Below are 57,671 nucleotides of genomic sequence, written 5' to 3'. Positions count from 1 at the left end.
ATGCTCGTATTCAGGATGAGTCTGAAGACCCAGAGCTGGCGACACTCGTCTATCTGGCCGTTGAAGGCGTTCACAGCAATGGCATCTTTCAGGTTTTGGATGAGACCCAGCTGAACGTTGAAGAGCAGCTTGAACGGATGTTTGAGATACTCAAGTAAAGCTCTGCCAGACTTGAACTCTTCTCAGGCCTGAAAACCCAAATATATCGCCAGAGCCCCCTCCCCTCTGCTAGCATTGATACTTAAGTATTTTGTACGGAGAACCGGTTGCGTTCTTCGTAGTTGCTCAAGGCGTATCCTAATCCGAAACCGCTGTCATTTTCGGAGATACGCTCAATGGAGGGGTACAGATGAAACGTCGTGACTTTCTTAAAACAGCTGTGGCAACGGGCGCTGCCGGTGGGGCCTCAGTTCTTGCTGCGCCAGCGATTGCAAACGCGACGCTGAACCTGAAGCTTGTGGGTGCATTCCCAAAGGGCTTCCCAGGTGTAGGCACCTCTGCTGAACAGTTGGGCAAGCGCATTGAAGCGCTGTCTGACGGCAAAATCTCCATCAAGTATTATGGTGGTGGTGAGTTGGTTCCTCCGTTCGAGACTTTCTCTGCGGTTTCCTCCGGTACAGCTGATATTGGCCACAACGCGCCTTACTATCAGGTGGGCAAAATCCGCTCGACCATGTACTTCACCACCCTGCCGTTTGGTCTGGATGCGACCGAGCTTTCAGGCTGGTTGCGTCATGGCGGTGGTCAGGCATTGTGGGACGAGGCCTATGCACCGCACAACGTGAAGCCGTTTTACGCAGGCAGCTCTGGCGCTCAGGCAGGCGGCTGGTTCAAGAAGCCGATCAAGTCTCTGGATGATCTTGTAGGTCTGAAGATGCGTATCGCGGGCCTTGGTGGAGACATTTTGCGCAAAGTGGGCGCAACCACTGTTGTGACACCTCCGCCAGAGATCTATCCGGCACTGCAGTCCGGCGTTGTTGATGCCGCTGAGTTTGTTGGCCCATGGAATGACCTTGCACTCGGCCTTTACAAGATCGCACCTTACTATCATCTGCCTGCGTTCCATGAGCCAGGTCCGGGTCTGGAAATGATCGTCAATCAGAACACCTATGAAAACCTGAGCCCATGGCTGAAGGAAGTTCTGGCACAAGCTGCGACCGCGCAGGCAGAAGAAAGCACTGCTGAGTTCCGCTATAACAACACAATCGCTCTTTCCACACTGGTTGAACGCGGCGCTATTCTTTCTGCCTTCCCACCGGATGTGATTGAAGCCATTGGTGCTGCGGCCCGGGAAGTTATTGCAGCATACCCATCGGGCGATGCGATGAGCGAAAAGATCCACGGTTCCTACATGGAATACGTGAAAGCTTGCTCTTTGTATGGTGCACGGATGGAGGGGCAACTCTATCAGGACCGGGCTCAGGTCTGGTCTACTTAAAGCTGGCTCAAGTAAAACGAACAGACGGGGAGAGTTATCTCCCCGTTACCCTAGGTTGCTTAAACGACTCACCAAATGCACACCCGCATGCAGCTTTCCTCTTGTAGCCTCTGAAAACTCAAGTATATTTGGGAAATAGTAATTAATTGCAACTTGCATATATACTTATAGCGTAAGTAGTTTATCTACTAACACTACTTAGGTGAGAATAAGTAGGTAGTTAGTACAAATCTAAGCAGTAGAATAAAGACTCTATAAAGAATTACTGACTCAATTTGGGCGTGTATTCACAAATCAGTGAAACTGGGTGTCAGATTACCCCCTTTTAAATTGAAACTTGGGTTTCCCTAACAGGTGCTCTCATGCGTCGTATTCTTTTAAAATATCGCATCATCGCGATATTCATGCTGGCATTTGTGCCAATGCTCTATTTTGCAGGTGCACAAATCATCACCGCCTACAACAACAAGGTGGAGGCATCTAACATCGGACAGGTGGCAGAGTTTGTGCCTGTGTTGAGTGCGGTTGTCCATGAGTTGCAGAAAGAGCGCGGTCGCTCCGCCGGGTATCTCGGCGCGAAAGGCAAGGCATTTGCCGAAGGCCTTGCAGACCAGCACAAGCTGACCGACAGCAAAATCCGTATTTATAAAACTGCGCTGGAAAACATTCACCTCGCCTCCATTGATAAGGGCCTTGCTGCGCAGGTGGAAATGGTGAACAGCCGGTTGGCAAACATTGATCGCATCCGCAATAACGTCAAAAGCCTGAATACGACCGTTGGCGAGACCGTTGCTTATTACAGCGGCACAATCAATGAAGCCTTCACCTTCCTGCCAAGCACCATCGCTGTGAGCCGCGATGCAAGTCTGGTTCGCGAGCTGAGCATGTATGAAGAGATTCTGCTTGGTAAAGAGAACGCAGGTATTGAGCGCGCAATCGGCGCGAACGGCTTCAGCGCACAAGAGTTTAATGCAACGATCTACCACCGTTTCGTTCGCCTAGGCGCAAGTCAGGATACCCACTTCAAAACCGCTCGCGCGCTGATGACTGGCCCTCAGGAGAAGTTTCTTGATAAGATCTTCAGCCGTCCAATCATGAGTCAGGTGCAAGCCGCGCGTAAACTGGGCTATGCCTCCGCATTTGGCGGTGATATCTCCTCCGTTTCCGGTACCGAATGGTTTGATTTGGCAACCAAACGCATTGATGCACTGAAGGACTTTGAAGATTACGCTGCTGATGAACTGGTGATGCACGCACAGAAGTTGTCTGCAGACGCGCAATGGCAGTTCATGTTTGCCCTGACTATCGCTGGTTTGGTGACCGTGCTGGGTATTGGTGCTGCTTACACCATCATCCGCAGTGTTTCCGTTCCTGTTTCAGCACTGCTGACAGATGCACGCAATCTGGCTGATGGCGATACCTCCGTAACCTTCTCCGGCGCTGTCGGCGTTGATGAAGTCGGTCAGGTGGCAAACGCTGTGATGTCCTTCCGTGACACTGTTGCTGAACAGAAGCGCCTGCAGAGCCTTTCTGAGAAGGAACATGAGCAAGAGCGCAATCGTCAGATGCATGTTGATCAGCTGATCAGTGCGTTTAACGATCAAGTATCCAGTGTGCTCGACCGTGTTGATGACAACACCGGCAAGATGCAGCAGACAGCTGACTCCCTGACCCACATTGCAACCACCACATCTGACCGTGCAACAAGCGCTGCAGGTTCTTCTGAGCAGGCCTCTTACAACGTGCAGACCGTGGCTTCCGCTGCTGAGGAGCTTTCTGCATCCATCGAAGAGATTGGCCGTCAGATCTCCCAGACCAAGCAGACTGTTGATGATGCAACCACTGTTGCAACTGCCACCAACGATCACGTCACAGATCTGGATCAGGCCGCGCAGAAAATTGGCGAAGTGGTCAACCTTATTCGCGATATCGCTGAGCAAACCAACCTGCTGGCCCTGAACGCGACCATTGAAGCGGCACGTGCTGGCGAGATGGGCAAAGGCTTCGCTGTTGTGGCCTCTGAGGTGAAAGAACTGGCAACACAGACCTCCAAGGCAACTGAAGAGATTTCCTCTCAGATCTCCGGCATTCAGGGGTCTACCAAGGAAGCTGTAACCGCCATTGAGCAGATTGCAGGCACCATGCAGCAGGTGAATGAGTACACCAGCTCCATCGCCACCGCGATTGCTCAGCAAAACGCTGCCACTTCTTCCATCAGCCAGAACATCCAGCAGGCCGCACAAGGCACGCAGGATGTAGCGGACAGCATGAATGTGGTGACCAGCTCTGTTCAGGAAACCAACAGTTCAGCCAATGAAGTGCTGGAGGCGTCCACTTCAGTTTCCAAACAGGCAACGGAGCTGCGCCAAACCATCTCCACCTTCCTGAAGGATGTTGTGGCTGCCTGATGGGCCTTGCAGAGCTTAGAGTTGATGTAGGGAGGGCTTCGGTCCTCCCTATTTGTTTGATCCCGAGTTGACCTTGGCTGGAAAGCCCATATAAGGGCGCCATGCAAAACGTTGATGTTCTTATTATAGGCGCAGGCGCCGCTGGCCTGATGTGTGCCATCGAGGCTGGCAAGCGCGGTCGTTCCGTGCTGGTTGTTGATCATGCCAAGCGCCCAGCGGATAAAATCCGTATTTCTGGTGGTGGTCGCTGCAACTTCACTAATCTGCACGCCTCCCCTGCCAACTATCTTTCCGAGAATCCTCGTTTTGCGGTATCAGCGCTGAAGCGCTATACCCAGCACGACTTTATTGCGCTTGTCGATAAGCATGGCATTAGCTGGCATGAGAAGACATTAGGGCAGCTGTTCTGTGATGACAGTGCCCAGCAGATCATCGACATGCTGCTTGGCCTTTGTCAGCAGGCTGGCGTGCGCATTCAGCTGGAAACCAGCATCACCTCCTTGACCAAGCCAGATGGCCGCTTCACCATTGGAACTTCCAGAGACACAGTGCGTGCGCACTCTGTTGTGGTGGCGTGTGGTGGGCCTTCCATTCCCAAAATGGGTGCAACCGGCTTTGGTTACGAGATCGCCAAGCGGTTTGACCTGCCTATAGTGACGCCTCGTGCAGCACTTGTGCCATTCGTGTTTGATGATGCCATGCGCGAGCGCTCCAAGCATCTGGCCGGTGTTTCCGTTGATGCCGTTGTGTCTTTCAAAAAGACAAGCTTCCGCGAAGGCCTGCTCTTCACACACCGCGGTCTATCCGGTCCATCCATCCTGCAGATTTCCTCTTACTGGGAAGAAGGCAAAGACATTCGCGTCAATCTGCTGCCCGACACAGATGTGTTTGAAGCTCTGAAAGCAGCGAAGCAGAACCAGCCAAAACAAGACATCAAAACAGCACTTTCCGGCTTGCTGCCCAAGAAACTGGCGACCCACATTGCAGAAGAACACAAGCTGGGCGGACGTCTGGCGGACACCTCCGACAAGGTGCTGCGCAAAGCTGCTCTGGCGATCAACGAGTGGACCATCAAGCCTGTGGGCACAGAAGGCTATCGCACCGCTGAAGTCACTCTTGGCGGTGTCAGCACTAAGGCGCTCTCCTCCAAAACCATGGAAGCCTCATCCGTCCCCGGCCTCTTCTTCATCGGCGAAGTTGTCGACGTCACCGGCCACCTCGGCGGCTTCAACTTCCAATGGGCCTGGGCATCAGGACATGCAGCGGGGCAGTTTGCTTAGATGTGACGGCATAATAAAGTTTGTAATGATACAATAAAGTTTGTAATCACGCACATTGCGGAATAATAAAGTGTGTAATGTTACAGCATTTGCTTTGCTGCATGTGCGAAAAGCCTTCCATACAATACATCTGATCTGATCACCTAGGGCCAATACCGGCCATTCGGATGTTTCCATCGTGGGTTGAAGTAGCACTCTTGAAAGATGTTATGGATGCATTCGAAGGGGGCTTCACTTAGTTCTCTCGACACCAAGCGGACATAAGGCTCTTTAAAGAACCCTGTTCTGCAACATCCCCCTAACAGGCGTTAACTCCATCAGTGCAGAAGTAACATTCAGCGGTTCCAGACTCGGAAAAGTCACGTTTCTTTGAGCTTCAATCTAAGGTAATGTCAAAAGATATTCTGAGGTCACTGATTGAGATATTTGCCGTGCGTTTTTTTGAGTTGGAAGCCAAAGACATTACAGATCTGAATGACAGCGACCTTCGAGAACTCGTAGGACGCTTGTGCGAAGCTGAAATTATCTCTCAAAATTTGGCCACATCAAAAATCAACTGGGGCGGCGCTCAAGAAGCTGCTGATGACGGGCTGGATGTGTTCCCCGTCGAAGTCATATGGACAGATCGATCGATTCGAGTAAGGGAGTGTTTTGGCCCATGATCACTAGACTAGGAGTGAACAATGGGGCAAAACACAAGGACCGCCAGCGCTGCAGCTGAGAAGGCGGTTAAAGACATCCGGCGCAAGACCCGAAAGCGCTATTCCACTGAAGACAAGATACGTATCGTTCTGGCTGGACTGCGTGGTGAGGACAGTATTGCCGAGTTGTGCCGACAAGAGGGCATCTCACAGGGGCTTTACTACAGCTGGTCGAAGGAGTTTCTGGAAGCCGGTAAGAAGCGACTTGCTGGTGATACGGCCCGTCAGGCCAGCACCGGTGAGGTCAAGGTGCTGCGCAAAGAAGCACGCGATCTCAAGGAGGTGGTCGCCGAACAAGCTCTGGAGCTGCGGCTTCTTAAAAAAAGCATGCTCGAGGATGGGGGAGACGACGAATGAGATATCCCGCCCACGAGAAGTTGGAGATTATTCGGCTGGTTGAAGGATCACATCAGCCAATCAAGCGCACGTTAGAGCTGCTGGGTATTCCACGCTCAACGTTCTATGTTTGGTATAACTGCTATCTGGAAGGCGGCGTTGAAGCGTTGGAGGACAGAGTTTCACGTCCCGCCAAGGTCTGGAACCGTATTCCCGATGAGATCAGATCACAGATTATCGAGATGGCGCTAGACGAGCCAGATTTGTCACCACGAGAGCTCGCGGTCCGCTTCACAGACACAAAAGGCTATTTTGTATCTGAAGCTTCTGTCTACCGACTACTGAAAGCGCAAGACCTGATTACCAGCCCGGCTTATGTCGTCATCAAGGCCGCAGACGAGTTCAAGGATAAGACAACAAAGCCGAACCAGCAGTGGCAGACCGATTTTACCTATTTCAAGATTATTGGTTGGGGTTGGTTCTATCTCTCAACTGTTCTCGACGATTACTCCCGTTACATCATTGCCTGGAAGCTGTGTTCCACTATGAAAGCCAAGGATGTAACCGATACCCTTCAACTGGCACTCGATGTCTCTGGATGCGAGCAGCCCAAGATACTCCATCGTCCACGGCTACTGTCCGATAACGGGAGCTCCTACATCTCTACCGACCTGGCTGAATGGTTGGAGGAGAAGCGTATGAAGCATGTTCGGGGAGCGCCATACCATCCGCAAACGCAAGGTAAGATCGAGCGTTGGCATCAGACCATGAAGAACCGCATCTTACTCGAAAACTACTACATGTCGGAGGACTTGGAAGCACAGATCGGGAACTTCGTCGATTACTACAATAATCATCGCTATCACGAGAGCCTAGGTAACGTGACACCAGCAGATGTTTATTTCGAGAGGGATAAGGCGATCTTACAAAACCGACAGATGATTAAACGCAGAACTCTTCAAAATCGTCGCTTGCGCTACCACGCTCAAGCCGCTTAACATCAACACGCAAAAGGGCCAGACACTCCACTATTCGAAAGCCAATCTTGTCCAACTATCCTTGATGACGGACAGCCCGCCGCTGTCGATTGCGGACAGCGGCGTGATGATCTGTGCGGTGATGGAAGCTCAAAGATGATCAGAAACGCAGGGTAAGGTTTGCTCTGAGCCCCTGATCGGTGAGCCCAGAACCGAACCGACCATTGTAGGACAATCCAATGGCTGCATCCTCTCCCAGGTCAACTGCAGCGCCCACATCAAGCACCAGAGCATCTCTGGCAACCGGCGCACCCGCGACAGAGAAGTTACTTCCACCATTAAAGGCATGGCTGGCAAACGGCTCCTTGCCGCCGAACGCATGCTGCCAAGCGACTTGAGCTGAAAGCTTCGCGCTGAACTCACCAAGATCAGCCAGAGTTCCTACTCGCAGCCCGATAGTGGTAAAGGTGCTATCTATGGTTCCGTGACCAGCCGTCAGAGCCGCTGAACCGCCGGTTTCAGAGTACCCGTCGCTGGATAAGCTGACGTAAGACACATTGGCAAAAGGCTCCAGACTGCTTGTGTTGTGATCAAAACGATATCCCACCTCACCAAAGAACTGGGCAGTTCGCGCATCATAGGAAGCAGTCAGGTTTTCAGAGAGGCCATTAAAAGCAACCGAGCGTGCTGTGTCGATATCATGCCATGCATAGCTGCCACCAACACGGAGCCCCAGAGCATCAAACTGAGCTCCACCATAGGCACCCAAATACACTGTATCTACTGTTACAGAGGACCTTCTGCCATTCACCTCTAACCTGCTATTATCGTAGCCGCCAAAAGCTCCAAGACGGGTATTATCACCGATCAGGACATCGCCTCCCACAAACAACCCGCCGACCGAGCGATCAAGCCCTGCAGTGTTGTGGTTTCCACTCCAGCTCCCCCAGCCGCCAAAGCCTTGCCCCCAGAAGGAAGCACTCTCGCTGATACGTTTTTCAGCCTGCGCCTGTCCGTCGGCGGCCACAGCTCCGGTTGCAATGCGCATACGGTTCAGCACTGCTTCGCGTGCAAAGCGGCTGTCCTCAAGCAGCGCTGTCCTGATCGAAGCGTGTACTTCGCCAGAGAGCTGATCAAGTGCCTGCGGAGCTTCTTCGTCTGCAAGGTTGAGCACCGCGTTGTATAAAGTCCCGCTGTCAAGCGAAAACACACCGCCGCCCGCTGCGCATTGATTGGTGCTCATTCCTGAAACGCAGAACGTGGGCACGGCAAGTTCTGAAGTCAGAAAAACACTATTAGGATCATAGGACAGGGCAAAATTGAAGAATGCAAAATCATCGGTTGGTGTAGGGGAATCGAATGTTCCATTAATGCCGCCGCCTGCGGTGATGATGGTGTAAGTCGTGCCGGCGGTATAGGTCGATCCATTATCAGTTCCGTTCTCCGGCATGACATGCACCGTTCCACCATTGATCGTAACGGTGTTACTGGCAGCTAGAAGATCACTATTGACACCTGCTGCAGCGCCCCCGTTGTTCAGCTCAACCTCATAAACCGAACCGGCATTGAAAACAGTTGATGTCGTGTTCATCGTACCAATGGAGTTACCAGGTGCAATCACAGCACCGGAGTTGACTGTAACTGCTCCAAGAGTGCCCGACCCTCCAAGACTGCCGCCATCAGTTGTAACATCTCCAATGGAACCATCAACAACCAGTGCTCCACCAGACACTGTGGTGTTACCGGAATAAGTGTTGTTGCCGGTTAGGATGAGTGTTCCGAGACCAGTCTTTTTGAGAGAACCGGTTCCGGTCAAGTTGGAGGCGACGACAGTCGAGTATCCCGCACCTGCATCAGTGCCATCTCCGACCCGGATCGCAGTTGCTCCTGTTAGTGCAATATCTCCGCCAGAAACACTGTATCCGTCCGCTGCAAACTGCATGCCTTTGGAGACAGATACCCCGGCACTATCCACTGTGACCTTGCCCGGTGTTCCCTGGAAAATCAGCGTGCTGTCCGGTTGATAAGGTGCACTTGCTGAGCCGGTAGCATCGGTCCAGTTGGTTCCCGTACTGCTCCAGGTGCCAGAACCGCCATGAACGGTTCCATCAGCACTTGTCAACGCTCCGTTCCAGAAGCTCAGCTGGTCCGGGTTCACCAGAAGGTTGACCTGGCCGGTTGTTGCAGTCTGCACGTTGTAAAGGAAACCTGTGGGCGCGGTGCCCACCACCAGACCGTTATCGGTCAAACTGCCACCATAAGTGATCAGGTTATACACCCCGGCGTCAAAGCCACCTGCATCAGTGACATTGAGCGATCCATCCAGTGTCAGATCACCGCCAACGGCGATGAGGTTACTGTCCACGCCCGCTGTGCCGGAAGGAGAGCCGAGTTCGAAATCCAGAACGGATGTGGAGGTCAGATTAAGGTCACCGCCAATTGTCAACGTACCCGGACTGTTACCTGCTGCAATGGTTCCGCTTGCAACGGACACTGATCCGCCAATCGTGCCTGACCCGCCAAGGCTACCGCCGTTGACTGTAACATCACCAATGGTGCCATTAACAACCAGCTTGCCACCGGAAACAATGGTGTCACCGGTGTAAGTGTTGGTGCCTGTCAGGATAGTGGTACCGGCAAGCTGATTGACAGTACCGTTCCTGCTAATGTCTGCTGAGAATGTGTAGTCGGTATCCGTATGGTTAAAGTTGATCACCCCGGTACCATCACCAAATCTAACTTCCTCTGTATCAAGGGTGCCTGCCTTCACAGCTGTCTCACCTGCCGCGGCGCCGATATTGAGTGTGCCTTGGGAAATAGCATCGTCGGCCAGGAGGAAAACGTCATCCGCATCCACGATCGCACCATCCGCGATCGTAAGCGTCCCGGGCGCACGATATCCGACGAAAATACGATCACGGCTCTCCCAAATGGAGCCTTCGCCCGTCACTGTAACAATACCCGAACTGGTCCCACTGAAGCTGGTACTGTCAAAGCCAATGACGGTGATATCAGAAGTGACCTTGCCGCCATTCTCTATTTTTAGGGAGCCGGCACCATACTGGCCGACGAAGAGATTTCCGGCCTCCCAGATGGATCCGTCATCCGTCACAGTCACAGTACCTGTGGCATCAGCTCCACCTATGGCGCTGGCCCGACCACTGGTAACCCTGCCGCCATCGGAAATGGTCAGCGTTCCGGTCCCAAACGAGCCAATTATAGAGTTAGTAGCAACATCTAACGAAGCTCCTGAACCCGTCACTGTCACGCTGCCCGACACACGGCCAATAAACATATTTTCGCTATTAACCTCACTACCCTCTGCAATGGTTAATGCGCCGGTGCCAGCATAGCCAACCCTCAGCTCTTGAGTGTCGGTCAAAACACTCCCGCCGCGTAACTCCAGCGTACCGCCGGAAACTATCGTGTCGCCGGTGTAGGTGTTGGTTCCGGTCAGGATCGTGGTGCCGGAAAGCTGACTGACACTGCCAGTCCCGCTGATATCTGCGGAGAAGGTGTAGTCACTATCCGTGTGGTTGAAGTTGATAGTACCTGTTCCTGGACCAAAGATTACCTTTGCTGTGTTGAGCTCTCCCGCCCCCACCGCAGCATCCCCAGCTGCAGCACCGATGTTCAAAACGCCAGAACCTGGTGAGGCAGAGCCCAGCCGGGTCACACCGGACACGCTGACTATTGCATCCTCTGAAATCGTCAGAGTACCATCGCCGCTGCTACCGACATCTAGAGTGCCCGAATTCTCCCAGGTTGCCCCGGTACCGGTCACCTCAACAATTCCGGTTGAGCCTTTGTGACGGCCGATATAGCCGGTCGTGTTGCTCACCGAACCACCTTCAGATACCCTCAGAGTGCCATCGCCACTGCTACCGACAATCAGATTGCCCGAATTGCTCCAGGTTGACCCAGTGCCAGTCACCTCAGCAGTGCCGGTTGCGCCGCTGAAACCGGCAATAATTCCCACCATGTCACTCACCATACCACCATCGGATATCGTCAGAGAGCCATCGCCTGCATAGCCGAGTGATAGCGTCTCTGAACTGACCAAGGTTGATCCGGTACCGGTCACTTCAACACTGCCGACTAAGCCGTTGAAATGACCGATATAGGTATGGGTATTACTCATCTCGCCACCACTGGATATCGTCAGAGCGCCATCGCCTGCATAGCCGACCGATAGAAGTTTCGCTTGAGCAGTTCCGTTGGTGGTTTTGTCTGTAACGGTGACCGGATTGGGTGTCGTAGTGTTGATCTGAACATCTTGCGAGCTATTCGGGGCAGTATTGCGATCCCAGTTACTGCCTGTAAACCAATCGGTCGATGTGCTCCCGTCCCAAGTCATTATGAGGGCGTCGGCGGTTTCTCCAGACAATATCACAAGCCCTGAGGCAATTAAGGCCGCCGCAAGATGGGGCGCTCGACTTGCGATAACACCAGCCAATTTGGTTATACGCCCACCGCGCCGCAGATGGTTCAGAAAGTGCTCAAAACATGTTCTTGTAGGGGGAATAGTCATACGGATATCAGAACTCTTGGTTCAAAATCTTTGATGGACCCATCTCACTTCAAAACCTGATCGTTTTGACGTGAAATGACGCGGAACTTATCGGTGACTTGCTCAGGAACGATCGTCAGTTAAACGCCCCCTTAGCTAAGTCGCTACAGCTCTCTCTTCCCAATCATTCGCCAGACGGCACGTCGATATCGGCGGCAGCGGTCAAAATGCTGACACTTGAATATCAATGGGATGAAAATACAGAGGGATTGTACGTAGTCAGCCGCGCTAAGAATGCTAAGAACTTAGCAATCTGGATATTTACTCAGATTTGTGCACATGGCATGAGCGGTCAGGCTTCAGAGAGACAAATGCTCGGCTCTGGCAGCATCGATCCAGTCTGACAGGGCTTGCTCGTCCGGCACGGAAATTGCGCCATATTTCAGTACGATCAGGCCATTTTTTTCCAGCTGTTTGAGCGCTTTACCCATAGAAACACGTGAGGTGCCCACAGCAATAGCCAACTCAGACTGGTTCCAGTTGAGCATCCCTGGCACTTCTGAAGCTTCGAGCATGTTCTGTAAAAACACCGCTGTATAAGCGGGCAAAGGCAGCAAACGCAGATCGTCAAGCATGTTCAGCGCCACATTCAAACGGCTTAACGTCGCTGGCAAAGCTGCGCGGGCGATTTCGGGATGAACGTCCATTAGCGTCAGAAAATCAGCTTTGTGAACATAACCAACTGTCGTTTTACCAACTGCAACAGCATTTTGTGTCCGCTTGCGACCGGTTAACACACCAATGATGCCAATGAAGTGCCCCTCACCAAGCACCGCAAGAATTGTTTCTCGGCCACTGGGGCTGAAACGCCCCATTCTAACTGCCCCTGAACGCACAATGAGCAGGCGATCACCCTCATCACCGGTCGAGAAGATCGTGCGGCCGTCCTGATAGGTGTGGCACTGCTCGACAGCTGCAAAAGCGGCCTCGACCTTTGGGCTGAGCAGGTCAAGGAACTTGAGGCTCCCGTGATCCAGCAATCCTGTCATAGCCAAGGTTCCTTGAAATGCATTGAGGTGTACACATTATCACGTATCCTGAACATCACCCTTATTGTCAACACACCATACTGTTAGTTGCAGAGCTTCAATTGTGGCCGCAGTTAACGATAGCCTCGAATGTCTGCTTGTGGTCATAAGAGATTTGTTGCACCCGCTGAGTTTTGTGCTGCGATCAACGTCTGCATTGAGCTCCCTTCGGTATGAATCTTTAATACTCAAAAAACTTTTGCGAGTAGCATATGTGCTGCGGCCAGTATGAGACTTTATTACTCTCAGACATCATCTGGCCTACATTTCCTACCTCCATGGCGCCAGTTGTGAAGGACCTGGCACTTTGCGGCGATAACGCTCCGGCACTACCGCTTTCGGGTCAGCTGGATAAATATGGTGGCCGTTAAACTTACCGCCGGGATCAAGCGTCTGCTCACCCCAGGGATAAAGTTCAACAATGACATCCCTCCAAGCCCCGATTGGGTAGCTCTCTTCAGCATCAAAATTGATGTAGCGGCCCTTTTCCATGTCAACCGCGATCATGTAAAACCAGTTATGAGCTTCACGGTGGAAAGGATCATTCACATTAAGCTCATCTGGGCAGTAGCGGGCTTCAAAGTTCACTTCGCGTACAAGCGGTCCCATATAAGTGGTGGTGCCTCTATATGAGCCCATATCATCCTTGACACTGACAATCATTCGGGTGGTTGAGGGATCAAGGTAGTCGATGCCCTTGGTCAGTTGCAGGCGAAGCGGGATTGTTTTGACGCCGGCCAGACAAGGTCGGGCCGCATCCTCCTTCTGCTCTTTCGCATGCCAGGCCTTTTGGTCTACCCAGTATTCCTCGGCCAGAACATGGCCTGGTCGTTCATCGGCGAGACTAGCACTTAATGGTTTCCACATGGCCTTTGTTAATCCTCTCAAGCCCAGATCAATTAAAACAGCAAATATAATTGCCGTGATGGCAAGCCGCTTGCCCCACTTCCACTTGCGGGTCCGGCGAAACTCCTGAAACCATTTCATACGTCAACCCCTTACTCAAAAACCCTTCGTCCTGAGGGTGCGCTTGCCGGCGTATTGCCTTCAGTAACACCGCCCAGAGCGCCGTCCGGATGCCAAATGACAATGTTTTCCTTGCCGTCATCAAGCCGGACAAGCCCGGCCTCACTCTCGCTTTTGCCGCCCGTATGGAAGCTCTTGGAATAGAGAGTGCGACGGGCATAGGCATGGACCCGCGTTTGGGTGTGCTTTGCAAGAGTCGGAGCCAGACCACCCCAGTTGTTTTCATCATCATTTCCCGTCTGGCAGGCCCAGGAAAAAATGTCGGCTTTCAATTTATGCGGCAACTCAAACCGGGCAGGATCGAGCTTCCGAGCCTGTTTTTTTTCCAACCTCTGCTTGTCTTTCATGTCACCTTTATAACCAAACTCAAGCTTTTTGGGCAGGCCATGGCAAAAGAGATCAATACGCTTGATCTTGCGTTCACAAGTCTCACCGGGAAATGTTGCATCATTGATCAGGGTAATAAGTTCCCCAACTGTTGAGATAGGAAAAATCCGATCTGGGCTGGCATACTTAGCAGCTGCTTTTTCTGCTTCTTGACGCTGAAGTTTAGTATACCCGGTAGTGAAGTAGATGAAGGTTCTGAAGTTCCCCACCGCCCCATACTCCCGCAGTGCGCGTACTCCTTGTGCCAAGAACATCATCTTATTGCCAAAGTCGTAGGTTGTCCGCATCAGCCTTCGCTGCTCTTCACGATACTCTCGGGCAAATTTGGGGTCTGCCATCTGCGTTCCCGGCGGCAAAGGATAACCTTCTAAAATATCCTGAGCGATACTTTTCGTCTGTCGCCATAGATTAAAATACTCGCTGGTGCCTGCGACTGTAATGTAATCGTACTTGACGCATTTTTCTGTGATCTTATCAGTCATCGGCCCTTAACCAAGCCTTCGCAAAACGAAAGTCTCTCGAACTCAGGAATCTCAGAGTTTTTGAGGTGAGCAACGACTTGATCATTCTTCAAGTACTCTCCCCCGCCTGCGGCAACCCATAAGACAAACCGGCGCACACAAGAAAACTCTTCAAAGGAAAGCTCTCTTGCTTTGCGAACTTGCTCTCTTGTGAAACCACGCAGTTGCTCTGCGGTGTTTTTGTGGGCATCGGCCTGAGTTTCTTCTTCAGCGAGCTCCTGCACAATCTGTTCACTAAACAACTCCCATTGCATGTCCTCAAACGCCTTCTCCTGCGCTTTGCGGATGAGAGTGATGTGGCTCTTGGGTCGTTCATTGGTTTGTGTGGAGCTTTCTGTAATTGGCGTCATGGGCATGAGTTGACGTGTTTGCATGTTAAAGCGGCCTGCTTTGCAATGTTCACCTGCAGCAGGGGCCGCAAAGTGCCAAAGTTGCCCCGCATTGCACAGGCTGGGCTCCTCACACCAATCCTCAGCAATGAAATCGGTAACCGGCCCAAAGAATGCTTGTGTTTCCGTCGGGTTTGTAGAGAGCAACCAGACGCGCAGAACAGTTGGATCAAAAAAACGAAACCGCACCAACCGACCATCACTTTCAAACTCAACGCGTAAATAACGCCGGAAATGCCGACGCAGCAGCACTACATCCGTGGCCTCATCCTCAGAGATATCCGGTGAAGCAACAAAGGCACCACGCTCGACCTGCTGCCTCAGACTTTCCGGGGGCGGGGTTCTGTAAAGCTCTTTGGCCTTTGATTTTGAGGCTAAGAAGTAAATCCCCCAGCCCTTGCCCCAACCTTCTTCAATCAACCAATTGGTGAGGTCGCTGTTCGGCTCTAACCGCACCAGATAGGGGGCAGTCAGGGCAAGCTCCTGTGCCACTTCGCCAGCAATCAGGCTGCACCAGTCAGTATTCTCGTCTCCCAGCAACCGGCCATAGATATCTTCACACCATTGTCCGTCGATAATCGCATAAGCGGCAATGTCCTCAGTGACTTTGGCAAACAGGCTTGCCTTCACACTGTCCAAGATGAGCATGTCTGAATCTGGCTCTGCAGATAAAGCTGCCTGTGTCATGAGGCATCCTTAGCAAATGGACATTCCTCAGCAAACGGTTTGCGTGTCCCTGGAGGGGACGCGGCACCGATGAATACATTGGCGCTTCCCGAGACATCAGCGCCGCCGCAATCTATGGGATCGCCAACACGGCCTGCTTGCTTGTTGTTGAAATTCACCGTGGGACTACCAGCCGCCAACGTTCTGCCATGAGAGGGAGACGGGCATGGTGAACAGCCATGGGGCGCATAGGCATCTCCTTGCCTTACAGCAGGGCGATTGTTGATGAAGATATTCGGGCTTCCGGCAATGGCAGGTGTCGGCGGGAAATGACAATCATGGCCAGAGCCAATGTCACCTAAGCGAGCTGCGGGTTTTCCTGACATAGTCCTCTCCTACTTCTCAAAGGAGCGGGCGTAGCGCTCAGCATGAGGACCTTGATAATCTTCTGGAGCAGATGGTTCAATGAATGGAACATCCTTGCCAGTCGCAGGAGCCCCTGCCCCGCAATTGACATTCACAACGGTGCCTTCAATCTTGATGCCGCTCGCATCGATGCGAATGAAGTTGCCGCCCACGTTGAGCGAGATCGCAGATCCTGCACGAACAACCACCTGATCACCACCATCAACAAAGATAGTTCCAGGTGCGGTGTAATGCTGGTGTGCTAGGCTTTCCATGCGAATGTTGCGCTCTACCTTGGTGGTATAGTTGCCACCAACCAGCACTGTTTTGTCATCAGCAATGCTTTCGTTATCGGCGGCGTCAACCTGCGTGCGGCGAACCGCTTTTACATGAAGGTCTTTCACACCAGAGATGGTTTCTCTGTGTGAGCCATCCACCTCGATATCCTTTGATCCGCCTATAGATTCAGACTGAGATCCTTCGATACGTTTGTGGCGGTTAGCACCCACCTTCCAGGTCTCGTTATCTTCAACTACGCCGTTGTGGAACTTCTGGGCGTGGAACCAGACTTCCTCTTGCCCGCCTTCGTCTTCAAAACGAAGCTCGTTGTAGCCTTCCGCCTTATGACTATCTGACTTCAGGATCATCCGGGTTTTGAAGTCAGGAAGCTTGTTCGGTGTGCGGTTGTTGTTGTGGTACGTCCGCCCCGTGATGATGGGTTGGTCGGGGTCGCCTTCCAGAAAGTCCACCACGACTTCGTGACCGATACGGGGAATGGCGATGTGACCCCAACTGGCGCCGGCCCAGTTGGAGGCTACGCGGATCCAACATGACGAAGTATCATTCTTGGCGCCGTGGCGATCCCATGGGAACCAGACCTTCACGCGGCCATGCTCGTCGCAGTAGATCTCTTCGCCTTCAGGTCCGGTGACATGGGCGATCTGCGGGCCATCTACCAACGGCTTTTGGTGCAGTTTGGGCCGGTATGGCAGACGAGCGGGCATGACCTCAAACCCGGCACTGTAAGTGGTGGTGCCGCTGCCCGCTTCCTCTGCCACGGCCTGCGGCTGACTGCCCTGATGTGAGACGGTGAGCAAATGATACTTGATGTTGTAGTCGCTGTTCGGGTGGTCTGTGAGAGCAAATTGATGGCCAGCCAATAAGTGAATGGCATTGGTGGTGCCATGACCTGTGGTGGCCTCAACACGTGCTGCTTCCAGCCGGTGTTTTGTGAAGGGCTTGCCAACACCATCTGCCTTGTAACGCCCCGGATACTCATAGAGCGCATAGTTTCCAGCTGACCCGTTGTCCTCACCGCGTTGATGGGTGTGTTGATGATTGTAAGGTGGGTTCTTGAAGGTGTAGTCGCGCTGCATGAAGCTGGTGGCTCGCAGTTGCTCTCGTAGGACAAAGCTGTTGCAATAAACGCCTTTGACAGCCCCACCAGCCATAGCGTTGTATTCCAGTTTGGGCTGGTCCGGCAGCTCGGAGACGATCTGCGGGTTATCAATGAAATGCAGGGTATGCTGACCATTGGCACCATAGGTGAAGAAGTACCAGATACCTTCCTCAGCCGTGATGCGATCCAGGAAGCTTAAGTGACTTTCCCGGTACTGCACACAGTATTCGCGGGCCTCATGAGGCTCGGTCAGATCCCACTTTACATCCTCAACGCCGTGCTCCTTGAGCAGGATCTTGACGATCTCGGGCACGCTTTTCTTTTGAAAAATCCGACAGTCCGAGCCATGGGCCAAACGGTGCAGACTGGGCAGCAGTGTGAGCGAATAACTGGTGCGGTGATGGCCTTCATTGCCACGGGCAATCTCGGCGATCACTCCGGAAAGATGGCGCACCCCCTCGTATTTATGATGAATGGTCAGCGTTGCGGGCGTATCCAGCAGACTATGTAGGTCCAGCGCATTGTCGGGGCTGGCAAGCTCAATCTGGATCTGCGTGAGCCCATTAAGGCGCTCTATTGCAGAGAACCCAGTGACCAGCAATCCGGCCTCCGGCTGTGCAGGTGCTGCAAAGGTGAAGGCCAGATCTTGTTGCTGGAAAAGCTGCGGGATTTGGACAATGGCATTCATGACAAACTCACTGGCAAAAAGAAAAATAAAGGATCTATAAGAACTGGGAGTGGTCTGGCGTGTTGGTGTGAGATCTCACCCCGATGGCGGATAAGATTTGCCAGCCGAAGAGGTTGGCGGACACAACACACCGGGAGCAACCAGTATTTCGCTCTTGCGTTGGAAGTCATTCAGGAACGTTTGGTCGCAAGAGCGATACCCTATAAGGATCGCCTGCGCGCGCGCATAGTCGGTGACGACCATCCCCAAAAACGCCCCACCAACAGCAACGATTAAGAACATGATGGAGAAGCTTTGTGCTGACCGCTTAATCCAATGTTGCCCCCAAGGAGTGATAGCAAAGTGAAGCATGGGTAATGCCGCTCCAGCCAGCAAAAAACGGGATCTGCCCCGGATAATCTGCAACAGTTCAGGTTCAGGAGGCTGAGCAAAAATGGCTAGAAGTGCCGGACGCATTACATCCAAGCAGGCGGAAACTCCTATCAAATCGAGAAGGATCATCACTGCATGGAGGCGACGAATGTCCTGACCAACCCAACGACCAGCAAGTGTGCCCTTATCAATCACCCACCCCAACATCAGTGTCTCCGATAGAGCTGATTATACAAATCTGGACCGCCAAAATGCCAGATGGTCTCACGTTCCAACTGGTTCATAAAGCGATTGCTGCGACGTTCAAACTCTTGCACTTTCTGCTTCATGGCAACATGCGCAGTATGAATGACCTTGCCGACTTCCTGAATACCGTGAGCGACAGCTTGGCCGGTCCAAAGCAAGGCTGCGCCGAGTTTTTTCTTGATCTGATAGCTTTCTGATAGCTCACTTAACTTGTGCCCGACATAGAGCCCCACAATGATTGCCCCTCCGGTCACAACGACTGCTGGCAGAGCAATCGCGGTAATCGTACCAGCAATAGCAACAGCTCCTGCTGCTGCCAGAGCTCCTGCGGCCATCGCGACCGTGCCAATAGCAACATCAGTAATGATGTTGGCAAACAGCTCGTGATAGAGCTGCTCATCACTCATGATGAACTGCATCACATCGAGGGCCACATAGCAGGTGATCATAATGATCGCATTCGACCTTGCTGCAGATTTAAGTGCCTCTGGGCCAATGCCAAATGCAATGACTTTCGGCGAGGAGGACAGATACCGTGTACCCTTCAAAGTCTCACGTAAGGCGGAGTATCCCTTAAACACCACGTAGGTTTTACCGTTCGCTACCTTTGTGTAGTAGCGTCCGTTAAGGCCGATCTCCTTAAGGAGTTTATGTCCACCCTTCATGTCGCGCAGTAGCACTGGTAAGCTTGCCAGATCCAGCGCACCGCCCGTTGTTGCTCCAAGGCTTTGATGGCTATCTACCACGGCTTGCGCAAAGAGCTCCATCTCCATCACCACAGCTTCATCCTGGCGTGGGTTGATGAGCTCTGCTGCCATGCGTTGCTCCGCGAGCGGATAGACCATCAGAATATCTCCTTGTGCGGCTGTTCCCCTGGCTTGACCATCAAGCGGTGACCGGGAAACTGATCCAGAAAACCTCGGATCTCCAGCTCTTCTGACAGATCTTCGTGTAGCGCATCTGACGAGCGTTCAGGCCGGTCGCGGCCTTGCAAGACCACATGCGACGTGCCTGCCGGGTCGCACTCTTTGGGTGCAGCGTCTGCGACCGCCTCTACCTTGCGCCTTCGCCACAACAGGCTTCGAAAGAAGCTGCGCAAGTAGCCGCGCTTCGCTGAGGCTTTGCCAGAGACAAATTGCATATTCCAACTCCGCAGATCAGGCTCAAATCAAAGACGGCCCATGGCTCTATTCAGCCATAGGCAGTGTCCGGGCCAAAGCTGGCCCGGATCTGACTTCCATTCCCATCAGGAAGGAAGGCTTAAGCTGCAGGTGCGCGCCAGTCGTCAGCACCAGAGGTACCGGAGACTGTGTGCTCCCACATGATCTTGCGGTAAGACAGTTCAATGGTGATCAGCTGAGTGAAGTCAGCATTCTTTGGATCCTGACAATGCGGCAGGCCACACTCGATGTTGGTGACCAGCGCATCTTCGAAGGAGGTGGTGAAGAAATGCTCCTGCTTGCCGGAAGAATTGGTGCGGTACCATTTAACTTCACACTTCGGCAGCATCTCACCAGAGACCAGCGCATTGTAAAGCAGCGGGATGGACTTGTTCATGGAGCAAGTGAACTTGAACGGAGTGTGCACGCGCTGACCAGCTGGCTGGCCGGACTGGATATCACGAGGAATGATGACGGTGTGATCAATGGCCTGCACCATGATCTCGTCTTCATGGCCTTCCTGCCACACGTTACCGACGGAATCTTCAGTAAACGCGCCTTGAGTGATTGGACCCTGAGTTGACCCTTCAATGGTGATATAAGCGGGTGTTGGCATAGTATGCTCCTGGTGAGCGCCCTCCGTGTGCGGACAGGCGCAGCAAAACAAATAAATGAACCCCATTTGACAACAATGGGCCACAGCCCCAGACACCAGTCTGCAGCAGCGTACCAACACAACTGCAACTTGCATGCCAGAGCAAAGGAAGCATCCTCTAAAACATCTTGGTACAAACTTATCTATTGAAATAACTAGACAAAATAATTGATCGGCTGGGTAATCAAATCAAAACTCAGCATAGCAGTTTAGATTATCGTGCCAATTCTAGGCTGTAGTTGGCCCGCAAAACTCGCTCGTTATTGAGATTGTTCGTAATATGTTGTGATCACAACGATAATTCTGTAGGCCAAAGTTGGCTGTCTGTGCCAGATTTGGCCGCAGTAGCTGCCAATACGATCCTCTGAGACCGCTTTGCATACTCAACAACGAACTGAATATCCGCAAATGGTCAGCTGCTGCATGCTAGGAGTGTCTAGAATTTTGGGCCAGAAGCCACCATTAAAGCATTTCCATCAAGAGTTGAGCAAACTCATCCAGAAGCGTCTTCAGCTATCTTCATGAAGGGCCTGGAACCCTCTAAACAGCCATTCATGTAGCATACCGTTCTGCCTCATTTCTCACTCCAGTCAGCGGGATCATTGGCCAAAATACTCCCTTACTCAAATCGATCGATCTGTCCATAAGAGGTCGCCGACAAACAACCAGCTCTAAAATTTTAGAAGCGCACATCTCACATTACTTCAAGCAAATCGTCTCCTAGTTGAACAGTTGTGGTGACACCTCTGTCATTAATTCTATACGCGTCAATAACAACAGGAGAAACCAATGCGCGTCTTACTTCTTATTCTTAGCCTTATTTCGTTCTCATTGCATGCCGGAACTGCTTCTGCTGGTCCGGGAACAGTTGTCCATGCCTGCGTAAATCTCGATGTAACCCCGTTAAATTCCATCAATGTTAGCTTTACCGCCGATGAAAACACCGATATTTGCATGAATGATGTAGGTAACGATAGCAGCCTTACAATTGATCATGCCGGAATTGAATGCGTCAGCGTTGGTTATGTTGAGGCGGAAAGTTCATGTAGTGGCGGGGCTCCTGTCTGGTCATTAAGCTACCACACAGACAATTATGCGCAGTCGGGAACTACAATAACAAGTTGGAGTGACGACAACTCCCGCAACACTATTCAGCTAATTGACCCTTCAAAGGGCACACACATTTGTCCAACTGAGGCAAATTGTGAAGCTGAATCTCTTAGCTGGGACGAAGGCACGACAGGACCGGTCTACATCATCTTTGACATTGACTAAGCACCCTTAAAGCCCCCTCCAAACAACCTGATAATTCAAAATGTGGCCGGTCCCTTACGGGGTAGGCGCCACTTTGTCCCGACAAAACCAACCTCAATAAGAAAACGGGAGAATATGATGACCATTTCACAATATCCTGGTTCACAAGCATTCAACCAGTCACTTCAGGCCCAGGAATACGTTAACAAGAACACTGGCTCACTTGTTGTCCAAATACCACTGGCACAGCTGCGGGGAAAAACAGAGGCTATCGGCGTTGGCCTTAATGCATTTTATTCGGCAGGGTCCAAGGGACAATTGGGGTTGCCATCAGGATGGGGCTTCAACCTGCCATTTGTGGCAAACGACGAAACATTCACCTTTCAGGGAAAAATCTATATTATTGATCCTAATTGGACTGATAGCTCCGGATACCAGTCTGGACTCAGGTATCTAAATGACCACGGTCGTAAGTTTCAGAAATTTGTCGTAGATCAGCCGCTTCCCTCTGCCCCGGGTTCTTATCGTTACCTGTTTACCTACGATAACGGGTCTAAAAGCTATTTTGATGCAACCGGTAAGCTGCTTCTGCAGGCTGATTTGTTCGGTAACTCAATTACCTACAACTACACAGACTCGTTCGGGGATGTTTTTGGAAATAAGCTGACAAGCATTACAGACTCATTTGGGCAAGTGATACAGCTACAGTATGCACCTGGAGAGGTTGTTGTCTTACTGCCAGATGGCTCTACACAAATTATAGCATTTTCCAATGAGGGCATTTATCGAATAACCAACCAGATTGGTGCAAGGACTGAGCTTACTTACACCTCGCAATCTGACATTACGGTTGTTCAGCAAATCGCATATCCAACAGGCCTTATCTCAACCTATCAATACACTGCTATTGAGTACCTTAATGAAGAAGGGCAGGTACAGTCATTTCCCGCAGTAGAACTGCATAGGCACAGTAACCTGAATGGTGTTTTTTTAGGTGAAACCAGATATTCATATGGCAGCCAAAGTCAAGGCAACACTTTCACAGGTTACACTCAAGGTTATCAGCTCTCAAGCCGCGGCGATACATTGATGAACAGTCAGGACACAGAGTATCTTTATGATGTTCTTGTGCAACGGTTTGATGAAACAGGAACCCGCCTATCTGCATCCAGCATATTTTATAATTACCTACATTCACCGATGCAGGAGTATGCCTATCTGCTGGATGAAAACCATAATGGGGTGAACGCTCTCCGAACTCTTTTCAGCTATGAACAAGTCACAGATCTACATGACCGCAGTGTAAATATTGGCAAGCCTTCTACAGTGGTTCGTAGTGTTTACGACCCGGCAGAAGACGCATGGGTTGATCAGTCCAAAGTTGAAAATAAATACAACGACTTCGGTAATCTTACTCAAAACAAGACATATGACCTGACAAATGAGGAAGCCCTCCTAGTTTCTCAGCTTGACCATAGCTTTGCTCAAACCAGTTGGGGTGGTCAGATGCCATTGGAGACAAACCAGCAGGATTTATTAGGCGATCACCAAATCAAATTGAGTTTTATTCTGACGCAGGATCAGAAAAATATTGCCTCAGTAACAACCTCAGAAATGAAGTCAGGCCAACCTGAATTCCTGCCCATCAAAACAAAAAGCTACTTCTATGATGAGAACGGTCAGCAAACTCAATGGGAATTGGCATGGGCGGATGGGTATACCGGAGAACGTGGTGATATTAGTTCCGTCAGCAATACCATATTGTCTCAATATAACGCAGAAACGCAGGAGCTGTCTGTTTCGCTTACCAATGCCCTCGGTGAAACAAGTCAGTTTTTCTATGATTTACGTCTGCCCATGGGGCCATGTATAAGGCAGGTTTCACCATCAGGCGACACTTATCAGCTTCGTTATGATGCAGTAGGACGCCTTACCTCTACTACTGATCCTTTGGGTAGAGAAAAGACCTTTAGCTATACTCTGGCGCAAGGCGGGGCAGAAAGTGTCAGCGCTGGTAAGAATATGATCTTGGTGCACAATACTAATGGGTATGAATTACGCACAACCTATGATGCATTGGGACGGGCCATCCTTCTTGAAGACAATGGCAATCCAACCCAGACTATCCCTGTTTTGGACCGACAATTGCGTGCTGTCACATATAATGCACTAGGGCTAAAGGCCAGCGAAACCACAATAACCGGCGCAACAGCACAGTATACCTATGACGCACTGGGCCAATTAATCCAGCAAACTGATCCACTGGGAAATATTCTGGAAGTTCATCGCGATAACGTAAACAGGAAAGCAGAGAATATCTTAAATGGCTCATTGCGTACCCAAAGTCGATATAATGGTTTGAACCAAGTTGTTGAAGTTCGAAACTACCAGTTCACTGAGGACGGTACTCCTGAAAACTACAATGGAACCCTATTGACCTACAACGGTTTTGGGCTGGTTACTCATCAAAACACTTTCAACGTTTCCGACGCAGAAAAAACTGACATTTCAACGGTCGCGTACGAATACAACGCTGATTCAATGCAGACCAAAAAGACTGTTTCAGGGATGTCTCAAGAGGCTGGTTTACAGGCACAAGCAACCACGGAAACAGTTTATAATCTACTCCAGAAACCAAGGCAGACCCACCAAACGGTTACTTACAACGGCGTTCCTCAAGCAACCGTATCCGGCGATATCTTAAGCTATGATGTACTTGGAAATCTGATAAGCGCAACAAACGCTCTGGGACAATCAGAGGAGTTTACTTATGCACCCGGTGGCTTACTGGAAAGCTTCAGGCGGTATGATGGCACAACAACCACGTACAGCTATAATGCTGTCGGAGAACTGATCAGCGCACAAACCGGAGAAGAGACCTATACTTATTCTTATTTGCTGAATGATCTGGTTTCTGAAGTTTCTAATGGCTCAGAAAGTTCCAGCTATGAATACTCTCTGGATGGAACAGCGCTGGCTATTCACTATCCTGATGGCAAATCCATAAAGTTTACAAAAGATGCTTACAGCCGTGTTACGCACTGCCAGCTTCCTGACGAAACTCAACTTACCTACACCTACAATCATTTAAATCAGATTTCTCAACAAACAGCCGGTAATCTGACCATGAACAATGGCTGGGGAACAGCAAATGGAATGCAAGGCGTACTGATTAGCCAGCAGTTTTCCGGGCCTCAATCCCAACAGATCTCCTATGACTACGGAGGCTATGGGGAAGTTGAACATATTGAAACCACAGATGAGAACGGACAGATAATCTATAGGGCCCAAATGCCTCGAAATCCTCAGGGCCAGCTAAGTTCGCTTTCCTCAAGCTACCCATCGGTTTCAGGTGAGCTTGTCGAAATTAATAAGTCAATGGTCTACGATGGGATTGGCCAGCTTGTTTCCTCCACCCTGCAAACTGCAAATGAGACCAAAACGGACACTTTTAGCTATGATGGTGCTGGTAATATTCTTAGGCACAGCTCAAACGGACAAACCACTAATTACCAGTACAACGAAATCAATCAGTTGATCAGTCAGGGAGCGACCTATGATACCAATGGCAACATGATTCAGGATACTGATGGTGCAACTTACACCTTTAGCACCACTAATCAGTTGCTGGCTGCACAACCTCCGGGGGAGCAAAGTGTTCAGAATACATATGGTCTTGATGGCCTGCTCGACCAGGTTAAAACAGGTGGAAATGCCTCAAAGTTCTATAATATTGCGGGCTGTGTAGCCAGCGTTGCCACCGGTACAGATGAGAATGCGCCCAAGTATCATAGTCTGTTTTGGGCAAACTCCCAGCTTGTCGGGCAGGTAAGTCCGGAAAACACAACATTGTTCTCAAGTGCTGCCGGGTCTGTTCGCCTGCACACCACCTCCGATGCCAAAACAGATATTCAAATCTCAGATTATGGCACAATCAAAAGCAATACTGCTTTAACACCACCTAACAGTCTGAACTGGAATGCGCAGTACACCAACCCGGAAAGCAGCCTCACCTATCTAAGAACACGCTGGTACAGCCCAAAGTCCATGCGTTTTCTCTCACTTGATCCGGTTTATTCAATCAACCGCTATGCATATGCCGATGGCAACCCCATTATGAAGAGTGATCCAAGTGGCTTGCTAAGTGGTGAAGAGTGGTTAGGCCTGCTGGCTGGCATTGGTATTGCCATTCTAATAGTAGCTGGAGGAGAGTTTGTACTTGCCGGTACTTTGGGTGCTGAAGCCGTTGAGGCAAGCTTTTGGGCTCGAGCATCTGTTGCAGCGGCAAGCTCTGTAGGTGGTGATGTTACAAACTCACTTATTATCGGCGAGGATATTACAGCTAAACAGATTATCGTTGATATACTTGCAGGATTTGCGGGATTTGCAGCTGCAGAGAAGGTAGCAAACGCATCGACAACTAGTGCTTTAAGATCAGCTCTGGAAACAAATAGTACAGCAATAAGCGTTCAAAGGCAGGCCAGAATAACCTCTGGGGTTTTAGGAGGACTTGCAGATGCAATAACTGCAGGAGCGGTTAGCTCCATTGGAAATAACCAGCCCTTTTTTTCGTCGCAAAACCTGATCAATATTGTTGTAGGTGGAGCGTCTGGAGGTTATTTTGCTGGGAGCAAAGTAAGCCTTAAGGATAGCGAAGTCGTACCGGTTCCAATCAACGACAATGAGATCTCACTAATATCTGCCGATAAGTTCTCAGAACTTGATACGATCTCATTTGAGACCAAAGATTCTGCGAGCAAAATCATAAATAGCTTTTTGCCAAATGTCGATGAGCTCAGCAGTGGTCGAGCAAGATCAAGGGTACCTATTAGCAGCAATCAGTTAACCCTCAAATTTAGGGTTATCGATGGTGTGATTCATGTCAGAAGCAATATTGTTGGTCCTGAAAAGGTTCTGCGACCTGTTACAAACAGAGTGTTTGCTAATGCAGTAAAACGAGAGATTGACACAACAAATAAAGAAATTACCTTCCTGACTAAAGGAACATTTAACGATGCTCAATCAATCGCCGAGATGCTTCAGGCAACAGTCAAAGGCAACCTAAGTTACAGTTAAACTATGGCACTCGATTGAATACAATCAAGCAACAAGAATTATCTCAACCAAAAAAATTAGAGCACGAGGCAAGACTGAAAAAGATCGCAACGTGCTCTAATGTAATCCATTAGAGTTCAGCTAGACCCTATCAACGACTTTGTCAGATTGTGTAATTCGTTGACTTCGCGTACATAAAAGGCCTGTAGGGGCCTAAGCTGCAAAAATGGCCAAAAATCAGAGCAATTAAAGAACATGCTGGGTGACTGTCGTTAGTATCTCGGAGTATGAGCTGGTAAGATGCGGGCTCTTGCGGCTGCTCGTTGCAGCGCTGAAAACTGGTAATGCATAGGGCTACTTTGAGATGCTTCGGGCTACTTGTGGACATTCGGGCGGTTCTCTCAAGGGTTGAAGAAATCGCCGGGTGGTGATGCAGCAGAGCTTTGCAAGTAAGCTCTGCTCACCTGAAAATTCCAGCCTCCCCTAGTGAGAAGGCAACGAGTTGCTCCTGATGTTACACTTTTGTGAGTTGATCACTTACAAGAGCAGTCCAGAAGCGGACACCTGTCATGAGGATATTGTCATTGAAGTCGTAAAAAGGTTTATGCAACGCAGTACCGCCTTTTTCGCCCTCTTTTCCATTACCCACGAGAACATAACAGCTTGGGATTTTGCGCTGCATGAAGGAGAAGTCTTCTGAGATCGTGAATGGAGGTGCCTCGCCATCTACATTGCCTTCTCCGGCTATAGCTTTTGCAACTCGAACAGCAACGGCTGTTTCCTTTGGCGTATTAATGGTGGAGAGGAATGTGTTTTGGAAACTGTACTTGTATTCCACGCCAGCTGAAACACACTGACCTGCTACAACACGTTCAATTGCAGCTTCAATCTTTGCCAGAGCCTCATCTGTAAAGCACCTAGTATCCCCTTTGATTGTTGCAGAGGATGGTATGACGTTCGTCGTGCCATTGGTAGTAAACTCAGTTACCGAGATCACAGCTGGCTCATGAATTGAACTCAAGTTTCGGCTAGTGATTGTTTGCAAAGCCAAAACAATTTGTGCGCCAACAACAATTGGATCTGTGCCCATATGAGGCATAGCAGCGTGACTACCCGTTGCAATGATCTCGATTTCAAAGCTACTTTCGGAAGCCATGATTGAGCCCGGATTGGTTACGAAGTGCCCTTCTGGGACGCCCGGCAGGTTATGCATGGCATAAATGGCATCCATCTTGAAACGGTCAAACAGACCATCTTCGATCATTGCCTTTGCACCAACACCGTGCTCTTCACCCGGCTGGAAAATGAAATAGACCGTGCCGTCAAAATTTTTGTATTTGGCAAGCTCATGAGCTGCGCCCAATAGCATGGTGGTATGTCCGTCATGACCGCAAGCATGCATCATGCCATCGGTTTGAGACTTATATGCGAAGTCATTTTCCTCGGTAATTTTGAGGGCGTCCATGTCTGCACGCAGGCCAATCGTGCGGTCGCTATCACCACATTTGAGCACGCCTACCAGTCCGGTACGACCAATATTGCGGTGAACTTCAATGCCGAATTCTTCCAGCTTCTGGGCAATGAACTCGGACGTTTTCACTTCTTCAAAGCCAAACTCCGGCATTTGATGCAAATGCTGACGCCACGCAATAACTTGTTCTTGGATGTTGCTCATTGAAGTTCCCTTACCTCCTTTAAGAAACTACAAAAAGGCAGCCCCGGAGCGGCTGCCTCTTCGCTTTATTTGTTTTTATTCTGCAGCTTGTTTGATTGCTGGCACGTCTTCATTCACTTGCTTTTCTTCAGCAAATTCTGCGCGGAACATCTTGAATGTGCTGATCATTGCCACGAAGAGCACAAACATCAATGGCAGAGCGAAGATCAAGCTGATGGACTGCAACAGATCGATACCGGATTTGGTTGCCAGCATCAGTGTCAAAGCCATCGCACCCTGTGCGATAGTCCACATAACCTTTTGCTTATTGCTTGGGTTCAGGGAACCATCTTCACTCATGGAGCTCAGAGTAAAGGTTGAGCTGTTCATGGAAGTGATGAAGCAGGTGAACAGAGCAATCACAACACCGATGGAGATAACTGTACCCAGTGGGAAGTCTTCCAGTACGATGAAGGTTGCAGCTTTGGAAGATGCAGCAGCAGCTTCAAGTGCTTCAGGAGATGCTTCCAGGCCGATGGTACCGAAGAATGCAACCCAAAGGAAGATGCCAAGGCAAGGCAAGATCATGGAGCCAAGAATGAACTCACGAACAGTACGGCCTTTGGAAACACGTGCAATGAACGGACCTACGAACGGTGCCCAAGCAATTGCCCAAGCGTAGTAGTAAATAGGCCAGCCACCAATCCAGGAAGTTTCTTTATCAGCGGCAAATGTTGGCAACATCAACGCGTCTGTAAAGAAGTCGTTCATGTAGTTGCCCATTGTGTCAAAGTACACGTTGATCATCTGGGTTGTTGGGCCAAGTGCGCCAACAAGAACGATCAGGCCAACCAACAGGTAAGCATTGTAGTCGGAAAGAAGCTTGATGCCTTTTTCCAGACCAGTTGTTGTACAAAGAATGGTGATCAGAGTGATCGCGCCCACCAGTATAATCTTGGTCATCGGACCATCAGGTGTACCGATCAGGTAAGATGAGCTGATGGACAGAGACAGACCTGTCTGACCAAGTGAAGTAGAAATACCAGCGATCGCGCCAAATACACAGATCAGGTTAACCAGCTTACCCCAGCCGCCATTGGCTTTGTCACGTCCCCATGGGAGCAAAATGTTACTGATTAGACCGCTTTCACCTTTACGGTACATCAGATAGCCAAGGATCAGACCCACCACAGAGAATGCAGCCCAGGCCTGAATGCCCTGGTGAATGAAGCTCTGCTTCATAGCAAACTCAGCTGCTGCAGGTGTTTGTGCAGCAATACCTGTTGTCTCTAGTGGATTGATATAATGATAAACAGGCTCTGCAACACCCCAGTAGAGCATTACGGTACCCATACCAGCGGAGAACAGCATCGCAATCCATGAGAAGGTGCTGAATTCTGGTCTGGAATCATCCGATCCAAAGCGGATGTTACCGTATTTACTGAAGGCGAAGAAGAACATCACCATGACATAGGCAAAGGAGCCCGCCATGTAGATCCAACCGAATTTATCGGTCAGATAGTTCATGGTGCTTACACCGACATTAAACAGTTGATCTGGGAACAGGATGCCTGACAAAACCACGACAATAATGAATGTCATCGTGCTGGCAAAGAGCATCTTACCTTGTTTTAGTTGTTGTACAGCTTGGTTACTCATAACTCTCCCCTGAGTTAACCGCTACAGAGCTAAGGATAAGCAATGCCGAAGCAATTTATCCTGACTGCATAGGAGGGAAGCCGTCTCCCTGCCCCGAGGGGACGGCTCATGCTTGTTATTTAATGATGATCATTTCCGGTGCTGCGCGCTCAGTGAGCCACTCTGCACCGTCTTCTGTGATGACGATGTTTTCTTCATGAACCATCTGCTTACCTGGCGCGTAGTTCATGCCCGGCTCCAAAGTCAGAACCATACCTGGCACGAGCAAAGTATTGTCGGTTGCTGTGTGAGATGGGCGCTCTGTCAGCTCCATGCCAAGGCCGTGACCGATGCGGCCTACATCATTGCCAAGAGCGCCGGCAGCTTCCAGGACACTCCACATTGCATTGTAGATGTCTGTCGTCGTGTTGCCCGGCTTGGCAGCTTCAAAGCCCTTGGTTGTTGCTTCCCATGTTGCGCGATAGGCAGCAAGTGTCTCTTCACTTGCAGAGCCAAACGCCCAGTTGCGATCAAAGTCTGAGAAGTAGCCGTCTCTGACTGCGCCTGTGTCAATGATGAGAACATCACCGTCATTCAATACGCGGTCCGTTGGGCCCATGATGATGCTGTCATATCCATCAGGGCCGGACCCTGCGATAATGTAAGGACATTCATCCGCACCTGCACTCAGCATATCAATTCTGAACTGTTTGCAAATTTCCCGCTCGGTCATTCCAGTTTTTGCGTAGTTTGGAATGAGGTCGAAGGCTTGATTGGTGATACGGCAGATTTGGCGGGTCTTGCTGATTTCAGCTGCGGACTTGATCTGGCGAAGATTGTGAATTGCAAGCGCAACGTCAACAAATTCTGACTCAACCTTGTCACGCAGTTCCAGGAAGTTGTTTGTTGGCATACGCAGGTAGGATTCAATCCCGAGCGTCGCACCGACACGACCATACTTTTTAGGCAGATCATTCATGGCCTTGGCAACCAGAGAAATGCCATCGTCCTCAGGACATGGTGATGCCCACGTACGGATATCGTCAACCCATGTTGCCGCCATTCCAGTGACGCCAATCTCTGGAATAACCGCGATTGGCTTGCCTTCGAGAGGCACAATCAGAAACCATGGACGTGTTGGACTGTGCCAAAACTGAGTGAAGAAACCAGAGAAGTAGCGGACATTGGGTTCTGTCGTGAAAAGGACAGCGTCCACTTTTTGCTCATGCATCACCTTTTGCAGGCGTGCTGTCCGGCTTTCAAATTCTGAAACTTCAAAGCCCCTCAAAGAAAACTCTGACATGATGTGCTCCCGTTTTATGACAGAGTGGCCGGACCCGAAATTGCAAATTTGTGAACGCAAATGGGTTCAACCAACCTTTGAGTTACATATTTAATACAATATCATTTCAGTCAACAATATTAGACTGTAATAGGCGTTCATACATATATATTTCTAGGTTTCCGTCTTCTTTAGTGGATAAAATATCAGTACCATTACGCATTTCGGCTCAAAATTAGCATTTACAGTTAAATGAAGTGAACTTTTCATTGCAAACACCGGGAAACGTGGTTACCAACATAAGGAACCTATTACGTACTCAGGCGAGCTTTGAGAAAACAGCTATGATCAACCTCAATGACTTCACAAATGTAGAATGTCTCTTTGAAGATGATGATGATCGTCTTGCAAACTACTTTCGCATTGCAGAAACAGTCGCGGATTTGATCGGGCCACACTGTGAGGTTGTGGTGCATTCTCTCAAAAACCTGGAAACATCTGTTGCCAAGATCGTCAACGGACACATGACGGGTCGGACGATCGGGTCTCCCATAACAGACCTCGGTTTGAAGATGCTGCGGGTTTATCAGGAGACAGGCAATCTGACTCCGAAAGCCTACTTCACGCATAATGCTGAGGGACAGCTGCTTAAATCAGCAACGACGATAATCCTTGGCGCTTCAGGCAAACCGATTGGCTTGTTCTGCCTAAACATCAATCTATCCCTGCCCTTCTCAGAGATCATCAGCACCTTCACTCCAGATGCTGCTGAGGTTGCAGAGAAAACAACACCAGAGCGCTTCAGCACCAACTCAACTGAGGTCATTTTGGGTGCCTTGGAACAGGCGATCAGAGATGTGGAGGCAGACCCATCGGTAACACAAAAAGCCAGCAACAAGGCTGTCACCAAACTGCTTCTTGAACGCGACATTTTCGAGTTCAAAGAAGCAACCGTGCTTGTGGCGGAAAAACTCGGGATCACGCGACATGCCATCTACAAGTACATCCGAGAATCAAAAACTCAGATCACTAGCAAAGAGTAAGTAAAATGAAAAAGTTAGTTGCTACAGAAAACGCTCCAGCTGCAATCGGACCGTATTCTCAGGGAACTGTTTTAGAGAACCTCGTTTTCACCTCTGGTCAATTGCCGCTTGATCCAAAAACAATGGCATTCCCTGAAGGTGGCATCACCGAGCAGGCCAGAATGTCACTGGCCAACTTGAAGGCTGTGCTGGAAGAGGCTGGTGCTGGCATCGACAGCGTGGTGAAGACCACATGCTTCCTCGCTAAAATGGAAGATTTTGCAGCATTTAACGAAGTCTACACGGAAGTCTTTGGCACAGAAGGTACGCCTGCACGTTCTTGCATTCAGGCAGGCCGTCTGCCGAAAGACGCGCTGGTTGAAGTCGAAGCAATCGCATACGTCAAGTAAGCTGCACGACACAATTGTTGCTGCGCTCTTAGATTGAGTTCCCCCACTCTCTTCGAGCGCAGCTCTCCTCCCCCTGCCCAAGCTGTTGAAGAGATCAAGATGCTTAAGATACGCAGCAATCGTTTTCGCACAGGTGAAACCAGTCCACTGTTCACCACCCAGGTTGCAGAGAAAACACGTGAGTTTCATAGTCAGATTCAAGGCTATGAGCCAACTCCACTCACCAGTCTTCCTGCCTTAGCTCAAGAACTGGGTGTGAAGGCGATTTACGTGAAGGATGAGTCTCATCGCTTCGGACTAAATGCCTTTAAGGTCCTGGGTGGCTCCTATGCCCTTGGCCGCTTGCTTGCGAAGAAACTTGATCTCGATATTTCGGAGATCGACCTGCAGACTGTCTCGCAAAAGTTTGAGCGGCCGATGGTCTTTACAACAGCAACTGCTGGCAACCATGGCACCGGTGTCGCATGGGCTGCGCGCGCTATGGGACAGAAGGCTGTTGTTTACATGCCTAAGGGCTCACCTCAGTCAGCTGTCGAGCGCATCCGGGGTTTAGGTGCAGACTGCATTGTGACCGATGTGAACTACGATGACACAGTTCGACTAGCGAATAAAACAGCCGAAGAGAACGGCTGGGAGCTTGTTCAGGACACTGCCTGGGATGGCTACGAAGAGATACCAACCTGGATCTCCCAGGGTTACATGACGATGGCTGGAGAAGCAGCTGACCAACTCGCCAAGCTGGACGGTGCTCACCCAACTCACGTTATGCTTCAGGCTGGTGTCGGAGCTATGGCAGGCGGTGTTCTGGGCTATCTTGCTGATGCGTACGGACCTGAGAACTTCACGTCTGTGATCAGCGAGCCGCGCGCTGCAGATTGCCTTTATCAATCTGTTTCCAGCGAGAATGGTGAGATGACTGCGGTTGAGGGTGACCTGACCTCCATTATGGCTGGTCTGGCCTGCGGCGAACCAAATCCAATCACATGGCCAATCCTAAGAGATTGCGGCGATCATTTCATCTCGGCAGAAGATAACATTGCCGCCACCGGCATGCGCATTCTTGGCAACCCACTCAAAGGGGACCCTGCGATCACAGGCGGCGAGTCCGGCGCTTTGAACATCGGCCTGCTTTACGCGATGAAGTCAAAAGCAAAGTACGCCGAACTGGCACAAAAAGCTGGTCTCAACGAAGAGAGTGTTGTGTTGATCTTCAACACCGAGGGCGACACCAATCCTGAACGTTACAGAAAAATCGTCTGGGAAGGCGCCTTGCCTCTTTAACCGTTTAAATTGCCCAAACAGAGCCGTTGCTCTGTTTGGGTCGACCAACTCAGTTGGACACGACCAGGTTACCGATAAGAACAACTGCAAAAGCTATTGAGGTATACCTCAACCCATGATGGGTTAGCTCCAGTGACCGCTTATAGCCCTCGACGCTAGCAACCGCCTCTCAATTGCCTGAGATTTGGCCGTGCAGCGAACGCCAGAAAAGCCCGCACTGTTACTGCTTACTCCCCTAAAAAAGTTGATAGCAAGTTCTGGCTAGGGATGCCGCAAATGTTCATTCTTTCGGAAGTTGGATAAACTTACTTATTGTCCTGAACAAATGTCAGAATTGTTTGCTCCAATGCTTGTGCCGCAGGAGAAGGTGGTGTCTCTGATTTTCGAATAATTTGGATCTCGCGTTGGATGCTAGTATCTGGGAGAGGAATGAAATTGATCTCATCTGTATTGAGCATCTGAGTGGTGGTGTCAGGTAGAATTGTTATACCGATCTGACTACGGACCATTGCTATCAACGAGGTTATGTTATGGACTTTTAGTCCCGCTTTAGCATGCAGCCTTTGACAAGCCGGAACTTGAATTGATTGAGACAGATTGTTTGCGATCAAGCGTTCTTCTCTCAGGTCCTCCCAGTTCAAGTCCTGACCTTTCTGAAGCAAACCACTGGACCGGTGACACAGGATACCGAAACGATCTGAGAAGAGAGGTTGAGTATGAAATGAAGTGGCGTGGCCTTGTGTAGAGGCAATGCCCAGATCAATCCGGTCTTTTTCCAGCTCACGTAGAATGGAAGCAGAATCCATATCGCGAAGTTCGATGTGAACATCAGGGCGCATAGAAAGGAACCGTGCAATGACTTCTGGCATGATTGTGCTTGCAACAGATGGAACGGCGGCCAACCGCACTTTTCCGCTTTTTGCTTTTGCAAAATTCACAATGTCCTGAACCATGCCGTCAAATTGATAAAGTTCCCGCTCTGCCTGCTCCAGAACGAAAGACCCAAGTGCTGAGAGCCGGTTCTTACGATCAGTCTCAAACAATGATTGTCCCAGATTTTCTTCCAGTTGTTTTAACATCATGGAAAGTGCTGAAGGTGTGCGTCCAAGAACCTCGGCTGCATCACTAAGGTTGCCGGTTCGTGCAACCGCGACGAAACAACGAAGCATCTCAATCTTGATCTGCATTTCAATTTTCCTGAAGCAAATTACAGAAATTTGATTTTGACTGAAATTGAATCATGTGTCCATAGTCCGCTCAGTAAATCTACGGGTGAATAGGCAGCAGATCACATGGTCGACACAAAACTGAACCTCATTGCAGGAAACTGGACCGCTGGCAAAAGCGAAGTTGAGAACCGGAACCCATCGGATCTGAGTGATCTTGTTGGTCTGTTTGCGCAGGCATCCGCAGATCAGCTGGAAGCGACCTTGGATCAGGCACGCATTGCTCAGGCGGAATGGGCTGCTTATGGCATTGAACGCAAATACAACGTGCTGAATGCGATTGGTACAGAGATGATGGCGCGTGCAGAGGAACTCGGCACTCTGCTTTCTCGTGAAGAAGGTAAACCTCTCGCCGAAGGTAAGGGCGAAGTCTACCGTGCAGGCCAGTTCTTCACCTACTATGCAGCTGAAACACTGCGTCAAATCGGTGAAACCGCAGATTCTGTGCGGGACGGAATTGAGGTTGATGTTCGCCGAGAAGCGGTCGGTGTTGTTGCAGTTATCTCTCCGTGGAACTTCCCAACAGCAACCGCTTCATGGAAGATTGCTCCAGCGCTTGCATTTGGAAATGCTATTGTCTGGAAACCCGCAAACTTGACGCCTGCTTCTGCTGTCGCTCTGGCAGAGATTATTGAGCGGCAAGACATACCCAAAGGCCTCTTCTCACTGGTCATGGGCTCTGGTCGTAACATTGGTCAACGTTTGGTTGAAAGCCCAAAGGTCGATGCGATTTCCTTCACGGGTTCTGTCCCGGTCGGCCGCGGAATTGCATCCGCAGCTGTTCAGAATTTCACACGTGTTCAGATGGAAATGGGCTCCAAAAACGCTCTTGCAGTCATGGATGATGCTGATCTTGATCTGGCTGTATCTTTAGCAATCGGAGGGGCGTTTGGCGGCACTGGGCAGAAGTGTACCGCTTCTTCCCGTCTGGTTGTTCACGAAGCCATTCATGATGCGTTTGTTGAGAAGCTCATTGCTGACACAAAGGCCATGAAGGTTGGTCACGCATTGCAGGCGGGCACTCAAATTGGTCCGGTCGTCTCTGAGCAACAACTCAATGAAAATCTAGCATATGTGGAGCTTGGTAAGTCCGAAGGTGCTGAGCTCGCATGCGGTGGGCAACGTCTGGAGATGCCGACACAGGGCTTCTATATGTCTCCTGGTGTCTTTCTGAACACGACAAACTCAATGAAAATCAACCGTGAAGAGATGTTTGCTCCATTGGCCGCAGTCATCAAGGTTGGCAGTTATGATGAAGCGCTCGCGACCGTCAATGACACCAACTTCGGACTGACTTCAGGCATCGTGACGCAAAACCTCGCAAGAGCAACCCATTTCCGCAGAAACGCGCGTACAGGGTGTGTGATGGTGAACCTGCCGACTGCAGGCACTGACTATCACGTTCCATTTGGTGGTCGTGGAGACAGTTCATACGGTCCACGTGAGCAAGGATCTCACGCAAAAGACTTCTACACCATCGTCAAAACCTCCTACATCTCATCCGGAGTTCCTGTGTGATGTGGATCGATAATCTTCAGTATGCCAACTGGTCTGAGAAAATCTTTCGGCAAATGCGTGCGGGGGGATTAGATGCTGTTCATGTAACGATCGCGTATCATGAGAATTTTCGCGAGACAGTGCTCAATTTTGAGCAGTGGAACCGCTGGTTTGAGCAATACTCTGACCTCATTATGCCCGCATATGTGGCCGCTGATATTGATGTTGCACGCGAAACCAACCGCACAGCAATCCTCTTTGGGTTCCAGAACCCAAGCCCGATTGAAGACGATATCGGCCTCGTTGAGATTGTGCACCGCCTTGGTGCACGGTTCATGCAGCTGACATACAACAACCAGTCGTTGCTTGCCACAGGTTGCTATGAAGCTGAAGATACCGGCCTTACCCGGATGGGCAAACAAGTTGTGAGGGAGATGAACCGGGTCGGGCTTGTCGTGGATATGAGCCATTCTGCCGATCGGTCGACGATTGAGGCTGCGGATTACTCTGAAAGGCCAATCGCAATCACGCATGCCAATCCGTTTGATTGGGCACCTGCGCTGCGTAACAAGAAAGATGATGTTATTCAGGCCGTTGTGAAAAATGGCGGAATGCTGGGCTTCTCGCTTTACCCGCATCACCTCAAAGACAAATCGGCGTGCACGCTTGAAAGCTTCTGCACGATGATTGCGCGGACTGCAGAGAAGTTTGGTGCACAGCATTTGGGCATAGGCTCTGACCTTTGCCAGGACCAGCCAGATAGCATCGTGGAATGGATGCGTATGGGGCGTTGGACAAAAGAGACGGACTACGGTGAGGGATCGGCGAGCGCACCGGGCTTCCCGCCAATGCCTACATGGTTCGAGAGCAACAAAGATTTTGGCAACCTTGAAAAAGGTTTGCGAACTGTCGGTTTCAATGAGGAGGAAACTGCAGGGATCATGGGCCGAAATTGGTACTGCTTTTATGAAAGCAGTTTTCACGCAGCGCCAGCCGAAAAGAGGCTGCTTAACTCACCCCCATCGGAGTTGAAGAAGAACTGTTCAGCTTAACTGAACATGCTGCATTGCCGTCACCAGGGAGGGAAATATGACGGACATTACCAAGCAATCTGTAGAGGACGCTAACGATACCAATATGCCGCTGCTTGCGATTACAGGTGGCTTTATCGTGCTCTTCTGCTTAGTCGCACTTATCAATCTCGATGTATTATCTGCATTTGTTGATTGGGGCTTCAATATTTCTGCAACATACTTCGGCTTGTTTTGGCAGGTGCTGCTTCTGTCGACGTTTCTATTGGGCTTGATCCTTTGTGTATTGCCGGGCGGCAAGGCAATTATGGGCAATCTGGCAAAGCCAGAGTTTACGGTCTTCCAGTGGGGCGCAATGATCATGTGCACCCTGCTAGCAGGTGGCGGTGTCTTCTGGGCTGCGGGTGAGCCGATGGCACACTTCCTGTCATCGCCTCCACTGTTTGGCGCAGAAGCCGGCACGGATGCTGCCGTGGATGCAGCCATAGCACAAAGCTTTATGCATTGGGGCTTTTTGGCCTGGGCGATACTTGGCTCTTTGAGTACCGTCATGCTGATGCATTATCACTATGAAAAAGGATTGCCACTCGCACCGCGGACCTTGCTTTACCCAGTGTTTGGCGACAGAGCGATCAACGGTCCAATTGGCCTCATAGCAGATGCGTCAAGTATCATTGCTGTGGTTGCTGGAACCGTGGGTCCGATTGGCTTCCTAGGGTTGCAAGTCAGTTACGGTCTGAGTGATCTGTTTGGCATTCCAGATGGGTTTACAACACAAGCTGTTGTGATTGCTGGCCTAGTCGCGCTCTATACGATTTCAGCCATCTCCGGTATTTCCAGAGGTATCCAGCTTCTGAGCCGCCTGAATGTCATTCTGGCCGCTGGCCTGCTGCTCTTCGTTTTGCTCGCGGGCCCTACAGCCTTCATCTTCAACAGCTTCTTCTCAGGCTTTGCAACATATCTTGGCAACTTCTTCGGCATGGCGCTTTACCGCGGTGAAGCTGGTGTCTTTGGTGAACCGGGCTGGCTTGGCTGGTGGACTGTGTTCTTCTGGGGCTGGTTTATGGGATATGGCCCGTTGATGGCAATGTTCATCGCGCGTGTCTCTCGTGGCAGATCCATTCGCTCTATCGTAATCATGCTGTCCATTGTCGCGCCAATTGTCACAAACTTCTGGTTCACTATTGTCGGCGGTTCTGGAATTGCGTTTGAACTTCAGCAGGCTGGTTCTATTGCGACTGCATTTGAAGGCTTCAACCTACCAGCGGCACTCTTGGCGATCACACAGCAGTTGCCGCTCGGCTTCTTTGTCTCAATCCTCTTCTTGGTTTTGACAACGATTTTCGTAGCGACAACAGGTGACTCCATGACCTACGTCATCTCTGTCACCATGTCTAAGAGTGGAACACCAGCTATGGCAGTTCGTGTATTCTGGGGCATTGCAATGGGTATGATGGCGATGATCCTGATTTCAGTAGGGTCTGGCGGCGTCTCAAAGTTGCAGAGCTTTATCGTCATCACCGCGGTACCAGTATCGTTGCTACTCATTCCGTCACTTTGGGATGCATTGCGCATCACAATAGCAAAAGGAAGAGACAGCTAAGCATATTGCCCGAGCACATATATCCAATATGGCTCGGGCAATTTAAGCTTCGGATTGTCCAGAGGATGAGATGATTATGAGTGTTTGCGAAACCGATGCAATTCAGCTGCGTGCACCTGATAAGGTGATGAAGTTAAGCCGCCTCGGTTCAATCCATCAATCACGCCTTTCCTTCATGCGTATTCTTTTGAGACGCATGCAAAATGATAACTGGCGTTTTGAACGACCTATCTTTGATATTGATGAGAGCGGTGTCGGGCACGCTGTCTATTGCGCTCATGGTCCAGACCGAACCTATTCTCTAGTTGCCTTCTCGCATGACCTGCCAGCCGAGAAGCGATCAGATCGCGTGATCGCAGATGCTTGGGATGCAACATTCACTCTTTTTGACGGTATTCCAACCTCTGAGGATATTGAACGTCTTTCTCACAACGTACCTTTGCAAGAGGCTGGACGCATTTGTGAGACAGAGCTGTCGCTGTCACGCGCCAATCGTTCGGCACGTTTGTGGGAACACATCGTGGAAGCTCTATCCGAGGGAGAGCAGCCAGACCTCCAAAAGATCGAAGCTGTCGGTTATCTCATGCGCACCACTGCCGTTTATGGATCAGGCAAGTTTGGGGCAGCGGATCGCGAAATGATCGCGGACCGTCCTGAGTTTCAAAGTCCGTTCCAGGTGGAGATGCTTTCCGTCTTTCTGACACGAGCTTTTGTACGCGACCTTGCCGAGTATATGGCGTGTATGAAGGGGGGAGAAAAAGCTGCAAAGTTGGATCCCGCTATCGCCCGTTCTATGGGCATTGGAAATTCAACTGGCCTCGGAATGGCGCCATTTCTGCTCAATCATCCAGTACTGTTTAACAACTGGATTGCCGCGCGGGAACAAGCGGCTGCACGTGTACGCGCACTCCCTCAGGCAAATAAACATGAGATTGAACTCTTTCGTGAATTGCTTGAGCGCAGCATCTTATTGGTGGCGTCTTGGACAACAGATCATCAAGTCCAATCTGAAAAGACTGAAGGGCTCAAGCGTGACCTTGTATCGTTGCGGCAGCAGGCTGAAAACATCTCTGATGCAAGTGATTACCCTTGGAACCAGCTAAATACCTGGGCAGAAAAGGAACTGTCTCTGGAAGGGCAGGAATGCCTGATTTCCTTGATGCTGGAGCCTTATGGGGCACTTGTTGATGATCTCGCAAACACTATGGCCGCTGACAACACGCCAACTTTCCGCATTGCTGGAGCGATGACACTGCAGGATCTGCGGGAAATTCTTGAACGGGTTTATGGTTGGGCATTGGAAATTGATTGGAGTGATCAGCAGAACAAAGCAAAGGCCTGGTATGTCTCTGAGGAGAAGCTGGAGCCACGCCTGGGTGAACGCTTTGAAGAGCCGATTGAAGACTACGAGCAACCTTTAGCGCCCGGACGAGATGCAGCTGCGCTTTATCATGCTCTGGGCCACTGGCCAGAAGACAAAAACATCGCTCAGTTTCTGCTGAGGCATCCTGAATACCGTCACATCGTTCGCCGTGCTCAGATTGTCAATCAGGCGCCCTATGCTGAAATCCGCGACAATACGATTGCAAGCGATATTCTGCCGATCGATATGCTGAGATGTAAACTCGCCTTTTTCGGCGCAGTGCAATTCGATCCACGCTCTGATCGTTGGGTACGCATCAACATGTATGCAAACGCGCCTTATCCGGAGGAGTTGGCGTCACAATCTGATGATTTCTGGGTCTATCCAGCACTGAACAGAGGCAACTAGATGAGTTATTCTCTCAATGAAATCGAGGCGATGTGCAAGCGTGCTTCTCGTGGTGCAGGGTTGCCATGGGGCTTATGTGAGGAGGCTGCCAAAGGAACGCGCTGGCTCGCATCCTTTGGATTTCCTGGACCGGATTTGCTGGTCTCACTCTTAGAGTTGAATGACAGGCTGCCAGCGGTTGATCTGTCTCCAGTGGCACTTCAAGGTATCTGGCGTGCTCCAGCGGGCAGGCTAAGCCCACTGATTGCTGGCGCTGCGATGAGTGACTGTGCAATCAAAATGGAGCTGGGCAATATCATAACAATGCTGGAAGTTGACTACCCGTTGCTGGTTGTTCCTTTCGCGTCCGGCGCAGCCCTTCGTCTTGGCCAGCCGGTTGCTGTGGAATGGGAAGGTACGCGCATGGTGACCAATGGCAAGGAACTCTGCGTTCAGGGCAACTCTGAGGCAATTTTATCTTCTCACGCCAAACGAGTTGAATGCTCAGCGGCAGCACAAATGCTCTCGCAAAGCAAACCTATCCATAGAGCGGTTGTTGGGGATGCATGCTGGGTGCGCCTTGGAGCATTTGCACAGCGGACCTTTGCTCCCGCGACAGAAGCATCCCGCCTGCGCGGCGCTGGTGCTGGTTTGACAGACAACGACTGATTGGTAGTCGTTCTTCAATTTCAAGATCAAGAAATCCGACGCAAGAGATCAGGTGTTTACATGAACACGCTGACTGACAAAAACTGGAGTAAAAATGAGCTCAGGACTTAAAAAAATAGGCGGTTCCAAGCGCTTTTCTGCAATCGCTATTCACAATGATGTTGTTCATTTGGCAGGCCAGGTGTCACAGCTCGTTGAGGGCGATATCACCGCACAATCAAAAGACGTTTTCACCAAAGTCGACAACTTGCTCGCTGAGGCGGGCACAACTCGTGAAAATGTGTTTTCCGTCCAGATCTGGCTGGCAGACATGCGTGAGTATGACGAAATGAACAACGTCTGGGACGAGTGGGTCGCTGATCTCAATGCAGCTCCAACACGAGTTTGCGTCGAGGCCCGTATGGCAAAGCCTCACTACAAAATCGAAGTTCTGGTGCTGGCAGCGCAGTAATGTACAGCTAGGATTGGTCAGTAGGCGGCTAGATCTACTGGCCATCTGTGAGATCCTAGAAGCCCAACCATTGACGATAGGGGGTAGTATAAAAAGACTGTAAACAGAGCTTGTTGCTCAAAGTGACTTGGAGTTGAAACCCAACTAAGCTAACGGCTAACCAGAGATAACTCGAATGTCAGTTATTGGCCACGCTGTGACATTCTAGGAATGCCTAAAATTTCGGGCCAGGAGCTGCCATTGGGCCTTTCAGCCAACAGTTGAGATCAACTTTGCTTAACTATTAAGCAACGACCCACCGAGCTCCATTTCGTTTCGATCTGAACGCATAATTGATTTCGCTGAATACCCCAAGATGACCGTTCATTGCACGAGCGCTAAGCCATCAACAGCGTTGATCTACAGGTTCAAGTAGGTGATCTGCGGTAGGTAGGAGCCGTTGAACATCAAAACGCAACAAGGCCAAGTATTCTATTACCCAAAAGCCATTTTTTGTCCAATTGTCCTTGATGACAGACACTGTCCGTCATCAAGGACAATTGGACAAGATTGGCTTTCGAATAGTGGAGTGTCTGGCCCTTTTGCGTGTTGATGTTAAGCGGCTTGAGCGTGGTAGCGCAAGCGACGATTTTGAAGAGTTCTGCGTTTAATCATCTGTCGGTTTTGTAAGATCGCCTTATCCCTCTCGAAATAAACATCTGCTGGTGTCACGTTACCTAGGCTCTCGTGATAGCGATGATTATTGTAGTAATCGACGAAGTTCCCGATCTGTGCTTCCAAGTCCTCCGACATGTAGTAGTTTTCGAGTAAGATGCGGTTCTTCATGGTCTGATGCCAACGCTCGATCTTACCTTGCGTTTGCGGATGGTATGGCGCTCCCCGAACATGCTTCATACGCTTCTCCTCCAACCATTCAGCCAGGTCGGTAGAGATGTAGGAGCTCCCGTTATCGGACAGTAGCCGTGGACGATGGAGTATCTTGGGCTGCTCGCATCCAGAGACATCGAGTGCCAGTTGAAGGGTATCGGTTACATCCTTGGCTTTCATAGTGGAACACAGCTTCCAGGCAATGATGTAACGGGAGTAATCGTCGAGAACAGTTGAGAGATAGAACCAACCCCAACCAATAATCTTGAAATAGGTAAAATCGGTCTGCCACTGCTGGTTCGGCTTTGTTGTCTTATCCTTGAACTCGTCTGCGGCCTTGATGACGACATAAGCCGGGCTGGTAATCAGGTCTTGCGCTTTCAGTAGTCGGTAGACAGAAGCTTCAGATACAAAATAGCCTTTTGTGTCTGTGAAGCGGACCGCGAGCTCTCGTGGTGACAAATCTGGCTCGTCTAGCGCCATCTCGATAATCTGTGATCTGATCTCATCGGGAATACGGTTCCAGACCTTGGCGGGACGTGAAACTCTGTCCTCCAACGCTTCAACGCCGCCTTCCAGATAGCAGTTATACCAAACATAGAACGTTGAGCGTGGAATACCCAGCAGCTCTAACGTGCGCTTGATTGGCTGATGTGATCCTTCAACCAGCCGAATAATCTCCAACTTCTCGTGGGCGGGATATCTCATTCGTCGTCTCCCCCATCCTCGAGCATGCTTTTTTTAAGAAGCCGCAGCTCCAGAGCTTGTTCGGCGACCACCTCCTTGAGATCGCGTGCTTCTTTGCGCAGCACCTTGACCTCACCGGTGCTGGCCTGACGGGCCGTATCACCAGCAAGTCGCTTCTTACCGGCTTCCAGAAACTCCTTCGACCAGCTGTAGTAAAGCCCCTGTGAGATGCCCTCTTGTCGGCACAACTCGGCAATACTGTCCTCACCACGCAGTCCAGCCAGAACGATACGTATCTTGTCTTCAGTGGAATAGCGCTTTCGGGTCTTGCGCCGGATGTCTTTAACCGCCTTCTCAGCTGCAGCGCTGGCGGTCCTTGTGTTTTGCCCCATTGTTCACTCCTAGTCTAGTGATCATGGGCCAAAACACTCCCTTACTCAAATCGATCGATCTGTCCATATGACTTCGACGGGGAACATTGAAAATAATTACGACGCATTAAGCCCATTCTTTAAGAAGCACGCTCAAAAACTTGAAATCTTTAGCGGCGTAAGAGATCTAAAAAAATATTCGGATATTGTTTGGGTACCCAAGAAGTGTCCCTGCAAGTCTTGTAAATTTCTAGGCGTTGAGTATAGAGACCCTAGGCGACTTGAAAGAGAATACTTTGGGTTTACATGCACCCCTGAACTCGATGTATCGGGTAAAATTTCCGCTATTGAATATTGCGAGTAACGACAACATTACAAACTTTTTTATTCCAAACTCCTGCATCATTACAAACTATTTTATACCGTCACATTAGACATTTGAAGCATAAATCATGGCCCCAAAAATTACTTTTCGTTTTGCAATGCCTCACTATCAGTGATTGTTTTATTCTTAACCAGCAGATGAACCTCGATCTGGAAGACTGAAGGTCCAGGCAAAACCATCACAAGGGAAACAACCAAATGGGGTTAGCGATTTGGTTGAGTTATCGCTGCTCAGGAAATGCGTTAGGTTTAAGCTGACGAAACCTAACGCAAAATCTGAAGTTTCCGCTGACAACAGCTATCGCTGCTGACATAAACTTCACATATATTCTCATTTAATAAAATGCAGCAATACAATGCATAATAATACTTAGATAAATTACATGTAACTTTCTCTAAAATAATAGTTAAACAAACTAATCGATTATCTAGACAAAAATCAAAAATTACGTTTATTCACTTAGAAATTATCATCTCAATCAGCGTTGACTTTACGTCAAAAGAGGCCAACAATTCTGCGATTGTATGAGTGATACTCATGCAGAAAATGACGTAACACGCTGAATAATAAATAGAAATCCAACCACACCTTCTCTTGATCCAATTGCGTGGGCTGCAATTTTGGAGTTATCGAAACATGTTTGATGACTACGCAAATTCTGTTGCTGGATGTAACGATAGCCCACGGTTAATCGTGTCTGATAACTGGCAGGATGTAGGGCTTTTGCCCTTGGGGTTTCCTGACTGTTTTCAGAGCGTATTGCGACGCGATTATGGTCATCATGAACGGACCACTTTTCCATTTGTGATCAAGTCGAGGACTTGTCGTTTCAACGGCATGGTTAAGCTGGTCATTGGTCAATCATCTGCTTCGTTTCGAGGTGGATCTGAGATAAGCGCCAACGACTGCGCTGTGAGTTCCTTGGAGGAGGAGCTCGCTACGGAATTTCCAGTTCTTCAGCACGTCAATTTACTGAAAACGCCGGTGACGACGGCGTCCTGTGCGACGACCGGTTTGAGTTGGAGCACCAATACTACGCAGCATTAAAAACCCAAGCTTTGTAAGAGAGGGAGACACAAAGATGCCAAATCAAAATCAGCCCGATGAATGGTGGGTAAATGATCAGACACCTGATAATCCATATGGCAAAAGCGAGGATTACGAAGCTTATATCGATTACATCAGTGCACTACCACGCAGCTTGACACCTGAGATTGCTGCACAGCCGCTAGTGATCAACGTGACAGGTCTGAACGATTATCCTGAGTACAAGGCGGCGGCCATTGGTGCTTTGGAAGTTTGGTCAGCAGTTACTCCATTGCAGTTTGAGATTGTGGACGATGCTCCATTTGATCCTGACCTCCACTGGATGGAAGTTGTCAGCCCGGCAATTGGCGAGCAGAGTGACGGCAGCGCGTTTTCCAGCAACCGTTATGTCAGCATCGGCCAGAAATTCCATGACACTGAGCCGAACAAAACCGATATCGGCGGTTATGTGTTTGACAGCTTTATCCATGAGTTCGGCCATGAGTTTGGCTTGAACCACCCAGGCCTTTATAACTACAGCGGCCCAGGCGGTGTTCAGATCAACTACCTAAACAATGCGACATGGATCTATGACCGTCAGCAGTACAGCGTAATGTCGTATTTCGATGGCATTGATGTTGGGGAAACAACACGCTGGTCGGCTTCCACACCTCTGATGGCGGATATTGAATCCACCATTCGTCGGTTCTTCTCTGAAGTTGATGAAGATGGTGTGCGGACGTATCAGAAGATCGATCTAAACACTGGCGACAATATCTACGGCTTCAACAGCACAGAATACGGCTACGAGCTGACATCTGATGGCATGCAGCACGATATCGGATTTACAATTCACGATACCGGCGGCATGGATACCATTGACTTCTCTGGTTCAACTGCTGGGACAATTCTTGATCTACGAGCTGGTCAATTCTCCTCCGTGAACGGCCATAGCAACAACGTTTCGATCTTTGCAGGTCACAACGAAGATCAAACAGAGTACTACATCGAAAAAGGCATCGGCAGTAACTACGATGACATTATCATTGGTAACGATGGCGACAACGTTCTGGACGGTCGCGGTGGTGCTGACAAAATGGCAGGTGGTGCTGGAGACGACATCTACTTCGTTGACTCCATTGACGATATCGTTCGTGAAGAAGCTGATGGCGGTAACGACACCATCATCGTCGTGAACAGCGATCTGGATCTTGGTGAAGTTGAGAACGTTGAAAACATCATCTACGTTGGCGGCACTCCTCCGCAGCCTCCTGTGGAAGAAGATGACACTCCAGCCAACCCAGGCGATACGTTGACCAGCATCATCTTTGGTGATGAAGGCAACAACACGCTGGATGGCGGTGCAGGTGGTGACACCATCTTCGGTTTGGATGGTGATGATCTGATCATTGGTGGCCGCGATACGCTTGCAAGCCGCGACATCAACAACACCATTCCGTTTGATGAACTTGAAGATCAGACCGAGAGCGATGACGGTAACGACGTCCTCTACGGCGGTGGTGGCAACGACACCATCTTCGGTGGTGCTGGCGATGACATTCTGGACGGTGGTGACGGCGACGATACTCTGATGGGTCAGGCTGGTGCCGATGTGTTCAGAGGTGGTGACGGTGTAGATACTGTCGACTTCAGCCATGAAAGCCCGTTCCAACTTCTGGTCAACCTGGAAACCAACGTTGCTGTTGGTGGTACAGCTTCAGGCGACACCTTCTACAGCATTGAAAACCTGATTGGCTCTGACGACCGTATCGACCGCTTTATCGGTACAGACGACAACAACCACTTCTGGGGTCAGGGGGGCGGCGACGTCTTCAACGGCGGCGGCGGTGATGACATACTGGATGGTGGTCGTGACGGTGACCTGCTTTATGGTGATGAAGGCAACGACATCCTCATTGGTGGTTCTGGTCAGGATTACATGAATGGCGGTGAAGGCATTGATACCGTTGTGTATTCCGGTAGCTCTGATGGCGTAACCGTCGACCTTGCCAACGGCACTGCCAGCGGTGGTGATGCTGACGGTCCAGTACAGATCGTAGGTCGTGGTACAACCATCAAGCATGACATCATTGTTGATGTTGAGAACGTCGTTGGTTCTTTCTACGATGATCACCTGATCGGTAACGATCAGACCAACGAACTATCCGGCGGTGCAGGTAATGACGTACTGACTGGTGGTGAAGGTGCTGATGTTCTAAATGGTGGTGCTGGTAGCGACACTGCAGACTATTCCGATGCAACTAGCGGCGTGAAGCTTAATCTGGCTCGCGGTAAGTCTGAAGGTGATACCTACATCTCCATCGAGAACCTTTCCGGTTCTGGTCACAATGACAAGATCAAAGGCAACAAAGCTGCCAATACTCTGACTGGTCAAGGTGGCAACGATGTGCTCCGCGGTGGCGGTGGCGATGACATCCTGTTTGGTGACTTTGCTGATCAGGGCGAAGCTATTCCACGCCCGGGTATGGGCACGGGCTACGCAACCCTCGGGCCAGATGCCACGAACAACTCGATCGCAACTGCCTTCGATATCTCCAACAACTTCTCTTTGACAGAAGACCCGGACATCTTCGATTCAACAACTGTTCTTCACACAACAGTTAACGCGACCGGAAATGGCAAGGGTGGATACTACAGCATCGAGCTGGCTGCGGGTACGATCATCACGATCGATATTGACGGCATTGCAGATCCAAACGTCCATGACAGTTGGGTTCGCCTGCTCGACAGCGATGGAAACATCGTCACCCAGAACGATGATGGTGGTGGAGATCCAGGTTCTATAACCAACCGCGATTCCAGTACTGTCTTCGTGGTTGAAGAGACTGGTACCTACTACATTCTGGAGGGCGCATGGTCTCCGGATGTTCCAGGTGATGGTTGGTCAGAAGCTGTGCCGGAAGGCTCTACCTATAAACTGAACGTCTCTGTTGAGTTCCCACCTGAGCCAATCCAGCCAGGTGAAGCCGGTAATGATAAGCTCTATGGCGGCAACGGTAGTGACTTCCTTGATGGTGGCCTTGGTGCTGACCTTCTTGTCGGTGGTAAAGGAGAGGATACCTTCCGCTTCTCTACCGAGCTTGGTGAAGACAATGTTGACCGGATCAAGGACTTCAATACTGATGAAGATGTGATCATGTTGGACAGCAGCATCTTTGCTGAACTTGGTGGCGACGGTCCGCTTGCACTTAATGCATTCCATAAAAGTGCAGCTGGTGTCAGTCAGGATGCAAATGACCGCATCATCTATGACACGGATAGTGGTGCATTGTTCTACGATGCTGACGGTTCCGGCGATATTGCAGCGGTACAGTTCGCTCAGTTGAACGCTGGCCTGTCTCTATCCGCAGACGACTTCGTGATCGTCTGATAAGATCGAGGAGGGGAGCTTTCAGGTTCCCCTCCTGTTTTTGCACATATCACTGCGTTGTCAGGCCCTTCGGCCTTATTTTGAGGATTGGGGAGTAAATCAATGAAAACCAAAGTTACCCGCCATTCAGCTCTGCTTGCTGCAGGTCTTGCAATCTCAGCAGTCTCAACCAACGCAGAAGCCGTGAAAAACCAACCCGAAACAATTAGTGGCACAATCACCTACGCAGGCAATGAGGCTATCCCAAAAGGCCAGATCAAGATTTTCCTGAAAGACAGCGAAGCGCAATCCATGTCGCAAGTCACCACATCTCAAACCCAGCTTATCAGCACCGGTAAAGCCAAAACCCTAGCTTACACATTCGTAATTCCAACAAAAGCTACAGCCTCTCAGGTGCAACTGGTTGAAGTTCGCTTAGAGAGAGCTGACGGTTGGTTACTTGCTCGTGGGAGTGAAAAGGTAAGAGCGGAGAGAACTCCCACGGATGTGATGCTTTATAAAGTTATGTATTAAAGACCTAGCGCCAAACCAATCCAGACAACTGCTAGAAGAACCGCTCAGGCACTCGGATGCTGTCGCCGGGTTGGATGTAGACGCGGGCGCCGGTGAGTTTTACCGGGATGTCGTAGTCATTCCCGTTTTTGCGAATGAAGACGCGTTTGGTGTTGGCTCTGTAGGAGTATCCACCTGCGATGGCCACTGCATCCTGTAAGGTTAGCCCGTTTTTATAGGGGTATTCGCCGGGTTTTCCGATTTCTCCCTGAATGAAAAATGGTCGGTAATTCAACACTTCCAGACTGATACGTGGGTCTTTGAGGTAACCATCTTTCAGAGCGACGACGATTGCGTCTTCCAGTTCACCCAAGCTTTTGTTTTTAGCGGCAACATCTCCCACGAGTGGCAGGTCCAGGTTGCCCTGATCGTCGACGACAAACTCACCTGACAGGTCTGGCTCACCGAATACGATGAGGCGCAGTTTGTCTCCTGAGCCTAAGTGATAGGCTTTAGCCTGTGAGAACGCACTGTCTGTGACCAGTTGCTGATGCTGTGTGGAACTACTCAGATCGCTTGGTGTGCAGCCGAGAGCCCAGAACGCGACAAGTAGGACTGACAGGACGTGCTGTATGTATTGCATTACATTACCCTCTTACACTACTGCCTGCTCTGCTGTTCCTTGCACTCAAGGACTGCGCAACACCTACACACAACATAACAATGTAAACGAGAGCAACCGCTTGTATCTCAATACTGAAATCTACCGTTGAATGAATTACGACAACGGTGGAAGAGCAAATTCCAATTGTAGGGTACAGTTTTCGAACCCGCCGAGAATGCAAGCCAGATAAACACTTGGAAAACGACCAAATGAACACTGCAAACAGGATTAGGCTTGCAGGAATGCCGAGCCCTACTATTGCTTCAAGATAACTGTTGTGAGCCTTGTCCCATGTGAGTTCTGCAGGGAGCTCAGAAGTCGGGTAGAGCATCAGCATTGTCGGGAAGGCTCCGGCACCTACGCCCTGTAGCGGGTAGTCTCCTATCATCTGAAGAACAGTTTGATAGAGCTGTAATCGATAGCTGTCAGTAACCCCCTGTTGGATCAGTCGGAGACCTATTGCATTGCCTGACTGCACCAGCAGAAGCCCAATTATACCTGCAACCACCAGAACAACGAGTATGGGCGAGACGGAGACACCAAGAGACCTTCGTTTTCGGCTGATGGAGAACGGGCCAAGGCATAGGAACAGAAAGAGCAAAAGTGCAATCAAGCTGGAAGCAATGCCGGCTCTGGAGTTAGTGAGGAACACTGCCCCCCACAGAATAATTGTAGGCCCGAGCAAGGAAGCGGTTTTGAGGGAAACAAGTTTTTCCAGCAGCTGAAGGACTGGTTCGGACGCGTCGGAGGTCTGAACCAGCTTACGAACTCTGGCATAAAGCAATATGGCTGCAGTTATCGCTGAGATGCCGAAGTAAGTAGCTGCGCTGTTGCGGTTTACAAAGGTTGCTGTGAGGTTGGTCGTGTCAAACCGGGGGCCAAACCAAAGAATGTTTGGATCGCCTGAAGTCAGAGCCATGGCGCCATAGATCGCGTAGGCCGTGGCTGAGTAGATCACCGCCAGAAGCATCACATAAGCACTGGAGGCCTCCTTAGCAAACTGAATGACAAGCCAGGCAAAGATGACGTACGTGGTTAGCCTCAGCAAAGTGAGTTTGCCGAGCAATGGGTTGGCAGTCATCCGGCCATCTAACTCCTCCTGCAACAACACCTCTGAGTAGTTCCAGATCGGGTTAGATAGACCAGCAAAGTCGCTGGGGACCAGCTGGATTGAGATCCACAACAACACACTGCCAAGGCATAAAAAAGGGAAGACTAACTGGCTTATCGGAGGACCTTGGTAGCTCCAGTTTATCCTTGCAGTACTCCAGAGGAGAAACGCCGCCCAAACAACTGCAAAGTTCACGATCCAAAGTAAAACCCTGTTGCTTCCTAAAACCAGCGGACAGAAAACGATGAGAAGCAGCAGTAGAGTAAAAGCAGTTCTATCAAGAAATGACCTCGACATACTCCCTCCTCACAAGCGCAAAATGCTTACTTGTGATCCTTCAAGTTTCAAAACCGAGAGTTCACCGGTGAAGTAGGCGCCAGTATCAATGTTGATCCGGTTCTCAAGTATCTCTGGTGCTGAGACAGGAGTGTGTCCATGGACGATCTTTTTCGGGTAGCATCTTACAGAGGAGAGGAAGGCATCACGTATCCATAGTTGCTCGGCAGTGGTTTGCGCGGAGAGCTCTTTCTTTGGATTAACGCCAGCGTGCACGAAATAGTAATCGCCCAGCTCAAAGCTCGTTGGAAGCTGGCTTAGAAACTCAATCAATCGCGCTCCCATCGCATTTTGCAGATCACACCGCAGTTCGTTGCGCATAAGATGGGGATCTGCCCCGTTTAAGGACACACCAAAAGAAGACAGGGTTTCCAAACCTCCAAGTGAGATCCACATTTGGATCAGGGATGAGTCCTTCAGAAAATCCAGCAAGACCTCTTCATGATTGCCTTTGAGACATATCCGCTTCCTTGTGTGGGAGAACTGAAACGCCAAATAATTTAGAATCTCTGCACTTTGCTTGCCGCGATCGATGTAGTCACCCAGAAAAATCTCATAGCAGTCGCCGGAGTATTCAGCGGCATCCTCGTCAATCATCCTGATTGCGCCCTTCAGTAGTTCAAAGGAGCCGTGAATATCTCCGACTACATAGGCCCGGGTGTTTTCTGGTAGTTCAAAGACTCGGACCAATTGGTTGGCATCATGCGAGCGCGAGGCTCTTTGTTTTCTGAGTAATGACAACATGAGGCACTACCCGTAGTAGGCTTCGTACTTGAAGTAATCGTAGCCGTAGCTAGACTGATAGCTATACTTCTTTGCTTTGTTGGAATTGAAGTTGTTCAGCACTACTCCAAGAATGTTCGCGTTTGCTTTCTCCAGAAGATCAGTTGCACGTTCAACCGCAAATCGGTCTGTCCGATCCCAGAAGGATACCATTATGGTGCCTTGAACCATTCGAGACAGCACGCGACTGTCGATCACCGGAAGGACAGGCGGACTATCGATCACCACCAAATCAAACGTTCTGGAAGCTGCATCTATCAAAGATTGCATAGCCATCGAAGAGAGGAGTTCGGCTGTTTCCCAGAGATCATTTCTTCTTGGAGCTGGCAGGAAATAGAGTGACGAGTTCGGCTCTTTCCGAACTGCATCCTTAATGTTGAACTCCCCTGTCAGAACGGTCGCAAGATTGGCTTCTGTCGAACCAGCCAAAGCAGCTGTAGAAACAGGGTGACGCATATCTGCGTCAATCAAAAGAACGCGCTCACCTGTTTTTGCTGCGTAATGCGCTAGGTTCAGAGCTACGGTGGACTTACCTTCGCCTGGAAGAGCAGACGTAATCAGAAGTGTTTTGAGAGAGTTATCGACATTGGAGAACCGGACACGGGACCGCAATACCCGCACTGCTTCAGCATACTGGCTGAATGGATTTTGCGAGGCGTACTCCCAAATTCCCTCTGGCAGCGTGCGTAGCTTGGCTCTCGCTTTAGAGTTGGCCGGATACTGTGCACTCTTGAACCCAAGGCGAGCTTTCAGGTTGTTCCAAACGCCAGCGATCGTCCCACCTTCTTTGTTGATGCTAGACGAATGCTGGTCGATCATTGGCACTGTTGCAAACAGCGGGAGACCAAGCCGTTCCTCAACATCCTCATGAGACTTGAGTGTGTAGTCAAAGAGTTCCAGAAGAAGGGAAATCACAACTCCGACGACCAATCCAAGTAAGAATGACAGCACAACGAAGAGCTTCTTGTTTGGGTAACTGCGCGCGACTGGTGGCGTCGCCTGCGTTAGGATCCGACTGGTGATGTTGTCCATTTTCTCAGATTCCTGCGTTTCCTTGAACCGGTTCAGGAATGACTCGTAGAGAGTTCTATTGGCCTCTGCCTCACGTGTAAGCTCACGCAGATAAACAAGGGCCTGATTTTCTGAGCTCGTTACATTGCGAAGTTGTTCAAGGCTGCTTGAGATAGACAGCTCACGGCTTCTGGCAACGGCCAGTTCGTTTTGCGCTGTGTTGACGATGCGCTGAAGTTCCTCGCGAATCTGGCGATTGAAATCAGCTAGTTGGGAGCGAACACTGACGACTTCCGGGTGTTTCTTTCCGTACTTCACCACTAGCTCAGCTTCTCGCCGAGCAACTTCTGATGCCTTTGCTCTAAGCTGAGTGATTACAGCAGATTGGGCGGCATCTGCAAAAGATGAAGCCGAGCCACCTTGTTTTCGGACTTTATCTATCTGGTTGACTTTTGCCTGCGCCTCAGCCGTTTTTGCGCGGGCTAGTACAAGTTGCTGATTGAGAGTCGCTATCTGCTTTTCATTGAAGGTGGCACCGTCCGCAACTTGAAGGTTGTTCTCGTTTCGGAAAATCTCAACGGCCTGCTCAGACTTGCGTACCCTCTCCCTCAACTCCGCCAATCTGATACTGAGCCATTCATTTACACGGCGCGTTGCATCGTATTTGGTTTCAAGCTGATCCATCAGGTATGCATTTGCAAAGCCGTTCGCCAGTTCTGCTGCCAGGCTTGGAGATCGGGCTTCGTACATAACATCAACCACAGTTGTGTTACGACGAAGCTTTACATCCAGGCCGGAGAGTACTCGTCTTGAGAGATCTGAAGGATCATGTCCGTAAGCTGTAAAGGTCTCCTTCTCTTCAGCTCCCATTATCTTCTTTATAATGCCGTTGATGAGAGACGGTGTCGGCAGGAACTCAGGAGAGTTCCAAAGGCCATGCTTATCGATGACGCGCTCAGCTACAGCATTGGAGCCAATTATCTCAATCTGGCTTTGCAGCACTTTATCATCAGAGCCGAAGCCGCTGAGGACAGCTTCAACATCAACAATGTTGGCTGCCCGGGTTTCGATAAGAATAGATGTGGTAGCGGTGTACTTGGGTGTGGCTATAAGAGAGATACCCGCTCCAACGATTGCTGCAAACAACGCACTGCCGATGATAAGCGTGGCATAGCGCTGGATAAACTGTAGAACTTCCCGCAAGTCGATCAGATCTTTGGGTTGCTCCGCAGGAGGCGTGGAAGTTGACGTTGCCGCGTTAGTACTCTGCATTAAAGTTGACCCCTAACAAATGTCTGTCGTAGCTCACGCCAGGCCGATCAGAACTAAGCCTCTCGTATTCGTATGCGGCACCCAACTTCATGTAACGATTGACGAAATAGTCCGTCTTAACCAATGCTCTGTATCTGTTATCAACGCGGTTGACCCCTAGGTAGTCTTCGCGCGAGTAGATGAAGGCGGGTGAAAAGATCCAGTTTCTTAAGAACTCATAGTCGACAGCGATTTCCGCATAAGATTCCAGCTGTCCGGCAGAACCAAAGACATAACTTTCTTCAATAGATTGAAGACCGATGATGTTCACTGTCACCAGTGCGGTGGGTGTCCATTGAAGTTCAACGTTATAGGCAAATGTCTGAATATCCTGACGAGTTTCCAACTCGTAGTCCTGACTGAGATAACCAACACCCGCAGATCCATGAATGGTCCCGCGCATGTCAAACTCCATTCCAGCTAAGAGTTCGATACCATTTGAATCGCGATTGCTTGATCCGGTGTCGCGCCAGTTACGCTCATTGAACTCAGCGCTGCCATAAAAACTCAAGCCCGGGAAGTATGCATAGGAGACCTTGGCTATAAGATCATATCGATAACCATCGCGATTATCCTGATCCAGTACATCTCCATCGACGGATTCGACGTCGTGATAATCATAGTGACTGATTGAGCCTGTTGCTCCTACCGTCACGCGATTGAAGGTTTTCGAGGCTCCTGCATATCCGCCATAAACGTTGTAGCGAACCCCAGTCTTAGAAGTGAGCGGAACATCGTTGTCTCCCAGTTCATCCTGGTTCAGCTCAATCCTTCCGCCTAAGTTCAATGCAAGATCATTCAGCACATCGACGCGACCGTCGGCAAGTGCCCGCCCTGAAAGGGTTGAGGCGTTGGCATCTTCAAAGACATAACGTTCCCGTGCAGAAAGGTAGAGATTGAGGCTGTGTCTGGAGAAGTCAGAGTTTACTGCAATAGCGGGCGAGATGAGTCCAACAAGACTGCCCTGCATGTTGTTTTGCTCTTGGTAGATGTTGGAGTCATAGTAAAGGCCTGAAGTAAGCGTGGGCATGATAAGCCAGCCAGGGAACCTCATCCCCTGGGCGTCATACTCAGGCCTTGGCCGCATTCTGACCCGGTATTCTGAAAACTTACCCAGCACCACTTTAGTGCCCTCTTCGGCAACAGATGCATCCGAACAGAGAGCAGCCAAGCCTGCTAGCAAAATGGGCCGTATGCTTCTCATTCATGCACCAACGGTTGAAGTAAACTTCGAGCGACATCAGTTCGGGCTTGGGAGGCTAAACCCACCCCCACTTCCTTTGCCGGTTGTGGGAGCATCACGGGTTCTGGCTCCGACTTGCAGTCGAGCACCAGCGACAACGCCTGATCCGCGCGTGGCAGAAACCGCATTAAATGCTGTCTTCATCGAATGGCTGGAACTGACAATAGCTTGCTCCAGCGTGTTCATTCCATGATCATCTCCGGTGCTCATCATGGGTTGAAACGCCATGTGTAATCCCACGCCCATTTGCTCGGCCTGCGGACCGGAAACAAACCAAGAAAGCCGGGAAACTGCGTGTGCCATTGACGGATTACTTGCCACAGCCTCACTGATCGCTTGCGCGAACTCAGGAGTTGCTATGTGCAGGCTGGACTGCATGGCATCCCCCAGCATTTGCAGATGGCTGTCCTCCGCAGTGCTCGCGAACTGAAGCATGAGGCCAACCGATGAGACGGGATCAGCCATGACTTGCTCAACCATTGCATTTGCTGCATCTGGCACATCTTGTGCTAGCACCTGCGTTGCCCAAAGAGACAAAGCTAGTGAGCTCGCACCAAGGCAGAGCAATAGGCTTCTTTGCTTCATTTCAAAACATCCAAATTAGCGTCAAATTTCCAACTGAAACAGTTTCAGACAAGCAGTCCTGCATGCCGCAATAAAAACAGCAGGTTCTGGAGAACAATGCTTTCGCAGCTTCTCAGAACTTAGGCTTTCCATGCAGCACCAGACGGCGCCGACAAAACCTTACGCAAACGACTGAGGATACTCATTCGAGGTGGGAACACGGCGCGTGCGCCGCGGGCCTTCTCATTGGTTCTGCAGTTTAATGAGTTATTCAAACTGCTCTGTGACGATCTCATCTCCGCGGAACTCAGGCATAGTTGCATGGCCTACTGCGTTGATGCCTTCACGCCTGAAAACGATTATGAACGTAAGAAAGATGATCTTAAGGTCCAGCCAGAAGCTCTTGTTCTCGACATACCAGACATCAAGCTCAAAACGAGATTCCCAGTCGAGGCTGTTTCTGCCATTGACCTGGGCCCAACCAGTTATGCCTGGCTTCACCAAATGTCGACGCAACTGACGTTCTGAGTAGAGCTCTAAGAAGCTTGCAAGCTGAGGGCGTGGTCCTACAATCGACATGTCGCCCTTCAAAACATTAATGAAGCCAGGCAGTTCATCGATGCTCCAAACACGGAGAAACTTGCCAAAGCGTGTTAAACGCTCAGCGTCTGGTAGCAACGCGCCATGCTCATCGCACTCGTCTGTCATGCTTCTCAGCTTGTAAATCTGGAAATTTCTACCAGCCTGCCCCGTTCGTGTTTGCTTGAATATTATTGGTCTTCCGAGTTTAACTCCCACAAGCAGTGCGGTAATCGCCAGAATTGGCAGAGTGATAGTTAGGACTGCCAGGCTGAACATAATATCGAAAGCCCGGGTCATGTAGTCTTGGTACTTCATTTAACAACCCCTCAGAATAATTGAAGGAAATGCGTAGTATTCGCCGCATTTGCCTCC

42 protein-coding genes (1 of these 42 cut by a window edge) are annotated in these 57,671 nt (G+C 50.2%); 19 read left to right on the top strand and 23 right to left on the bottom strand.

Translation table 11 applies throughout. The features are described from left to right. From PSE_RS05870 to PSE_RS05840, 6 genes are all read left to right on the top strand, one after another. Positions 1-158: the end of a TetR/AcrR family transcriptional regulator gene (locus PSE_RS05870; protein WP_008552283.1), read on the top strand. 394 nt of this gene lie to the left of the window's left edge; the window shows 158 of its 552 coding nt (coding positions 395-552); the start codon falls outside the window, past its left edge; the stop codon is at positions 156-158. 191 nt (positions 159-349) lie between these two features. Further along, positions 350-1,438, top strand: coding sequence for a TRAP transporter substrate-binding protein (locus tag PSE_RS05865; RefSeq protein ID WP_008552315.1), 1,089 nt, complete (start codon positions 350-352; stop codon positions 1,436-1,438). Positions 1,439-1,800: 362 nt separating this feature from the next. Continuing rightward, entirely contained in the window at positions 1,801-3,846 is a 2,046-nt protein-coding gene (locus tag PSE_RS05860) for a methyl-accepting chemotaxis protein (protein WP_014284012.1), read from the top strand. A gap of 101 nt (positions 3,847-3,947) precedes the next feature. Continuing rightward, a complete protein-coding gene (locus tag PSE_RS05855; protein ID WP_014284011.1) occupies positions 3,948-5,126 on the top strand; it encodes an NAD(P)/FAD-dependent oxidoreductase in 1,179 nt (392 codons plus the stop codon). A gap of 389 nt (positions 5,127-5,515) precedes the next feature. Then, entirely contained in the window at positions 5,516-5,788 is a 273-nt protein-coding gene (locus tag PSE_RS05850) for a hypothetical protein (RefSeq protein WP_014284010.1), read from the top strand. Positions 5,789-5,809: 21 nt separating this feature from the next. Then, a protein-coding gene (locus PSE_RS05840; protein ID WP_086003608.1) for an IS3 family transposase occupies positions 5,810-7,161 on the top strand; the annotation gives its coding sequence in 2 pieces (ribosomal slippage) (positions 5,810-6,145 and positions 6,148-7,161; 1,350 coding nt in all). Between the two features lie 139 nt (positions 7,162-7,300). Here PSE_RS05840 and PSE_RS05835 read toward each other — a convergent pair. The 11 genes from PSE_RS05835 to PSE_RS05785 all read right to left on the bottom strand — a co-directional run bounded on the left by PSE_RS05835 (position 7,301) and on the right by PSE_RS05785 (position 20,613). Beyond that, positions 7,301-11,497: an autotransporter domain-containing protein gene (locus PSE_RS05835; protein ID WP_158309182.1), complete on the bottom strand. Its 4,197-nt coding sequence runs from the start codon at positions 11,495-11,497 to the stop codon at positions 7,301-7,303. Positions 11,498-12,009: 512 nt separating this feature from the next. Continuing rightward, positions 12,010-12,699, bottom strand: a complete 690-nt coding sequence (locus tag PSE_RS05830) for a Crp/Fnr family transcriptional regulator (protein WP_014284008.1) — start codon at positions 12,697-12,699, stop codon at positions 12,010-12,012. 309 nt (positions 12,700-13,008) lie between these two features. After that, a complete protein-coding gene (locus tag PSE_RS05825; protein WP_014284007.1) occupies positions 13,009-13,725 on the bottom strand; it encodes a hypothetical protein in 717 nt (238 codons plus the stop codon). A gap of 11 nt (positions 13,726-13,736) precedes the next feature. After that, the gene (locus PSE_RS05820) at positions 13,737-14,633 is read right to left on the bottom strand and encodes a hypothetical protein (protein ID WP_014284006.1); all 897 of its coding nucleotides are present in this window, start codon (positions 14,631-14,633) and stop codon (positions 13,737-13,739) included. Continuing rightward, a complete protein-coding gene (locus PSE_RS26635) occupies positions 14,630-15,748 on the bottom strand; it encodes a DUF4123 domain-containing protein (protein WP_014284005.1) in 1,119 nt (372 codons plus the stop codon). Before PSE_RS26635 ends, PSE_RS05820 begins: the two co-directional genes overlap by 4 nt. Further along, complete coding sequence (locus PSE_RS26925) at positions 15,745-16,113, bottom strand: PAAR domain-containing protein (RefSeq protein ID WP_083841551.1); 369 nt, start codon at positions 16,111-16,113, stop codon at positions 15,745-15,747. The genes PSE_RS26635 and PSE_RS26925 overlap by 4 nt, the downstream gene beginning before the upstream one ends. 9 nt (positions 16,114-16,122) lie before the next feature. Then, entirely contained in the window at positions 16,123-18,219 is a 2,097-nt protein-coding gene (locus PSE_RS05805) for a type VI secretion system Vgr family protein (RefSeq protein ID WP_014284002.1), read from the bottom strand. A gap of 75 nt (positions 18,220-18,294) precedes the next feature. Next, positions 18,295-18,798 carry a hypothetical protein gene (locus tag PSE_RS05800; protein WP_014284001.1) on the bottom strand — a complete coding sequence of 168 codons (504 nt, stop codon included), beginning with the start codon at positions 18,796-18,798 and terminating at the stop codon, positions 18,295-18,297. Beyond that, a complete protein-coding gene (locus PSE_RS05795) occupies positions 18,798-19,682 on the bottom strand; it encodes a hypothetical protein (protein ID WP_014284000.1) in 885 nt (294 codons plus the stop codon). The genes PSE_RS05800 and PSE_RS05795 overlap by 1 nt, the downstream gene beginning before the upstream one ends. Continuing rightward, positions 19,682-19,978 carry a hypothetical protein gene (locus tag PSE_RS05790; protein ID WP_041768031.1) on the bottom strand — a complete coding sequence of 99 codons (297 nt, stop codon included), beginning with the start codon at positions 19,976-19,978 and terminating at the stop codon, positions 19,682-19,684. The genes PSE_RS05795 and PSE_RS05790 overlap by 1 nt, the downstream gene beginning before the upstream one ends. A gap of 119 nt (positions 19,979-20,097) precedes the next feature. Beyond that, on the bottom strand, positions 20,098-20,613 hold the full coding sequence (locus PSE_RS05785; RefSeq protein ID WP_014283998.1) for an Hcp family type VI secretion system effector: 516 nt from the start codon (positions 20,611-20,613) through the stop codon (positions 20,098-20,100). Between the two features lie 828 nt (positions 20,614-21,441). Between PSE_RS05785 and PSE_RS27170 the strand changes: the two genes are divergently transcribed. Together PSE_RS27170 and PSE_RS05780 are read left to right on the top strand one after the other, a co-directional pair. Then, on the top strand, positions 21,442-21,927 hold the full coding sequence (locus tag PSE_RS27170) for a hypothetical protein (RefSeq protein ID WP_148266089.1): 486 nt from the start codon (positions 21,442-21,444) through the stop codon (positions 21,925-21,927). Positions 21,928-22,041: 114 nt separating this feature from the next. Then, a complete protein-coding gene (locus PSE_RS05780; RefSeq protein ID WP_014283997.1) occupies positions 22,042-26,982 on the top strand; it encodes an RHS repeat domain-containing protein in 4,941 nt (1,646 codons plus the stop codon). Between the two features lie 493 nt (positions 26,983-27,475). On the opposite strand, the gene PSE_RS05775 is transcribed toward PSE_RS05780, so the two are convergent. The 3 genes from PSE_RS05775 to PSE_RS05765 all read right to left on the bottom strand — a co-directional run bounded on the left by PSE_RS05775 (position 27,476) and on the right by PSE_RS05765 (position 31,556). Further along, entirely contained in the window at positions 27,476-28,636 is a 1,161-nt protein-coding gene (locus PSE_RS05775) for a M20 aminoacylase family protein (RefSeq protein WP_014283996.1), read from the bottom strand. Positions 28,637-28,711: 75 nt separating this feature from the next. Continuing rightward, a complete protein-coding gene (locus tag PSE_RS05770) occupies positions 28,712-30,274 on the bottom strand; it encodes a BCCT family transporter (protein ID WP_041768030.1) in 1,563 nt (520 codons plus the stop codon). Positions 30,275-30,389: 115 nt separating this feature from the next. After that, complete coding sequence (locus PSE_RS05765) at positions 30,390-31,556, bottom strand: Xaa-Pro peptidase family protein (protein ID WP_014283994.1); 1,167 nt, start codon at positions 31,554-31,556, stop codon at positions 30,390-30,392. A gap of 323 nt (positions 31,557-31,879) precedes the next feature. Here PSE_RS05765 and PSE_RS05760 point away from each other — a divergent pair, with 323 nt between their 5' ends. The 3 genes from PSE_RS05760 (at position 31,880) to dpaL (ending at position 34,248) form a co-directional block, all read left to right on the top strand. Next, positions 31,880-32,578, top strand: coding sequence for a transcriptional regulator (locus PSE_RS05760; RefSeq protein ID WP_014283993.1), 699 nt, complete (start codon positions 31,880-31,882; stop codon positions 32,576-32,578). A gap of 5 nt (positions 32,579-32,583) precedes the next feature. Next, positions 32,584-32,967 (top strand): RidA family protein, encoded by a 384-nt coding sequence (locus PSE_RS05755; protein ID WP_014283992.1) that lies wholly within the window; start codon positions 32,584-32,586, stop codon positions 32,965-32,967. Between the two features lie 99 nt (positions 32,968-33,066). Then, positions 33,067-34,248, top strand: a complete 1,182-nt coding sequence (gene dpaL / locus PSE_RS05750; protein ID WP_041768028.1) for a diaminopropionate ammonia-lyase — start codon at positions 33,067-33,069, stop codon at positions 34,246-34,248. Positions 34,249-34,553: 305 nt separating this feature from the next. Here the strand turns inward: dpaL and PSE_RS05745 are convergent, their stop codons facing one another. Then, positions 34,554-35,435, bottom strand: a complete 882-nt coding sequence (locus tag PSE_RS05745) for a LysR family transcriptional regulator (RefSeq protein ID WP_014283990.1) — start codon at positions 35,433-35,435, stop codon at positions 34,554-34,556. Positions 35,436-35,540: 105 nt separating this feature from the next. On the opposite strand from PSE_RS05745, the gene PSE_RS05740 reads away from it, so the two are divergent. From PSE_RS05740 to PSE_RS05715, 6 genes are all read left to right on the top strand, one after another. Next, positions 35,541-36,992 carry an aldehyde dehydrogenase family protein gene (locus PSE_RS05740; RefSeq protein WP_014283989.1) on the top strand — a complete coding sequence of 484 codons (1,452 nt, stop codon included), beginning with the start codon at positions 35,541-35,543 and terminating at the stop codon, positions 36,990-36,992. Next, positions 36,992-38,023 carry a membrane dipeptidase gene (locus tag PSE_RS05735; protein ID WP_014283988.1) on the top strand — a complete coding sequence of 344 codons (1,032 nt, stop codon included), beginning with the start codon at positions 36,992-36,994 and terminating at the stop codon, positions 38,021-38,023. Before PSE_RS05740 ends, PSE_RS05735 begins: the two co-directional genes overlap by 1 nt. Positions 38,024-38,060: 37 nt before the next feature. Further along, a complete protein-coding gene (locus PSE_RS05730; protein ID WP_014283987.1) occupies positions 38,061-39,605 on the top strand; it encodes a BCCT family transporter in 1,545 nt (514 codons plus the stop codon). Positions 39,606-39,681: 76 nt separating this feature from the next. Next, a complete protein-coding gene (locus PSE_RS05725; RefSeq protein ID WP_041768026.1) occupies positions 39,682-41,376 on the top strand; it encodes a hypothetical protein in 1,695 nt (564 codons plus the stop codon). Beyond that, positions 41,377-42,024 carry a DUF3726 domain-containing protein gene (locus tag PSE_RS05720; protein WP_014283985.1) on the top strand — a complete coding sequence of 216 codons (648 nt, stop codon included), beginning with the start codon at positions 41,377-41,379 and terminating at the stop codon, positions 42,022-42,024. Between the two features lie 94 nt (positions 42,025-42,118). Further along, positions 42,119-42,475: a RidA family protein gene (locus tag PSE_RS05715; RefSeq protein WP_014283984.1), complete on the top strand. Its 357-nt coding sequence runs from the start codon at positions 42,119-42,121 to the stop codon at positions 42,473-42,475. A 594-nt stretch (positions 42,476-43,069) separates the two neighbouring features. Here the strand turns inward: PSE_RS05715 and PSE_RS05710 are convergent. Further along, a protein-coding gene (locus PSE_RS05710) for an IS3 family transposase (protein ID WP_086003608.1) occupies positions 43,070-44,421 on the bottom strand; the annotation gives its coding sequence in 2 pieces (ribosomal slippage) (positions 43,070-44,083 and positions 44,086-44,421; 1,350 coding nt in all). Between the two features lie 1,445 nt (positions 44,422-45,866). Here PSE_RS05710 and PSE_RS05700 point away from each other — a divergent pair. Beyond that, a complete protein-coding gene (locus PSE_RS05700) occupies positions 45,867-49,202 on the top strand; it encodes a M10 family metallopeptidase C-terminal domain-containing protein (protein ID WP_014283980.1) in 3,336 nt (1,111 codons plus the stop codon). A gap of 102 nt (positions 49,203-49,304) precedes the next feature. Continuing rightward, positions 49,305-49,715, top strand: a complete 411-nt coding sequence (locus PSE_RS05695; RefSeq protein WP_014283979.1) for a hypothetical protein — start codon at positions 49,305-49,307, stop codon at positions 49,713-49,715. Between the two features lie 31 nt (positions 49,716-49,746). Here PSE_RS05695 and PSE_RS05690 read toward each other — a convergent pair whose 3' ends face one another. The 7 genes from PSE_RS05690 to PSE_RS05660 all read right to left on the bottom strand — a co-directional run bounded on the left by PSE_RS05690 (position 49,747) and on the right by PSE_RS05660 (position 57,614). Next, a complete protein-coding gene (locus PSE_RS05690) occupies positions 49,747-50,337 on the bottom strand; it encodes a polysaccharide biosynthesis/export family protein (RefSeq protein WP_014283978.1) in 591 nt (196 codons plus the stop codon). Between the two features lie 4 nt (positions 50,338-50,341). Next, positions 50,342-51,541, bottom strand: a complete 1,200-nt coding sequence (locus PSE_RS05685; RefSeq protein WP_158309181.1) for an O-antigen ligase — start codon at positions 51,539-51,541, stop codon at positions 50,342-50,344. A 234-nt stretch (positions 51,542-51,775) separates the two neighbouring features. Further along, positions 51,776-52,549, bottom strand: coding sequence for a metallophosphoesterase (locus PSE_RS05680; RefSeq protein ID WP_083841550.1), 774 nt, complete (start codon positions 52,547-52,549; stop codon positions 51,776-51,778). A 6-nt stretch (positions 52,550-52,555) separates the two neighbouring features. Beyond that, entirely contained in the window at positions 52,556-54,871 is a 2,316-nt protein-coding gene (locus PSE_RS05675) for a polysaccharide biosynthesis tyrosine autokinase (protein WP_041768024.1), read from the bottom strand. Next, on the bottom strand, positions 54,858-55,940 hold the full coding sequence (locus PSE_RS05670) for an outer membrane beta-barrel protein (RefSeq protein ID WP_014283974.1): 1,083 nt from the start codon (positions 55,938-55,940) through the stop codon (positions 54,858-54,860). Before PSE_RS05670 ends, PSE_RS05675 begins: the two co-directional genes overlap by 14 nt. Positions 55,941-56,150: 210 nt before the next feature. Continuing rightward, positions 56,151-56,738 (bottom strand): hypothetical protein, encoded by a 588-nt coding sequence (locus PSE_RS05665; RefSeq protein ID WP_014283973.1) that lies wholly within the window; start codon positions 56,736-56,738, stop codon positions 56,151-56,153. Between the two features lie 246 nt (positions 56,739-56,984). Further along, positions 56,985-57,614: a sugar transferase gene (locus PSE_RS05660; RefSeq protein WP_014283971.1), complete on the bottom strand. Its 630-nt coding sequence runs from the start codon at positions 57,612-57,614 to the stop codon at positions 56,985-56,987. Between the last annotated feature and the right edge of the window lie 57 nt (positions 57,615-57,671).

Source organism: Pseudovibrio sp. FO-BEG1 (assembly GCF_000236645.1).
Lineage (GTDB): Bacteria > Pseudomonadota > Alphaproteobacteria > Rhizobiales > Stappiaceae > Pseudovibrio.
This window is presented reverse-complemented; position numbering and strand designations above follow the sequence as displayed.

What these genes read in the sequence shown, in the direction of transcription:
- PSE_RS05660 (WP_014283971.1), bottom strand. Translation starts at nt 57,614, where the DNA reads ATGAAGTACCAAGACTACATGACCCGGGCTTTCGATATTATGTTCAGC.
- PSE_RS05665 (WP_014283973.1), bottom strand. Translation starts at nt 56,738, where the DNA reads ATGAAGCAAAGAAGCCTATTGCTCTGCCTTGGTGCGAGCTCACTAGCT.
- PSE_RS05670 (WP_014283974.1), bottom strand. Translation starts at nt 55,940, where the DNA reads ATGCCCACGCTTACTTCAGGCCTTTACTATGACTCCAACATCTACCAA.
- PSE_RS05700 (WP_014283980.1), top strand. Translation starts at nt 45,867, where the DNA reads ATGCCAAATCAAAATCAGCCCGATGAATGGTGGGTAAATGATCAGACA.
- PSE_RS05780 (WP_014283997.1), top strand. Translation starts at nt 22,042, where the DNA reads ATGATGACCATTTCACAATATCCTGGTTCACAAGCATTCAACCAGTCA.
- PSE_RS05695 (WP_014283979.1), top strand. Translation starts at nt 49,305, where the DNA reads ATGAAAACCAAAGTTACCCGCCATTCAGCTCTGCTTGCTGCAGGTCTT.
- PSE_RS05765 (WP_014283994.1), bottom strand. Translation starts at nt 31,556, where the DNA reads ATGTCAGAGTTTTCTTTGAGGGGCTTTGAAGTTTCAGAATTTGAAAGC.
- PSE_RS05770 (WP_041768030.1), bottom strand. Translation starts at nt 30,274, where the DNA reads ATGAGTAACCAAGCTGTACAACAACTAAAACAAGGTAAGATGCTCTTT.
- PSE_RS05865 (WP_008552315.1), top strand. Translation starts at nt 350, where the DNA reads ATGAAACGTCGTGACTTTCTTAAAACAGCTGTGGCAACGGGCGCTGCC.
- PSE_RS05820 (WP_014284006.1), bottom strand. Translation starts at nt 14,633, where the DNA reads ATGACTGATAAGATCACAGAAAAATGCGTCAAGTACGATTACATTACA.
- PSE_RS05730 (WP_014283987.1), top strand. Translation starts at nt 38,061, where the DNA reads ATGACGGACATTACCAAGCAATCTGTAGAGGACGCTAACGATACCAAT.
- PSE_RS05805 (WP_014284002.1), bottom strand. Translation starts at nt 18,219, where the DNA reads ATGAATGCCATTGTCCAAATCCCGCAGCTTTTCCAGCAACAAGATCTG.
- PSE_RS05720 (WP_014283985.1), top strand. Translation starts at nt 41,377, where the DNA reads ATGAGTTATTCTCTCAATGAAATCGAGGCGATGTGCAAGCGTGCTTCT.
- PSE_RS05755 (WP_014283992.1), top strand. Translation starts at nt 32,584, where the DNA reads ATGAAAAAGTTAGTTGCTACAGAAAACGCTCCAGCTGCAATCGGACCG.
- PSE_RS05795 (WP_014284000.1), bottom strand. Translation starts at nt 19,682, where the DNA reads ATGGTCTATCCGCTCGCGGAGCAACGCATGGCAGCAGAGCTCATCAAC.
- PSE_RS05800 (WP_014284001.1), bottom strand. Translation starts at nt 18,798, where the DNA reads ATGTTGGGGTGGGTGATTGATAAGGGCACACTTGCTGGTCGTTGGGTT.
- PSE_RS05740 (WP_014283989.1), top strand. Translation starts at nt 35,541, where the DNA reads ATGGTCGACACAAAACTGAACCTCATTGCAGGAAACTGGACCGCTGGC.
- PSE_RS26635 (WP_014284005.1), bottom strand. Translation starts at nt 15,748, where the DNA reads ATGACACAGGCAGCTTTATCTGCAGAGCCAGATTCAGACATGCTCATC.
- PSE_RS05775 (WP_014283996.1), bottom strand. Translation starts at nt 28,636, where the DNA reads ATGAGCAACATCCAAGAACAAGTTATTGCGTGGCGTCAGCATTTGCAT.
- PSE_RS05860 (WP_014284012.1), top strand. Translation starts at nt 1,801, where the DNA reads ATGCGTCGTATTCTTTTAAAATATCGCATCATCGCGATATTCATGCTG.
- PSE_RS05785 (WP_014283998.1), bottom strand. Translation starts at nt 20,613, where the DNA reads ATGCCAACACCCGCTTATATCACCATTGAAGGGTCAACTCAGGGTCCA.
- PSE_RS05675 (WP_041768024.1), bottom strand. Translation starts at nt 54,871, where the DNA reads ATGCAGAGTACTAACGCGGCAACGTCAACTTCCACGCCTCCTGCGGAG.
- PSE_RS05855 (WP_014284011.1), top strand. Translation starts at nt 3,948, where the DNA reads ATGCAAAACGTTGATGTTCTTATTATAGGCGCAGGCGCCGCTGGCCTG.
- dpaL (WP_041768028.1), top strand. Translation starts at nt 33,067, where the DNA reads ATGCTTAAGATACGCAGCAATCGTTTTCGCACAGGTGAAACCAGTCCA.
- PSE_RS05825 (WP_014284007.1), bottom strand. Translation starts at nt 13,725, where the DNA reads ATGAAATGGTTTCAGGAGTTTCGCCGGACCCGCAAGTGGAAGTGGGGC.
- PSE_RS05680 (WP_083841550.1), bottom strand. Translation starts at nt 52,549, where the DNA reads ATGTTGTCATTACTCAGAAAACAAAGAGCCTCGCGCTCGCATGATGCC.
- PSE_RS05830 (WP_014284008.1), bottom strand. Translation starts at nt 12,699, where the DNA reads ATGACAGGATTGCTGGATCACGGGAGCCTCAAGTTCCTTGACCTGCTC.
- PSE_RS05725 (WP_041768026.1), top strand. Translation starts at nt 39,682, where the DNA reads ATGAGTGTTTGCGAAACCGATGCAATTCAGCTGCGTGCACCTGATAAG.
- PSE_RS05760 (WP_014283993.1), top strand. Translation starts at nt 31,880, where the DNA reads ATGATCAACCTCAATGACTTCACAAATGTAGAATGTCTCTTTGAAGAT.
- PSE_RS05835 (WP_158309182.1), bottom strand. Translation starts at nt 11,497, where the DNA reads ATGACTTGGGACGGGAGCACATCGACCGATTGGTTTACAGGCAGTAAC.
- PSE_RS05745 (WP_014283990.1), bottom strand. Translation starts at nt 35,435, where the DNA reads ATGCAGATCAAGATTGAGATGCTTCGTTGTTTCGTCGCGGTTGCACGA.
- PSE_RS05735 (WP_014283988.1), top strand. Translation starts at nt 36,992, where the DNA reads ATGTGGATCGATAATCTTCAGTATGCCAACTGGTCTGAGAAAATCTTT.
- PSE_RS05850 (WP_014284010.1), top strand. Translation starts at nt 5,516, where the DNA reads ATGTCAAAAGATATTCTGAGGTCACTGATTGAGATATTTGCCGTGCGT.
- PSE_RS05790 (WP_041768031.1), bottom strand. Translation starts at nt 19,978, where the DNA reads ATGCAATTTGTCTCTGGCAAAGCCTCAGCGAAGCGCGGCTACTTGCGC.
- PSE_RS05715 (WP_014283984.1), top strand. Translation starts at nt 42,119, where the DNA reads ATGAGCTCAGGACTTAAAAAAATAGGCGGTTCCAAGCGCTTTTCTGCA.
- PSE_RS27170 (WP_148266089.1), top strand. Translation starts at nt 21,442, where the DNA reads ATGCGCGTCTTACTTCTTATTCTTAGCCTTATTTCGTTCTCATTGCAT.
- PSE_RS05690 (WP_014283978.1), bottom strand. Translation starts at nt 50,337, where the DNA reads ATGCAATACATACAGCACGTCCTGTCAGTCCTACTTGTCGCGTTCTGG.
- PSE_RS26925 (WP_083841551.1), bottom strand. Translation starts at nt 16,113, where the DNA reads ATGTCAGGAAAACCCGCAGCTCGCTTAGGTGACATTGGCTCTGGCCAT.